The sequence below is a fragment of the Dolichospermum sp. UHCC 0259 genome (genome assembly GCF_009711935.1).
Taxonomy (GTDB): Bacteria; Cyanobacteriota; Cyanobacteriia; order Cyanobacteriales; family Nostocaceae; genus Dolichospermum.
On sequence record NZ_VIKX01000187.1, the window covers coordinates 31184 to 88854 of the forward strand.

General features: G+C 38.9%; 47 protein-coding genes and 1 pseudogene (1 of these 48 cut by a window edge). 31 read left to right on the forward strand and 17 right to left on the reverse strand.

Annotated elements, in window-relative coordinates; translation table 11 throughout:
- Positions 1-442: 442 nt before the first annotated feature.
- The gene (locus FJR05_RS14655; protein ID WP_168644776.1) at positions 443-3385 is read left to right on the forward strand and encodes a hypothetical protein; all 2943 of its coding nucleotides are present in this window, start codon (positions 443-445) and stop codon (positions 3383-3385) included.
- Between the two features lie 91 nt (positions 3386-3476).
- Here the strand turns inward: FJR05_RS14655 and FJR05_RS14660 are convergent, their stop codons facing one another.
- On the reverse strand, positions 3477-3989 hold the full coding sequence (locus tag FJR05_RS14660) for a hypothetical protein (RefSeq protein ID WP_168644777.1): 513 nt from the start codon (positions 3987-3989) through the stop codon (positions 3477-3479).
- Positions 3990-4648: 659 nt separating this feature from the next.
- Between FJR05_RS14660 and FJR05_RS14665 the strand changes: the two genes are divergently transcribed.
- On the forward strand, positions 4649-6142 hold the full coding sequence (locus FJR05_RS14665) for a S8 family peptidase (RefSeq protein WP_168644778.1): 1494 nt from the start codon (positions 4649-4651) through the stop codon (positions 6140-6142).
- Positions 6143-6208: 66 nt separating this feature from the next.
- Here FJR05_RS14665 and FJR05_RS14670 read toward each other — a convergent pair whose 3' ends face one another.
- Complete coding sequence (locus FJR05_RS14670; protein ID WP_168644888.1) at positions 6209-7783, reverse strand: NAD(P)H-quinone oxidoreductase subunit 4; 1575 nt, start codon at positions 7781-7783, stop codon at positions 6209-6211.
- Positions 7784-7917: 134 nt separating this feature from the next.
- Entirely contained in the window at positions 7918-8724 is an 807-nt protein-coding gene (gene pstB / locus FJR05_RS14675; RefSeq protein WP_168644779.1) for a phosphate ABC transporter ATP-binding protein PstB, read from the reverse strand.
- Here pstB and FJR05_RS14680 point away from each other — a divergent pair.
- Complete coding sequence (locus FJR05_RS14680; protein WP_168644780.1) at positions 8711-8848, forward strand: hypothetical protein; 138 nt, start codon at positions 8711-8713, stop codon at positions 8846-8848. The two genes, pstB and FJR05_RS14680, sit on opposite strands and share 14 nt — an antisense overlap.
- A gap of 346 nt (positions 8849-9194) precedes the next feature.
- Here FJR05_RS14680 and pstA read toward each other — a convergent pair whose 3' ends face one another.
- The 3 genes from pstA to pstS all read right to left on the reverse strand — a co-directional run bounded on the left by pstA (position 9195) and on the right by pstS (position 12340).
- Positions 9195-10076, reverse strand: coding sequence for a phosphate ABC transporter permease PstA (gene pstA / locus FJR05_RS14685; protein WP_168644781.1), 882 nt, complete (start codon positions 10074-10076; stop codon positions 9195-9197).
- A gap of 129 nt (positions 10077-10205) precedes the next feature.
- Positions 10206-11156 (reverse strand): phosphate ABC transporter permease subunit PstC, encoded by a 951-nt coding sequence (gene pstC, locus FJR05_RS14690; RefSeq protein ID WP_168644782.1) that lies wholly within the window; start codon positions 11154-11156, stop codon positions 10206-10208.
- On the reverse strand, positions 11153-12340 hold the full coding sequence (pstS, locus tag FJR05_RS14695; RefSeq protein WP_168644783.1) for a phosphate ABC transporter substrate-binding protein PstS: 1188 nt from the start codon (positions 12338-12340) through the stop codon (positions 11153-11155). The genes pstC and pstS overlap by 4 nt, the downstream gene beginning before the upstream one ends.
- Positions 12341-12656: 316 nt before the next feature.
- Between pstS and FJR05_RS14700 the strand changes: the two genes are divergently transcribed.
- The 7 genes from FJR05_RS14700 to cobJ all read left to right on the forward strand — a co-directional run bounded on the left by FJR05_RS14700 (position 12657) and on the right by cobJ (position 20028).
- Complete coding sequence (locus FJR05_RS14700; RefSeq protein ID WP_168644784.1) at positions 12657-13244, forward strand: biotin transporter BioY; 588 nt, start codon at positions 12657-12659, stop codon at positions 13242-13244.
- Positions 13245-13383: 139 nt separating this feature from the next.
- Positions 13384-13845 (forward strand): signal peptidase II, encoded by a 462-nt coding sequence (lspA, locus tag FJR05_RS14705; protein ID WP_168644785.1) that lies wholly within the window; start codon positions 13384-13386, stop codon positions 13843-13845.
- Between the two features lie 64 nt (positions 13846-13909).
- Entirely contained in the window at positions 13910-16177 is a 2268-nt protein-coding gene (locus FJR05_RS14710; protein ID WP_168644786.1) for a transglycosylase domain-containing protein, read from the forward strand.
- A 168-nt stretch (positions 16178-16345) separates the two neighbouring features.
- Positions 16346-16894, forward strand: a complete 549-nt coding sequence (locus FJR05_RS14715; protein WP_168644787.1) for a restriction endonuclease — start codon at positions 16346-16348, stop codon at positions 16892-16894.
- Complete coding sequence (locus FJR05_RS14720; RefSeq protein ID WP_168644788.1) at positions 16891-17442, forward strand: hypothetical protein; 552 nt, start codon at positions 16891-16893, stop codon at positions 17440-17442. The genes FJR05_RS14715 and FJR05_RS14720 overlap by 4 nt, the downstream gene beginning before the upstream one ends.
- A gap of 177 nt (positions 17443-17619) precedes the next feature.
- Positions 17620-17928, forward strand: a complete 309-nt coding sequence (locus FJR05_RS14725) for a HigA family addiction module antitoxin (RefSeq protein WP_168644789.1) — start codon at positions 17620-17622, stop codon at positions 17926-17928.
- Positions 17929-18327: 399 nt separating this feature from the next.
- On the forward strand, positions 18328-20028 hold the full coding sequence (cobJ, locus tag FJR05_RS14730) for a precorrin-3B C(17)-methyltransferase (protein ID WP_168644790.1): 1701 nt from the start codon (positions 18328-18330) through the stop codon (positions 20026-20028).
- Between the two features lie 424 nt (positions 20029-20452).
- Here cobJ and FJR05_RS14735 read toward each other — a convergent pair whose 3' ends face one another.
- Complete coding sequence (locus FJR05_RS14735; RefSeq protein WP_168644791.1) at positions 20453-21001, reverse strand: pentapeptide repeat-containing protein; 549 nt, start codon at positions 20999-21001, stop codon at positions 20453-20455.
- A gap of 197 nt (positions 21002-21198) precedes the next feature.
- Here FJR05_RS14735 and FJR05_RS14740 point away from each other — a divergent pair, with 197 nt between their 5' ends.
- From FJR05_RS14740 to FJR05_RS14750, 3 genes are all read left to right on the forward strand, one after another.
- Entirely contained in the window at positions 21199-21816 is a 618-nt protein-coding gene (locus FJR05_RS14740) for a hypothetical protein (protein WP_168644792.1), read from the forward strand.
- Positions 21817-21975: 159 nt separating this feature from the next.
- The gene (locus FJR05_RS14745) at positions 21976-22116 is read left to right on the forward strand and encodes a hypothetical protein (RefSeq protein ID WP_027401772.1); all 141 of its coding nucleotides are present in this window, start codon (positions 21976-21978) and stop codon (positions 22114-22116) included.
- Between the two features lie 295 nt (positions 22117-22411).
- Positions 22412-25279 (forward strand): glycerol-3-phosphate acyltransferase, encoded by a 2868-nt coding sequence (locus FJR05_RS14750; protein ID WP_168644793.1) that lies wholly within the window; start codon positions 22412-22414, stop codon positions 25277-25279.
- Between the two features lie 268 nt (positions 25280-25547).
- On the opposite strand, the gene mraY is transcribed toward FJR05_RS14750, so the two are convergent.
- Together mraY and FJR05_RS14760 are read right to left on the reverse strand one after the other, a co-directional pair.
- Positions 25548-26648 carry a phospho-N-acetylmuramoyl-pentapeptide-transferase gene (mraY, locus tag FJR05_RS14755; RefSeq protein ID WP_168644794.1) on the reverse strand — a complete coding sequence of 367 codons (1101 nt, stop codon included), beginning with the start codon at positions 26646-26648 and terminating at the stop codon, positions 25548-25550.
- A gap of 89 nt (positions 26649-26737) precedes the next feature.
- Positions 26738-26977, reverse strand: a complete 240-nt coding sequence (locus tag FJR05_RS14760; protein WP_168644795.1) for a DUF3134 domain-containing protein — start codon at positions 26975-26977, stop codon at positions 26738-26740.
- A 655-nt stretch (positions 26978-27632) separates the two neighbouring features.
- Here FJR05_RS14760 and FJR05_RS14765 point away from each other — a divergent pair.
- The 4 genes from FJR05_RS14765 to FJR05_RS14780 all read left to right on the forward strand — a co-directional run bounded on the left by FJR05_RS14765 (position 27633) and on the right by FJR05_RS14780 (position 31059).
- Positions 27633-28217: a PAP/fibrillin family protein gene (locus FJR05_RS14765; RefSeq protein ID WP_168644796.1), complete on the forward strand. Its 585-nt coding sequence runs from the start codon at positions 27633-27635 to the stop codon at positions 28215-28217.
- A 213-nt stretch (positions 28218-28430) separates the two neighbouring features.
- Complete coding sequence (locus FJR05_RS14770; RefSeq protein ID WP_168644797.1) at positions 28431-28649, forward strand: photosystem I reaction center subunit IV; 219 nt, start codon at positions 28431-28433, stop codon at positions 28647-28649.
- A 116-nt stretch (positions 28650-28765) separates the two neighbouring features.
- Positions 28766-29623 carry a DNA-formamidopyrimidine glycosylase gene (locus FJR05_RS14775; RefSeq protein ID WP_168644798.1) on the forward strand — a complete coding sequence of 286 codons (858 nt, stop codon included), beginning with the start codon at positions 28766-28768 and terminating at the stop codon, positions 29621-29623.
- 284 nt (positions 29624-29907) lie between these two features.
- Positions 29908-31059 carry an alanine--glyoxylate aminotransferase family protein gene (locus tag FJR05_RS14780; RefSeq protein WP_168644799.1) on the forward strand — a complete coding sequence of 384 codons (1152 nt, stop codon included), beginning with the start codon at positions 29908-29910 and terminating at the stop codon, positions 31057-31059.
- Positions 31060-31345: 286 nt separating this feature from the next.
- On the opposite strand, the gene FJR05_RS27340 is transcribed toward FJR05_RS14780, so the two are convergent.
- Both FJR05_RS27340 and FJR05_RS27775 read right to left on the reverse strand, forming a co-directional pair.
- Positions 31346-35929: a lectin-like protein gene (locus FJR05_RS27340; RefSeq protein ID WP_254446949.1), complete on the reverse strand. Its 4584-nt coding sequence runs from the start codon at positions 35927-35929 to the stop codon at positions 31346-31348.
- Positions 35863-38088 carry an FG-GAP-like repeat-containing protein gene (locus FJR05_RS27775; protein WP_168644800.1) on the reverse strand — a complete coding sequence of 742 codons (2226 nt, stop codon included), beginning with the start codon at positions 38086-38088 and terminating at the stop codon, positions 35863-35865. The genes FJR05_RS27340 and FJR05_RS27775 overlap by 67 nt, the downstream gene beginning before the upstream one ends.
- A 624-nt stretch (positions 38089-38712) precedes the next feature.
- Between FJR05_RS27775 and FJR05_RS14820 the strand changes: the two genes are divergently transcribed.
- Both FJR05_RS14820 and FJR05_RS14825 read left to right on the forward strand, forming a co-directional pair.
- Positions 38713-38973 (forward strand): helix-turn-helix transcriptional regulator, encoded by a 261-nt coding sequence (locus FJR05_RS14820; protein ID WP_168644801.1) that lies wholly within the window; start codon positions 38713-38715, stop codon positions 38971-38973.
- A gap of 23 nt (positions 38974-38996) precedes the next feature.
- Positions 38997-39986, forward strand: a complete 990-nt coding sequence (locus tag FJR05_RS14825; protein ID WP_168644802.1) for an NB-ARC domain-containing protein — start codon at positions 38997-38999, stop codon at positions 39984-39986.
- Between the two features lie 584 nt (positions 39987-40570).
- Here FJR05_RS14825 and FJR05_RS14830 read toward each other — a convergent pair.
- Together FJR05_RS14830 and FJR05_RS14835 are read right to left on the reverse strand one after the other, a co-directional pair.
- The gene (locus FJR05_RS14830) at positions 40571-41065 is read right to left on the reverse strand and encodes a hypothetical protein (protein ID WP_168644803.1); all 495 of its coding nucleotides are present in this window, start codon (positions 41063-41065) and stop codon (positions 40571-40573) included.
- A 91-nt stretch (positions 41066-41156) separates the two neighbouring features.
- On the reverse strand, positions 41157-42218 hold the full coding sequence (locus tag FJR05_RS14835) for a D-alanine--D-alanine ligase family protein (protein WP_168644804.1): 1062 nt from the start codon (positions 42216-42218) through the stop codon (positions 41157-41159).
- Positions 42219-42489: 271 nt separating this feature from the next.
- Here FJR05_RS14835 and FJR05_RS28000 point away from each other — a divergent pair, with 271 nt between their 5' ends.
- From FJR05_RS28000 to FJR05_RS14850, 3 genes are read left to right on the forward strand one after another with little or no spacing between them, the layout of a single operon-like run.
- Positions 42490-42663 (forward strand): type II toxin-antitoxin system PemK/MazF family toxin, encoded by a 174-nt coding sequence (locus FJR05_RS28000; RefSeq protein ID WP_168644805.1) that lies wholly within the window; start codon positions 42490-42492, stop codon positions 42661-42663.
- A gap of 27 nt (positions 42664-42690) precedes the next feature.
- A complete protein-coding gene (locus FJR05_RS14845) occupies positions 42691-42909 on the forward strand; it encodes a DUF433 domain-containing protein (protein WP_168644806.1) in 219 nt (72 codons plus the stop codon).
- Between the two features lies 1 nt (position 42910).
- Positions 42911-43231, forward strand: coding sequence for a DUF5615 family PIN-like protein (locus FJR05_RS14850; RefSeq protein ID WP_168644807.1), 321 nt, complete (start codon positions 42911-42913; stop codon positions 43229-43231).
- On the opposite strand, the gene FJR05_RS14855 is transcribed toward FJR05_RS14850, so the two are convergent.
- A complete protein-coding gene (locus FJR05_RS14855; protein ID WP_168644808.1) occupies positions 43187-43441 on the reverse strand; it encodes a hypothetical protein in 255 nt (84 codons plus the stop codon). The two genes, FJR05_RS14850 and FJR05_RS14855, sit on opposite strands and share 45 nt — an antisense overlap.
- A gap of 77 nt (positions 43442-43518) precedes the next feature.
- Between FJR05_RS14855 and rpsB the strand changes: the two genes are divergently transcribed.
- From rpsB to recG, 4 genes are all read left to right on the forward strand, one after another.
- On the forward strand, positions 43519-44292 hold the full coding sequence (gene rpsB / locus FJR05_RS14860; protein ID WP_168644809.1) for a 30S ribosomal protein S2: 774 nt from the start codon (positions 43519-43521) through the stop codon (positions 44290-44292).
- 323 nt (positions 44293-44615) lie between these two features.
- Positions 44616-45560: a translation elongation factor Ts gene (gene tsf / locus FJR05_RS14865; RefSeq protein WP_168644810.1), complete on the forward strand. Its 945-nt coding sequence runs from the start codon at positions 44616-44618 to the stop codon at positions 45558-45560.
- Positions 45561-45790: 230 nt separating this feature from the next.
- Positions 45791-46657 (forward strand): hypothetical protein, encoded by an 867-nt coding sequence (locus FJR05_RS14870; protein ID WP_168644811.1) that lies wholly within the window; start codon positions 45791-45793, stop codon positions 46655-46657.
- Between the two features lie 92 nt (positions 46658-46749).
- The gene (gene recG / locus FJR05_RS14875; RefSeq protein ID WP_168644812.1) at positions 46750-49215 is read left to right on the forward strand and encodes an ATP-dependent DNA helicase RecG; all 2466 of its coding nucleotides are present in this window, start codon (positions 46750-46752) and stop codon (positions 49213-49215) included.
- A 127-nt stretch (positions 49216-49342) separates the two neighbouring features.
- Here recG and FJR05_RS14880 read toward each other — a convergent pair whose 3' ends face one another.
- On the reverse strand, positions 49343-50323 hold the full coding sequence (locus FJR05_RS14880; RefSeq protein ID WP_254446950.1) for a HAMP domain-containing sensor histidine kinase: 981 nt from the start codon (positions 50321-50323) through the stop codon (positions 49343-49345).
- Positions 50324-50378: 55 nt separating this feature from the next.
- Positions 50379-51179: pseudogene (locus FJR05_RS27355) on the reverse strand (MASE1 domain-containing protein).
- Positions 51180-51275: 96 nt separating this feature from the next.
- Between FJR05_RS27355 and FJR05_RS14895 the strand changes: the two are divergent.
- From FJR05_RS14895 to FJR05_RS14915, 5 genes are all read left to right on the forward strand, one after another.
- Positions 51276-52604, forward strand: a complete 1329-nt coding sequence (locus FJR05_RS14895) for an adenylosuccinate synthase (RefSeq protein WP_168644814.1) — start codon at positions 51276-51278, stop codon at positions 52602-52604.
- Between the two features lie 119 nt (positions 52605-52723).
- Entirely contained in the window at positions 52724-53023 is a 300-nt protein-coding gene (gene rplY, locus FJR05_RS14900) for a 50S ribosomal protein L25 (RefSeq protein WP_168644815.1), read from the forward strand.
- A gap of 240 nt (positions 53024-53263) precedes the next feature.
- Positions 53264-54802 (forward strand): AAA family ATPase, encoded by a 1539-nt coding sequence (locus tag FJR05_RS14905; protein WP_168644816.1) that lies wholly within the window; start codon positions 53264-53266, stop codon positions 54800-54802.
- 240 nt (positions 54803-55042) lie between these two features.
- Positions 55043-55555 (forward strand): hypothetical protein, encoded by a 513-nt coding sequence (locus FJR05_RS14910; RefSeq protein WP_168644817.1) that lies wholly within the window; start codon positions 55043-55045, stop codon positions 55553-55555.
- Between the two features lie 217 nt (positions 55556-55772).
- Positions 55773-55991 (forward strand): hypothetical protein, encoded by a 219-nt coding sequence (locus tag FJR05_RS14915; protein WP_168644818.1) that lies wholly within the window; start codon positions 55773-55775, stop codon positions 55989-55991.
- 325 nt (positions 55992-56316) lie between these two features.
- On the opposite strand, the gene FJR05_RS14920 is transcribed toward FJR05_RS14915, so the two are convergent.
- On the reverse strand, positions 56317-57671 hold the 3' portion of the coding sequence (locus tag FJR05_RS14920) for an RNA-directed DNA polymerase (RefSeq protein WP_168644819.1). It continues 238 nt past the right edge of the window; the window shows 1355 of its 1593 coding nt (coding positions 239-1593); its start codon lies off the right edge, out of view; it ends in the stop codon at positions 56317-56319.

Sequence of the window (57671 nt, forward strand, 5' to 3'; positions counted from 1 at the left end):
GTTATAAGAGCTTTTTAGACTTGCAACACTGTTTCAGTGACCTTAAAACTGTTTAATTGCAAATGACAGAGCGGGGAACTAGCTTCGCATTCCGAGGTGTCGTGACTCAAATAACGGCTACCCTTCGACTCCCTTCGACATCGCTCAGGGCAAGACGCTCAGGGTGGTCTGGTCAGCACGGCTTGCTTGATTACTCTTGCAAGCCCAGTCCCTTTAGGGCTGGGTTACTGACATTTCCCTTGATAATTGCCACCTGACTGGGATCATTACCTACAGAACCATAGATAACTTTTATTGTCAGACTACCGTTAGGGCTACAGCGGAAACCGCTGTTATAAGGTACATCTTAGCCCCCTCATCGCTTGCGGGGAGGGGGTTGGGGGTGGGGTTCTTGTACCTCATAACACCGGGAAGTGCTGTAATTTAAATATTTTTAATAAATATGAAGAAACAAGATATTTTTTGGATTGCTGGACTGCTGGTAACTTTGTCGGTGTCGGCACTGTTTCCGGCAAAAGTCCTAGCAACTCAGCCAGAAAAAGTAGATAATTTTTTCAGCGTCAATACTAATGATCATACTGATGAAATTTATTACAATACTTCAGATCAACATTCAAATATAAACAATATCAACAACTTTTCTTTATACAAGTCTAATTACAGTTATTCTCTTGGCAATGAGATATTAACCGCACAGGAAACAAACAATCAGCAGCAAACGCAATTCACTCCAATTCAGCCAAACCTGCCTGTAGTTCCCAAGGAAATACCCTCTTTACCTATTCCAGAAGATAAACCAGAAACCAAACCAACATTAGCACCAGAACAAAATAAACAAGTCCTGAGAATTTTAATGCGTAGCTTGTTAGACAATAGCGCATCAAGATATCCATTTTTTGTGAACACAAGTGATAAACTAATTATTAATCCTCGTAATTTTCAACCCTCAAAATTTACTTTCTATGCAAATTTCGGTTTTGACCTAGATAACTTTCAACCAAGTAATGCGTTTCAAAAAGAGCAATTTAGTGATCCCCTCATTAAATCAGCTAATATTTCTATTTATCCCAATGACGAACAATTCTATTGGGTATTAGATGGTAATCGTGTGGTTATTGAAACCCAGGGAAACCATCTAAATTTTAGTTATCAGGGAAATAGTTATCAACAAAAATTGAGACAATTTGCTCAAATTTCTACAGCTTTTTTCGGTGTACAAACAGTATTTGCTTTTCCTACTGCTCTTACAGATTCAGTAGGAAGCAATAAATTAAATGACTTAAATGTTACTATCGCGGGGGCAGAAATCGTCCTACCTCCGGGAGTTCAGCTACCTGATAATGCCAGTTTTAATCTGAATATTACTGGCTCTGATGGTAGTTTGTTCCAAAAACTTATTCCCCTAGCTAACGCACCCAAATCAACTACAGACCAATTACTAGGAGGAGGTGCTTTATCTGGTAATTTAGATGCTAGGAATGCACCTAAATTTTTCCAAGGCTTTCCAACTGTCAATTTACAACCTTTATTAAATAATGGTGTTAAGTTAGAAGCTGGTAGTATTATTCCCCGTGAAAATCTCCTTGCTGCTGGACTGACATTAGGTGATTTTTTTACTAACCAGGGATATTCGTTTAAAGCTCCAATTACGTCTCTACCTGGGATCAAAACTTTACAAGTTAATCAAATAAATAATAATGATCTTTTTGAAGTCCTTAGCAATCCCTTTTTAACGAAAGAACAAAGAGATTTTCATTATCTTAATTCCTTAAGTTGGTCTAACCTTGGACAACAAAGTCCTGAAGTTACCACTTCTTCGATATTAAGTCCTCAAAACCAAGCTTGGTATAGATATACTTTGAGTCGGTCACATAACCGCACATTACTACAATATGACCCAGAAAAAATTAGATTAAATTATTTGAATGTTTTTGCTAATCCTGGCTTATCTGTAACTACAGCCCAATGGCAAGATACTGATTTGAATCAGACTACAAATGCTAGTCTAGGATTAATATTGGGTAGTGCTTTTAGTATTATTAATCCGGGTAATTTGAATGCAAGTATTAATGAAGCAAAAGAACAGTTTAATACCGTAAAAACTTTAGCGACGTTGCAGACAAAAGCCACATCTCAACAACGCAGACAAATGAATGAAAGGTTAAATAATACCCTAAGTTATGGTAATACTAATAGTAGCCTTGCCCAAGTTTCTGGAAGTTATACTTTTTCAGGAAATATTACTTCAGACAGTTCCTTATTATTACAACTAAGAACAGGTATTTATCAAAGAAATGTGCAATTTATTGAGCAAATAATACAACCTTGGACTGATGAAACTCCTGTTGTCATAGATTCGGTTTCTCTTGGTGACTTGGGTCCAATGTTTTCTAATATTCCCAAAACTAATGCTAATGCGCCTCAAACGATTACATATACCTTTTTGCAGGCAAAAACTTCAGATGGACAAATTTTATTTGATAAATCTTTTGTCTTTGATAATAATTTCGATAGTTTGTTTACAGCAGCTTCTATAATTGGAGGAGGAAAAATTTTTGATATAAACTTTAGCAGACTTCAACTGAGTACGTCTCAAAAAAGAGAAATTGAAACCTCTTCTTATACCGGAAATCTTTATTTACCGGCAGTGGAATTTGTCATATCTGGAAGTATTGATAATTTGAGTTATTCCCTATCTACAGGTATGTGGTTTAATCTTTTTCCTAATTCTGCACCAATGATTAATCAGAAGTTGGGTAACTTGAGTCCTAATGCTACAGCAGAAGGTTCTCTGGGAGGGATGTTAAAGTTTGCGACTAAAGCAGATTTTCGGAATACCTTTTATGATAAAAATAAACAATGGAGTACGATTATAGTTAATTCCCCTTTTCTATCACTAACTTATAATAATAATCCTAATCGTTTAAATTTATCAAGTCTTTCTATTGGTAATGTATTTCAGTTTGTGAAACCAGATTTTAATATAACTCTTTATCCCGTATTAAATTGTTCCCCCCAAATCCTCAATCCTGATGTTCAATCTACTAGTTTAGGTGATATTAGCACTTTTTTACTCATGAACTTTTCCCATAGAAGTGGTTTTAACTTCAATACTTCTTTCTCTTTTGGTAATCAAGAACCTTCATATCAAATTGAATCTACCTATGATGTTTTCAAAGATAAAGAATTAGGGACTGTCACAATTGGTCCATACTATTCAACTTATTCTACAGCTACCAAAGGATTTGAAAGTCAGTTAAAAGATCCTAACTATGGGATGATATTTCGTTATGCAAGTGCTAATTCTGGTTTAGTAATGAATTCTCGTTTGGGTAAAAGTGAGGATGGTTTTAGAGGGGACATGAATCTAGAATTTAAATTTTAGGAGATTTGAGAAACTCTCTCCTATATAAGGAGAGAGACTGTGATTTACTTTCATACTCGCTAATAAAATCTGAATTTATCCAACTCCCAAATCAATCTAAAACTGGTACAGGAAATGAAAGATTAACACTATTTATTACAGAACCAAAAGTAGAAATTGAAGTTGTATCCACATTAAAATTGACATCTCCACTAGAAACAGTATTTCCAGAAGGTAGAACTACATTAATATTAGATACAGTTCCTGATGTCGTAGTTGCCGCTGGAATAGCAATAGATGTACTTCCTGTCCCTGTGTGAATTTGAGGTGGATTACTGCCTTCTTTAATCACAGAAACAAAGCTAGGTTTTGTATTATTTGCTGCACCGTTAACGACAAAATTAGTTGGTAGTTGAAATACTGATGGGGTTGGAATAGTGGGATTAGGAACTGTAATGGTTGGCTTAGGAACGGTGATTCCTGGTTTAATAACGGAGATATTTGGTAATTTTATGGTGGGTATGGATTGTGCTTGAACACTTTCATGTATTAAGGTTGATAGCAGGATAGTTAAGATTAACCCCTTGACTTTAAGACTCGCAATAGATTTGATTTGGAATTTCATTGACTTTAATCCTTTATTTCAAAATAATAGCTTAACTTATATGCAAATATTTGTCATATTTTACTATAGCCAACACAACTTATAGCGGTTCTCGATTGAGTGAGATACAAAAACCCCACCCCCAACCCCCTCCCCGCAAGCGAGGCTACAGTGTACACACAAGTAGTCCTGGTATCGGTTTCAGCCTTTTCAAACCCCTAAATAGCTCAATTTTAGGTCACTTGAACTTTCACTTCATCATATAATTTGGGCATTAAGTTGCCAAAATTAGGTGTTCATTAGATATTATTGCTCAACTAGGTGGTTCATCTGGCGATCGCTCTAACTTTCGTGGTAAAAATTTGAATTGGTTGGGTCAATTTGTATAAACGATAACAAATCATTATTTATAAATATCAAATAACCATGATTTTGTCATGAAATTATATTTTTTCTATATACAATTAATCGTTATGTCATCAAATATTAATTTATTTTTCTGCTTGAAATCATTTATTAAATATTAGTTTATTCGTGATTAAAATATCTTTTTGTGTTACCTGTCCATAGTAATAATTAAAAAGAAGAAATAACCAACAATTTCAAATTATTGTATTTGCAGATTTTGACAAACCCACCTTGTCAAAGAAAATATTGCTATTCTTAAGGCTTAAATACTTATGTCATTTGATATTTATCAAAACATCCCCTCTCAAAAAGAAATCAATTACACTGCTATTTCCCAAACAAATCTCTTTCAAAATCCCACCGACAATAGTAATAGTATAAGTTGGGGTAATCATAGTAATGCTTCTCAACATAATCTAGAAACAAACTCCCCTATAGCTAGTAATAGCAGCTATAACTCTAACAATGGCTATGGCCTAGTTAATGCCGGATTAGCAGTCAGTAAAGCCGCAGGTGTTAGTCCCTATACAGATGCTCCTAATTTAGGTGGCAATAACTGGGGTGCGGATCTAATCAAAGCTCCCACAGCCTGGAATAATGGATATACAGGACAAGGAATTATTGTTGCCGTACTAGATACAGGCGTAGACTACAACCATCAAGATTTGAAAAATAATATTTGGAGTAACAGCAAAGAAATAGCTGGTAATGGAATAGACGATGATAGTAACGGCTATATTGACGATGTTCAAGGTTGGAACTTTGATAGCAGCAATAATAATATTTTAGACAACAATGGTCATGGAACCCATGTTTCAGGGACTATAGCCGCAGAAAACAACAGTATTGGAGTTACTGGCATTGCCTATAACTCTAAGATTATGCCAGTTAAAGTTCTAGATGCAAATGGCTCAGGTTCTTACTCAACTATCACTAAAGGCATTTATTACGCGGTTGACAATGGCGCAAAAGTTATTAATCTCAGCTTAGGGGGTAATTCCTCTAACGATACTCTTAAGTCAGCCATTGAATATGCCAGTAGTAAAGGTGTAATAGTCGTCATGGCAGCGGGTAATAATGGTGATTCATTGCCATCCTATCCTGCCCGCTACGCCTATAATTCAGGAATCGCCGTAGGTGCAGTAGATAAAAATAATAATCTTGCAAATTTTTCTAACCGGTCTGGTTCTCAAGAAATCACCTATGTTACTGCTCCAGGCATTGATGTCTACTCGACAATACCCAATAATCAATATGCCAATTACAATGGCACATCTATGGCTGCCCCTCACATTGCTGGTGTAGTCGCTCTCATGCTTAGTGCTAACCCTAACTTAACTGATATCCAAGTTCGCCAAATTATTATCAGTACATCTGCAAATAGCACTAATCCTCCAGATCCAACAACCCCTACAGAACCGGGGTTAAGAATGCCATCTTTCTTCCCCCCTCTCGACTCTTTTTTCCCTCTAGAACTAATCAATATAGTATCAAAATTACCTTTGGGACTTCAATCCCCAAACTCTATTCCCTTTGCCTCCGTCATTGTCTCTACTAGCAGCGGAAATCAGTTCAAGTTGCTTTTCGATTATCTGGAAACATCACCCACACGGCAGTCCGGTGATTCTAACGAAAAACCAACAAATCCCTTCCTTATCCAACTAACACTGCATTATTACGACGGTGCTGCAAGCAATAATAATAATATTGAAAATAGTGAAAATAGTCTTGACCCAGATTTCTCACCTAGAAACAAAAAAAGGTAGGTATTAAACCCACCTTGGTTGTAATTATAACATAAGAGCAAGTAAGTGAACACCTTAAATTACCAATTAATTACCAATTATTGGCGCACTCAAGGAGACATTTTGCACTGCTTTGGTTGCGGCTAAGGTTGGGACAGAATCACGCAATCTTGCTGTTAATTGTACAGTTGTAGCGTCGTACATTTGGGTTAGCAATTTGGGATAAAAACCAATACCAATAATAGGTATTAACAAACAAGCAATGATAAAAACTTCACGGGGTTCAGCGTCTATCAAATTTTGATGAGAAACTAACTCTTCATTTTCTTGTCCGTAGAAAATTTCGCGCAACATTGAAAGTAAATAAATTGGCGTTAAAATCACACCAACAGCCATCAAGAAAATGACAATGATTTTAAAAGTCGGGTTATAAGCATCGCTGGTGGCAAAACCGACAAATACCATTAATTCAGCGACAAAACCGCTCATTCCTGGTAATGCTAAAGAAGCCATTGAACAGGTTGTAAACATGGCGAAAATCTTTTGCATTTTCTTACCGACACCACCCATTTCATCTAACATGAGGGTGTGGGTGCGATCGTAAGTTGCACCGACTAAAAAGAACAAACTTGCCCCAATTAAGCCGTGAGAAACCATTTGTAAAACTGCGCCACTTAAACCCAAGTCGGTGAAAGAGGCAATCCCAATGAGAACAAAACCCATGTGGGAAATCGAAGAGTAGGCAATTTTCCGTTTTAAGTTCCTTTGGGCAAAGGACGTTAAGGCAGCGTAGATGATATTTACTACCCCCAAAACTACTAATACTGGGGCAACGTAAGCGTGGGCATCGGGTAGCATTTGGGCATTCATGCGAATTAAGGCATAACCACCCATTTTTAACAAAATACCTGCTAGTAGCATATGGACGGGCGCTGTAGCCTCACCGTGAGCATCTGGTAGCCAGGTATGGAGGGGAATGATAGGCAACTTGACAGCGTAGGCAATCAGGAAGCCGGCGTAGAGTAAAAGTTGTAAATTGAGTCCGAAATCTTTTAAGGCCAGCGATCGCATATCGAAGGTTACAGTATCGCCATAAAACCCCATTGTCAAGGAAGATAGCAAAATAAACAGCGAACCACCAGCGGTGTACAAAATAAATTTGGTCGCTGCATATTGACGCTTTTTCCCGCCCCAAATTGACAACAGGAAGTATATGGGGACAAGTTCCAATTCCCACACCAGGAAAAATAACAGCATATCCTGGACGGCAAAAACGGCAATTTGACCGCCATACATTGCCAAAATTAGGAAATAAAACAATTTCGGCTTTAGTGTTACAGGCCAAGCTGCTAAGATTGCCAGGGTGGTTATGAATCCTGTTAAGAGAACCAGAGGCATGGACAAGCCATCAACCCCTAAAGACCAATTTAAGCCCAATTGGGGAACCCAGGGATAACTTTCCACCAGTTGCAAATCGGGATTAGAGAAATCGTATCCAGTATAAAAAGCGCAGACAATGAGGACAAAATCTATCAACCCGACGATCAGAGAATACCAGCGCACGGTTTTTCCATCTTTATCTGGGATGATGGGAAGGAGTAGTGATGCGGCTATGGGAAATAAAATAATCGTCGTCAGCCACGGGAAATTAGCTATATTCATCACAATTAATCTGCTCTTAAAATCATGTTTGGCAACAAGTTAGTATCTAATAACTTCTAAATCACCTTAAATCAAGGATTACAGCCACAAGGTTAACATAGATGCTCAAATTAAGTTAATTTTAGATAAAAGAATTAACCAAATTTACCGCTAATGTAAGCTTTTGTATCTTCCTGTTGAGGATTACTAAAAATCATTTCAGTTGAGTTGTACTCTACTAAGTAGCCAGTCCGTCCACCTGTTTCTGAAGCTTTGACGTTAAAAAACGCGGTTTTATCAGATACTCGTGATGCTTGGTGCATATTGTGGGTGACGATGACGATGGTATATTGTTCTTTTAGTTCGTGAATTAGTTCTTCTACCCGCGCAGTAGAGATAGGATCAAGAGCAGAACATGGTTCATCCATGAGGATAACTTCTGGTTGGACAGCGATCGCCCGCGCAATACATAAACGCTGTTGTTGTCCACCGGATAATGATAACCCGTTTTGTCGCAATTTATCTTTGACTTCATCCCACAAAGCTGCTTGTCGCAAACTCCGTTCCACCAATTCATTCATATCACCCCTGTAGCCGTTAATTCTCGCACCAAAGGCAATATTTTCATAAATTGACTTGGGAAATGGGTTTGGTCTTTGAAACACCATCCCAATGCGTCTTCGCACTTCTACAGGATCAACGTTCGGTGCATAAATATTTTTGTCGTAGAAATAAACTTTACCTTCGGCTCTAAATGAGTCAATTAAATCATTTAGCCGATTATAACATCGCAACAAGGTAGTTTTTCCACAACCAGAAGGACCGATAAAAGCCGTAACTCGATTTTTAGGAATATCTAACCAAACATTTTGTAAAGCCAAAAACTTGCCATAATAGATATTCAAGTTTTCCGTGTGTAAAACCGATTCAGTTCCATTAATTGTGCTAATGATAGTATTCATAAAATCGGGCTTGATGGAGGAGGCAGAAGAAGGAGTCAGGAGTCAGGAGTCAGGAGTCAGGAGTCAGGAGTCAGGAGTCAGGAGGAAGAAGAAAGAAGAAAGAAGAAAGAAGAAAGAAGAATAGTTGTCACCAATGACCAATTATCTGTTCTCTGTTCTCTGTTCCCTGTTCCCTTGCCATAACGACAATTTTTAACGCCAACTTAATTAGGGCTTGCTGATAGCGTAGCGTGGCGTAAGCCATACAAAGCTAAAACTTAGATATATCAAAAGTTTGAAGGGGAAAAAAGTGAATGAGGTGCAAGGAATAAGGGTTGAAATTAGCAAAAACCTATCACTTAACTAGATTCAAGACTATTCTTCTCTTCTTCTAATTCTGACTCCTGACTCCTGACTCCTGACTCCTGACTCCTGACTCCTGACTCCTAGCCCTCACGGATAACTTTTTCAGCAAACCCTAATTAGATAAATTAAATCTTTTTTCTAGTTACCCAGCGAGCAATAATACTAGTAATTAAAACCATCAATACGAGAATTAAAGATGCAGCCCAAGCTAAAGATTGCCAAGTTTGATAGGGAGAAGTGGCAAAGTTGTATACTAAAACTGCTAGAGAAGCAGTTGGTTTGAGGATACTATCAGGCCAAAAAGAAGAAAAAAGAGCCGTAAATAGTAATGGTGCAGTTTCTCCAGCGGCACGAGCGATCGCTAAAGTAGAACCAGTGACAATCGCAGGTAAGGCACTTGGCAATACTACCAATATCACAGTTTGTAAATTAGTGCTTCCTAGTCCAATAGATGCTTGTCGTAAATCTTGAGATACTAATTGCAAAGCCTCATCCGTAGTTCGCACAATAATCGGTAACATCAAAATTGCTAAAGCGAATCCACCTCCCAGGGCTGAATAAGAGCCTAAATTCAGTTTTACCAAGGTTAAAACCACAATTCCATAGGCAAAAACTCCAGCAATAATCGAGGGAACTCCACTGAGAACATTAGTAGCAAAACGTATCCATCTGGCAACTTTTTGAGAACTAAACTCACTTAAATAAATTGCTGCCAACACGCCAACAGGAACACTAATTATAGCAGCAATTCCTACCATTAATAATGTTCCTAAAATGGCATTCCCAAAACCGCCATTTTTACCAAAAGGAGGTGGTGGTAACTGTGTAAAAACATTGATATCTAAACTACTAAAACCTCTAATTACTACATAATAAAGCACTGCCAATAAAGGAATCAGGGTCAAAACTCCACAAACAAAAGCTAATCCAGTCATGACCATACTAACCAATGTTCGCGGAGACGAAAGAGAGTGAGTCAGGCTTCCTCGCGGAAACAAAGAATTCATAATTTAACCAATATAACTTTTACTAATTTCATAAAGTACAAAATTATCTGCGTTTATCTGTGTTAATCCTCTTCCATCTGCGGTTAATTCTTTCTAGTTGTACCTAATTTGAACAGGAGAAATAAATTACTAAATTCGCTGTACTCTTGCCACAATAAAATCCGCCAGAATATTGACGATCATTGTTAAGATAAATAGAACTAAAGCTGCATACATTAAAGCCGCAATTTGTAACCCATTAGCCTCCGCAAATTGATTGGCTAATAAAGAAGAAATCGTATTTGATGGTGCTAAGAGAGAGATATTAATATTATTAGCATTACCTATTAACATTGTCACAGCCATTGTTTCCCCCATTGCCCTTCCAAGCGCCAACATTACCGCGCTGACAATGCCAGAAAAGGCGGCGGGGATAATAACTTGAAAAATGGTTTCCCAACGGGTTGCACCTATTCCTAGAGCCGCTTGACGCAAACTTGAAGGTACAGAAATCAAGGCATCACGAGAGATCGCCGTGATAATTGGTAAAATCATAATTGCTAATATTACTCCTGCTGGTAACATTCCTGGTCCTGTGGGTGCAGAACTAAAAATTGGCAACCAACCTAGATAAGTATGTAGCCATTTGCCTAAATTTTTTAAAATAGGGATTAAAACAAAAATTCCCCAGACTCCATAAACAACACTGGGAATAGCTGCTAGGAGTTCTACTAAAAATACCAGGACTAAATTTACTTGGGGGGGGAGAAAATTTTCACTCAATAAAATTGCTGTTCCTACACCAATAGGGATAGCTAAAATTAGTCCAATTAAAGAACTTATCAGAGTTCCATAAATCGCTGGTAGTACCCCATATTCATTATTAACAGGATTCCAATTGCTGGTAACAAAGAAATTAATCCCGAATTTTTGGATAGCTGGCCAAGCGCTAGTAGTAATTTGCAGGGCAATCCATAATAGAATAGCAGCGATCGCTAGGGCAAAAATTCGAGTTATCCAAATAAAGCTTCGATCTAAATTTCTATCTATTTCTGAACGGTTTTTTGTGGTTAATGGATCTTCTTGAAAAGTTGTAGTCATTTTCCTGACTCCTGACTCTTGACAAAGGGCGCAGGCCCTGCGCCCCTACTTTGGGAAACGGAAATTTTATAATCAGGACTAATTTGATCAGCCGCTGCTGCAACTTTAGCAATTACATTTGGTGGTAAAGGTACATATCCTAATTCACTAGCTATCTTTTGTCCATCAGTTAAAGCATATTCAATAGTTGCTTCCATTGCTTTAGCTTTGCTGGCATCAGGATATTTCTTATAGGCGAGAATCCAACTGTAAGTTACTATTGGATAGGATTCTGCACCTTCAGGATCGGAAATAAAAGCACGAAGATTTTCTGGTAAATTTACTGATGCTAGAGTTTTAGATGCTGATTCTTCAGAAGCTAAAATAAACTGGTTGGATTTATTTTCTAAAGATGCAAATTTGAGCTTACTTTCTTTCGCATAGCCATATTCTACATAACCAATAGAACCTTGAGTTTGTTGAATTTGGGCGGTAACACCTTCATTGCCTTTAGCACCAACTCCTATCGGCCATTTTACACTTTTACCTTCACCAACTTGAGTTTTCCATTCTGGACTAATGGCACTAAGATGTTTAGTAAAAACGCCCGTAGTTCCGCTACCATCAGCGCGAAAAATAACTTTGATTTCCTCTTTTGGCAATTTTATATTAGGATTGATTTTAGCGATCGCCGGATCATCCCAAAATTTAATTTTACCCAACAAAATATCAGTGTAAACTGCTCGTGACAACTGGAGTTGAGGTATTTCTGGCAAATTATAAGCGAGGACAATACTCCCAGCAGTCAGAGGTAATAGTAACACACCTTTTTCCGCAGGGACTTTTTTAATTTCTTCATCCTTCATCGCTACATCACTAGCGCCAAAGTCTACTGTTCCTTGGGTAAACTGTTCAACACCTGCACCACTACCCACAGACTGATAATTAACTTTTAAATTGGGATGTTTTTTGTTTAACTCTGTAAACCAAGTTTGATAAAGTGGTGCGGGAAAAGAAGCGCCAGCGCCTACTAATTCCACATTACCTCCTAAATCTAGGGTCTTAGAATCGGCAGTAGTTGTGTTTGTCGTTTTATCAGGAGACTCACTCATATTTGGATTATTTGAGTTAGTTTCTCCACAAGCTGATAGACTAATTACTACTGTTAATACAGATATTGAAACTGTCAGGCAATTATTTTTCATGAAACTGATTTTAAGTAGAGCTTACTAAAATCTTCTTTCCCTTGGCTTCTTAGTCCCCTACCTTGTTTCCAAGACTATTTTTAGCCCCAAGTTAATCCTGAAACCATTGATTGATAAAGGGTTGAGATTTATCAAGCCTCCAGTTCGGATCAGTGTGCCTGGGACTTGATTATATTCACTGAAAACTTGTCAAACATCCTCTTAAAGATAGGTTGATTATCCATTAGGAAACTTTCAATGTATAATTTTACAATTTCTGTTATATTAGCGATCGCTTCTTTTGCACCTACTGTTAATTAACCCTTGCACCTAATCAATGTTTGCTGCCTCGAATCAACTGCTATGGTCTATGATAGGCTTGCTCCTCACAATGGGTGGTACTTTCCTGGAAGCTTATGGTGTTACCTCACCTTGGAATTGGAGTCAGCACGGAATTCAAACCCTTTCACTAGGTGTCAGCTATCAAATTGGTGCAGTCCTATTGGTGGGCTGTTTAGGAGGTCAAAATGCTGGTGCGCTCTCGCAAATTGCCTACTTGGTCATGGGATTAACCTTATTGCCTGTATTTGCCGAAGGAGGCGGTATCGGTTATGTTAAACTATCTCAGTTTGGCTATTTGCTAGGATTTATTCCCGGAGCTTGGATTTGTGGATATTTAGCCTTTAAAGCTCGACTTCGACTAGAAACTCTGGCTTTTAGTTGTCTTTGTGGCTTATTCACCGTTCACATCTGCGGTATTGCTTATTTAATCATCAGTTATGTTTTACCCTGGAGAGGAACAGAAAATCTATCGCTGATTCAAGCTATCCTGAAATACTCCTGCTTTGCACTACCAGGACAACTAGTAGTTGTTTGTGCCGTCACCATAGTAGCTTATGTGCTACGACATATAATGTTTTATTAGTAATTGGTCATTAGTCAGTGGTCAGTGGTCAGTAGCAAGGAAAAATAACCGACAAAGAACAACTGACAACCGACAAAGAACAACTGACAACCGACAAAGAACAACTGACAACTGACAAAGAACAACAGACCAATTTATCATGCGTATAAAAAATCGGTTCTTTTGGATTGCCGCTCTGATAGCATTTGTATTAGACCAACTGACAAAATACTGGGTAGTGAAGACCTTTAGCCCAGGACAAACACTACCACTATTGAGCGGGATATTTCATTTTACCTATGTGACTAATACAGGTGCAGCCTTTAGTTTATTAAGTGGCAAAGTAGAATGGTTACGGTGGCTATCTTTGGGTGTTAGTTTAGTATTGATAACCATTGCATTATTTGGACCATTGTTAAGTTTTTGGGAGCAACTGGGCTATGGGTTGATTTTAGGAGGAGCAATGGGCAATGGTATTGATAGATTTATATTAGGGTATGTCGTTGACTTTCTGGATTTTCGGTTAATTAATTTTGCCGTATTTAATCTGGCTGATTCATTTATTAGTATTGGTATAGTTTGCTTGTTAATTGCCTCATGGCAAAAAACACCAAGTAATTAAAAAATTTAATTCTTCCGTTGGAAATTTCCCCACTTCCCCGTTAACTTTTAACTTGCAATTGTTTATGAGTTCTCCCCAACCTCCTCACAAGCCGAAAACTATATTTGGTCAAGTCACTCAAGCGGTCAACACCATTCATGCTAGAGTCAACTTTTCCATGAAGCTCAAACCCAATGCAAAAGTACCAAAACTATTGGTGCATGATGCCGGCGGGAATCAAGAAGAAGAATATGATTTATTAGGCGATCGCTATATACTAGGACGGAGTTCAAAATCCTCTGATATCGTCGTCCGTAACCCACTTGTCAGCACAGTTCACCTCTCATTATCGCGGGACTCCACCCAAAACACCCCCGTTTTCACAATCAAAGACGAAAACTCCACCAACGGGATTTATCTCGGCAAAAGGCGGATAAATACCCTAGAACTACGTCATGGAGATGTTATTAACTTAGGACCACAAGACCTAGCTGATGCCGTCAGTATTCAATACATAGACCCCCCAGCTTGGTACATCAAAGCTGCCACCTGGACAGCCTATGGAGTCGGTGGTGTCACAGCTTTAATTGCCCTAGCCATAGGTGGAGAATGGCTGAAATTTCACGTTCGACCCCTACCTACAGCCACTCGCGCCCCCGTCGTTGTCTATGCCCGTGATGGCTCAACCCCACTCCGTGAACCCCGCAACATCGCCCACATAGACCTGAAACAATTATCAGACTTTGGCCCATATTTACCTGCTGCGGTTGTAGCCTCAGAAGATAGTCGTTACTATTGGCACTTTGGCGTAGACCCTCTGGGTGTGTTACGAGCCGTACTTATCAACAGTCGTAGCGGTGACGTTCAACAAGGGGCAAGTACAGTTACCCAACAAGTAGCTCGAAGTTTATTCCGGGAATATGTAGGCAGTCAAGACTCTTTAGGACGGAAAATCAAAGAAGCCGTCGTCTCCCTCAAACTAGAAACCTTTTACAGCAAAGACGATATTTTACTAACCTACTTAAATCGCGTATTTTTAGGTGCAGACACCTCCGGCTTTGAAGATGCCGCTAAATATTATTTCAACAAATCCGCCAAAGAATTAACCCTAGCCGAAGCAGCCACCCTAGTAGGAATTTTACCCGCCCCCAATGCCTTCGATTTTTGTGGCAGTGGTCGGCGCAAACTCGGTGCAGCCGACTACCGCAATCGAGTCATTAAACGACTGCTAGAAATGGGCAAAATTACCCAAGAAGAAGCCAACCGCGCTCGCCGTTCTACCGTTCAAGTTAACCCCAAAGTTTGCGAAAGGCAAGCCAAAACCATCGCCCCCTATTTCTATGATTACGTCTTTCAAGAACTCACATCAAGGCTAGGTCCAGAAGCAGCCAGAGAAGGTAACTATATCATCGAAACCCAACTAGATCCAAATATCCAAGCCAAAGCCGAAGCCGAGTTAAAAAAATCCGTCACCAAAGCCGGCTCAAATTTTGGCTTTTCCCAAGGGGGAATGGTAACTCTGGACTCAAAAACCGGGAGTATTGTAGCAATGGTAGGCGGCACTGATTACAGAAAAAGCCAGTTCAATCGCACCGTTCAAGCCCAAAGACAACCGGGTTCTACCTTTAAAATTTTTGCCTACGCTGCGGCCATAGAAAAAGGGTTTTCTCCATACAAAAGTTATTCTTGCAACCCTTTAACTTGGCAAGGCTTTACCTATAAACCCTGTCGGGTTGGTGCTGGTGGTAGTTTAGACATAACCACTGGTTTAGCACTTTCGGAAAACCCCATTGCTTTGCGGGTAGCCAAGGAAATTGGCTTGAATCAAGTCGTAGATATGGCGCAGCGTTTGGGTGTTAAATCCAATCTTGAGGCAGTACCCGGTTTGGTATTAGGTCAAAGTGTGGTTAATGTGTTAGAAATGACCGGGGCATTTGGGGCAATTAGTAATCGTGGAGTCTGGAATCCTCCCCATGCTATTAGTAAAATTCGTGACAGTAGTGATTGCAAGGATCTCAAAGATTTTGAAACCTGTCGAGTAATTTACTCCTTTGATACAGATCCAAATGGTTCTAAACAAGTGCTAAAACCAGCAGTTGCCAATCAAATGACTACTATGATGCGGGGAGTAATTACTAGTGGGACAGGTCGTAGCGCGGCTATTGGTTTAGGCGAAGCAGGTAAAACCGGAACAACAAATGATAATGTTGACCTCTGGTTTATTGGTTTTATTCCCAGTCGTCAACTTGTCACCGGCATTTGGCTAGGAAATGACAATAATTCACCTACCTCCGGCAGCAGCGCCCAAGCAGCACAACTTTGGGGTAATTATATGGGTAAAATTGCTAAATAGGGTCAGGAATCAATGACCAAAATTTAAGGATTTACAAGATTAAAAATTTTTATGGATATTAGTAATAGTAGGTTGGGTTGACGCAAGGAAACCCAACAATAATCAATAAAAGCGTAACGTAAAATTAATGATAAATAAGTTACAACATACAAAACTTCAGATAAAATAATGACTACAGATGCAGAATATAAGGCAAGAATTACCAGCTATAACTGGGATAATTTAATCAAATTATGGTCAGAAATTGAATCAGGTAATACACCAAATTGGGATGCAGGTAAGGCATTAGAATATCTTGTTTTACGAGCATTTCAACTCAACAACGCCGAAGTAACCTGGCCTTACAGCGTGTATTTAGATGGAGAAGAAATAGAACAAATTGACGGAGTAGTTTATGCAGATGGCTTATCTTGTATAATAGAATGTAAAGATACAGCAAAACCTGTTAAAATTGAACCTATAGCCAAGTTAAGAAATCAACTATTACGCAGACCAGCAGCAACTATTGGTAGTATATTTAGTCGTAGTGGATTTACAGAAGCATCGGAAACCTTAGCTGGATTTGTTGCACCTCAAACGATTCTATTGTGGGGAGGAGAAGAAATTAAATATTGTTTAGAAAATGAGTGTATACGTAGAGCATTAATCAAAAAATATCGTATTTGTGTTGAACAAGGACTAGCTAATTACAGCATTAAAACAGAGGTTCTATCATGACTTTATCTTATATAGTATTAGAAGGTAATAAAAACCAAGAAATCATAGAAAAATTACTGCCTAAAAATTTAATTCAAGATGTGAAAATAGTAGTAGGTGAAAGTCAATATGAAGTAAGATCATTAGCAAGTTCACTGATTGCTACTAGACATATTCCTGTAATATTAATTTTAGATGCTAATACAGATAACGAATCTCAAATATTTGAAAAAAGGGATTTAGTTAATTACTTATTACGTCGTGCTGCGGCTAAAACACCTTTTCAAGTATCTTTAGCTATTCCCGAAATAGAAATTATATTTCTCCAAAATAAACCATTAATTGAAAAAATCGCCCAACGTCAATTTAATGATTTAGAATGGCAACTAGCGCAAAGTAAACCTAAAGAATTTTTAGAGACAGTTTTAGGAAAAGAACAATCAATTAGTGAGAAAATATTTAGTAATATCAATCATGAAGAAATTAAGATATTGCAACAACATCCATTAATACAAGAAATAATGGAATTTTTGTCATTACTTACTCCGTCTTTTGTCTCAATTAACTAACCATATATTTGTAGGTTGGGTTGACGCAAGGAAACCCAACATCATTTTTCAGATCCCCGACTTCTAAGATTAATTATTTGTTGAATAGAAAAATCTTGAAAAGAAGTCGGGGATCTTTTGGGAAAATGGAAATGCTTATAATGTAGAAATAGTGGATTACCATTAGGAGAAAATGTCATGGAAAATAACTTACTACATAATCCCCATGCTGGTGAAATTTTAAAATATGAATTTTTAGAAGAATTAGACATCAGCGAAAATACTTTAGCTGTTAATTTAGGTTTAACTTATTCTACTATTCAAGGAGTTATTACAGGTAAACTTAAAATGACAGCAGATATAGATTTGCGCCTTTGTCGCTATTTTAGACTTTCAGATGGTTATTTCTTAAGATTGCAAAATGCTTATGAAATAATGGAAGCAAAAAGAAATTTAGGAGAACTGTTAAATCAAATTATTCCTTATTCTTTACTAGCAACAGATTAATACATCTCATTCAAGATGTTCAATTCGTTGTAGGAAACGGACAATATCAGCGTTATTTGAAATATCTAAAATCGGCTTAAATTCTCTATCATCATGCCATAGTCAGGTTTTTGGGTTGCAAGGGGGTTGCATGACCTTGGCTATAGTGTTATGCTGACCTATGGCTTCAGAAGCTATAGATTGCTTCTAAATAACTTGATAAGGCACGCAAATTTAATAACCTGCAATTCTGATTTAAACTGGGAATGGTGCGTTACGCTGTCGCTAACACACCCTACTTTTGCAATTTATTTAATTTAATTCACATTCCTAAGTTTTTGTCGTTGACTGAGCCAGGATGTTATCTAAAGTTATTCAGCAACGCCCAAAATTTAAGGATTTACAAGATTAAAAATTTTTATGAATATTAGGGTATGCCCTGCGGTTGTGGTCTTGAGTCAAAATAGTGTTACAGTGGGGCGAAAAATTACGAATGTCTTAGCTGGTGCAAAATTATACGGTTTAGTTAATCGCACTCATGATGTTGATATTAGCTTTACCAATTTTGGCGAAACTTTAAGAGAATTATTCGCCGCTGGTACACCGATAATTGGTATTTGTGCGGCAGGGATTTTGATTAGAACAATTGCACCGTTGTTAACTGACAAGGGACAAGAACCGCCAATTTTAGCTGTAGCTGAAGATGGTAGTGCTGTTGTTCCACTTTTAGGTGGTTTAAGTGGTGTAAATGATTTAGCGCGTCAGGTGGGGTTAGGACTGAATATCCAACCAGCAATTACCACAACGGGAGATATCCGTTTTCACACTGCTTTGTTGTCTCCTCCTGTTGGATATCATTTAGCTAACCCAGAACATGGGAAAAAATTTATTGCTGATTTATTGGCTGGGGGAAAAGTTAAATTACAAGGAATAGCACCTTGGTTGAGTGAGAGTAATTTACCTATTGATGAAAATGGTGAGTTAATTATTCAAATTACTGAAAATTTGGGTAATTCTGATGCTAATTGTTTAGTTTATCATCCTGGGAAAATTGCGATCGCTCTCACCAACCCAGAACCAGATACAATCACTCAAATTCACCAAATCCTCGCAGAATCTAATTTAGCACCTACCGCAGTGGCAGGAATATTTGCACCGCTACAACTGGCGAATAATTCCCAACTTCACTCTATAGCGACGACTTTGGGCGTTCCTACCCGCTTCCTACCCACCAATGAATTAACGGAATTAGTTTTGGCAGCTACAGGTGCAGATGGTCGAATTGTATCATCCCCATTTTCCCATATAGCCGTTGCCATTTCCACACAAATTATCAACCCCGACACCATTGGACAAACCCAAGGCAAATTAGCTATTATTGGTACTGGCCCTGGTGCATCTCAATGGATGTCACCCCAGGTAAAGGAAATTTTGGCAGCAGCGACGGATTTAGTCGGTTATAAAACTTATATTAATTTAATTGGACATCTCGCAGATGGTAAGCGTGTTCATGAATCAGATAACCGCGTGGAAGCAGAAAGGGCATATCAGGCACTAGATTTAGCTGCATCGGGAAAATATGTAGCTGTTGTATCTTCTGGCGACCCCGGTATTTACGCAATGGCGGCGGCAGTATTTGAGGTTTTAGAGCAATATCACAAACCAGAATGGCAAACCATTGATATTCAAGTCGCCCCTGGTATTTCGGCTATGCAAGCCGCAGCAGCCACTATTGGTGCGCCTTTGGGGCATGATTTTTGTGTGATTTCTCTCTCTGATATTTTGAAACCTTGGGAAATTATTGCTCAACGAATCACCGCTGCGGCTACAAGTGATTTTGTCATTGCTTTCTATAATCCTGTATCAAAAGAACGCACTTGGCAACTAGCCGCCGCGAAAAAGATTTTAATGGAATACCGTAAACCCAATACCCCAGTTGTGTTGGGACGAAATTTAGGAAGAAAGGGAGAAGAAGTCAAGGTTACGACTCTAGAAGAGTTAGAACCAGGATTAGCAGATATGCGAACTGTGATTATTATTGGTTCTTCTCACACTCGACAAATTCAGCAAGATCATAATATTTGGGTTTATACTTCCCGCCGATATAATGCTGAGGATTGATGTTTTTTCTATTAAATAGAATATCTATTTTTTTCTTTCTTCTTCTTTCTTTCTCCTTCTTCTTTCTTCCTCCTTCTTTCTTCCTCCTTCTTTCTTCCTCCTTCTTTCTTCCTCCTGACTCCTCTAAGATATAACTCTCTTAATTATGTCTAGTTTATATCAGAGAAAGACTTGATTTTTTTATGATTATCATCAACAATAAAAACATCATGTTTCAGACATGATTGTAGCCAATAAAAGTGACAGAAGCCCTGATAATGTCCGCTCTTGCGGACATTTTACTTATTATAAATTATTGGAATAATTCTTACTTTTTATTAAAAAAGGCGAGTTTACTCGCCTCTATAAATCTATTTATTACATTTTTATTTCACATTAGTGTGGTATTGATTTTGTAACTTTGTAATAGCAAGTTATCAAAATATCAACAACTACCAGCCCAAGTTATCCATTTATGGGATAAACCTATATGCAAAATCTCTCCAGTTCTCTCGAATTGTGTGATAATTGTTGTTGTTAAATCAACACCCATAAATTCAGCTTCATTGACATTACTATCAATTAAATTGGCATGATATAAATCAGCGTTTGTAAAGTTAGCACCACTCACTTCTGCTTGGTTGAGATTTGCACCGACTAAGTTTGCTGAAGTTAAATTTGCAGTTCGCAAATCAGCGCCACTCAGGTTAGTTTTTCTGAGACTGACTCTAGTTAAATCAGCGCCAATTAAGTTAACTTCACTTAGGTTGGCATTTTCCAAATTTGCTCTAGTTAAATCAGCATTAGTGAGATTGGCTCTAGTGAGGTTACAACCACTCAGATTTGCTTGAGTAAGATCCGCTCCGCTTAAATCTGCTGCTTCTAAATTTATGCCTCTCAAATCGGCACGTCTTAACATAGCTTGGTGCAGATTTATTTCTGGGAAATTCCTTTCTCCTGATTTATAAGACTTCAGAAGTTGTTGAGTATCCATATTTCCACCTCATTGTGTCTACAGGTGAGTTATTACACTTCCCAAACCACACACAATTACTTGAGATTTTAGCGATCGCAATTTTAGCTAAAAATCTTGCCTTCATTATACCATTAATTAAGAAAATAATTAAATAAACGTTACAATCTATGTAGTTTATGAAAAAAATAGCGATAGTTTAGATCAAAAATCCTTTTATGACAGCTAATTTAATATCTCATTCTCCCTCTGATTTTATTAACTCTTTATCCAGTGCTGCGACTGCGTACCGAGCCGGAAATCAATTACCCTCGGCGGAAATAATGGTAAATGCGTTACTGGCAGCGGAAAAAACCGCCAAGCTACAAAAGTTAAATTATTCTTTTGAATCCCTCAATGGTAAATGGCGACTTTGTTTTGCTACTGGTACTAAAAAAGTCAGAAATCGTGGGGGAATTATTTTAGGTAAAGGTTGGTATGTACCCAGATTTACGAAGATTCATATTTGCTTGAATCCGGCAGAAACAGAGGCTTTGGGAACAGGAGAAATTGCGAATCAAGTCCAATTAGGAGGAATATTATTAAAATTAACCGGACCGATAAAATATTTAGGAAAAAAGAATTTATTGGCGTTTGATTTTATCAAAATGCAGATTAGTTTATTTGATTGGATGTTTGTCAATCAAAATATTTCTACAAGTAAAGGTGAAATTAAAGATTTTGATCAGCAACCCATAGCTAAATTGGCTTTTTTTGCTTTCTTTCTGGTGACAGAAGATATGATTGCTGCTCGTGGACGCGGAGGTGGTTTAGCTCTTTGGATTAGAGAAAATTAAATTATATTTGCAAAATATTAAGTAGTGGAAAACTCCCATTTTGCCTGTTGTTACCAATCTTAAAAAAAATCGTAATAAGAATTTAACACCATCTGGCAATAGAAAGACTAGAATCAAGACGGACAGATTAGCCCTGTAATAAAGGAGCATTATAAAACAATGTCCGATTTAAATCGCGGAATCATGAAATTTGAAGGTGCAGATTCACCTAAACTGATTACAATTTCTACTGTGGTACTTTTAGGATCAATTGCTGGCCTGATTATTTGGGCGCTTACTGCCGCTTATGCACTAGGCTAAATTCCTTAAATAACATTTGGGACACTAGTAAGACTATCATTGTTTTCTAGTGTCCTTATATTTAAGAGGAGTTAGGAGGTAGGGGCGCAGGGCCTGCGCCCAATCAGGAGTCAGGAGGAAGAAAAGAGAAAGAATTATTTTGAATCTTGTCAAGGCTAATTATTTTGATATTATCAACCTTAATAGTCCTTGGAAGTATTGATTTATAAGGGTGTTATGTTTATTAGGCAATTCATGTTTGTTGTTAACAAACTTAGAATATGTCATCAAATTTTAATTTTTAGATTCAAGAATCATGATTAATTTTTTCGGTATCGTCATTATTTTAATTGTTTGTCCACTGTTAGGAGCAATACCACTAATTGCCTGGATTACTTATGCCTTGAGTGGTAAGCAGTTAGCTACGGTGGGTACAGGAAATATTAGTGTAGCAGCCGCTTTTTATCATGGTGGTAAGTTAGCGGGAAGTATCTGTGTGGTTTCCGAAGCCCTTAAAGGTGTTGCGGTTGTGACAATTGCCCAATATTGTTTTCCTTCCCAACCAGTCTGGGAACTCGTTGCTTTAATCGCTTTGGTTGTCGGTAGATATGTGGCTACTAAAGGCGCAGGAACAACTAACGTTTCTTGGGGGTTGTTGGCACATGATCCGATAGTAGCTGCTTTTGTGAGTTTGCTGGCGGCGATTGGGTTTTTAATTACTCGTTCTAAGGAAACTATTAAGTTGGGGGTATTAGTGATATTTCCTCTGTTTGTGGGTATTATCCATTCCCAAGATATATCGAGGATTATCGCTGCTTCAACTTTGTCGGGGTTAATTTACTGGATTTATAGCCAAATTCCTGATGATATGAATCTCCCTGTGGAGGAGGCTGCTCCAGAATCTCAACCGATGATGGAATATTTAAAGAATGAGGAGAGGATTATTACTTTAGATGATGATTTAGATGGGGAAGTGGTGGGAGCTAAAGCGGCGACATTATCGCAAATTAAACGTTGGGGCTATGCAGTTCCTAAAGGTTGGGTACTGGCTGCTGGTGAAGATCCTAATATTTTAATTGATTTTCTGCAACCGTCGCCACTTTCGCCCTTGGTAGTGCGTTCTTCGGCGATTGGGGAAGATTCCCAACAAGCTTCGGCGGCAGGACAATATGAAACGATTTTAAATGTAATCAGTAAGGTAGAATTGCGACAAGCGATCGCTCAAGTTCAAGCCTCATATAATCATCCCAGTGCCGTCGAATATCGCCGTCGCAGTAGTTCAGAAGAACGGGAAATGGGGGTACTCATTCAACAACAAGTCCAAAGCGTATTTTCTGGGGTAGCTTTTAGCCGAGATCCGATTTCTCAACAGGGTGAGGCGGTGGTTATTGAAGCCATATCTGGTAGTCCTACGCAAATTGTCTCTGGGAAGGTAACACCGGAACAATATCGAGTTGTGGTTGCTGATAATGAGAAATTATCTTGTCTGCAATTTGAAGGTAGTGGCAAAGTTCCTGAAGCATTAATTAAACAGGTTGCATACTTAGCTCGACGGTTAGAAAAACGTTATTTGGGCATTCCTCAAGATATTGAATGGAGTTATGATGGTCAAAATCTGTGGGTATTGCAGACAAGACCGATCACCACGCTTTTACCCTTATGGACAAGAAAAATCGCCGCTGAGGTGATTCCGGGAGTTATTCATCCCTTAACTTGGTCTATTAATTCACCTTTAACCTGTGGTGTGTGGGGGGAAATTTTTAGTATAGTGTTAGGCGATCGCGCTAATCGGTTGGATTTTGCCACAACAGCCACACTGCACTACTCTAGAGCCTATTTTAATGCTTCCTTATTAGGAGAAATCTTTCTAGAAATGGGATTACCGCCAGAAAGTTTGGAATTTCTGACTAGAGGTGCAAGCATGAGTAAACCTGCTCTAGATTCCACTTTGGCTAATTTACCAGGACTGACCAAGTTACTCAAGCGAGAAATTGATTTAGACAAAGATTTTAAATTAGATTATCGTCAAGTTTTCATTCCCGGATTAACCCAATTATCAAACGTTGTCATTGAGGAATTATCACTAGATCAATTATTAAGCAGAATAGATTTAATTCTCAACTTACTCCACCGGGGTACTTATTACAGCATTTTAGCCCCGTTGAGTGCAGCTATCCGTCAAGCAGTTTTGGGGGCAAAAACCGAAGAAATTGATAATAGTGTCACCCCAGAGGTAGCATCATTAAGAGCTATGCGTCTACTGGTGGCGGATGCTAAACAAATTTTAATCGCCGGTAACTATGAACTTAACCCAGAACAAGTATTTGCACAATTGGCAGAAACAGCCGCAGGGGCGAGAATTGTAGCCGAATTTAACGAATTGATTGAGGATTATGGCTATTTGAGCGAAGTTGGTACAGATATTTCCGTCCCCACGTGGCGAGAAAATCCCCAAATAGTCAGACAATTATTTATCCAGTTGCTACAAGCACCGGAATCACCAAATTCAGATGATTCCCGTCCAGAACAGGCAAATTTAGTGCAAAGACGAGTTGATCTTAAAGGTAGAGTAACAGAAGTTTATTCCCGATTGTTAGCGGAACTACGCTGGACATTTTTGGCGCTAGAACGGATGTGGCTTCAGTCTGGGATATTAACTCAACGGGGAGATATTTTCTTTCTCAAGTTAGAGGAAATTCGTCATTTAGCAGTTAATTCAGATGTAGTTTTTAGGAATCATGTTTGGGAATTAATCGCAAATAGGCGATCGCAATTTATCCAAGATAGCCAAATTCCCCAAATTCCTCCCGTAGTTTACGGTTATAACCCACCTCACCCTATAGCCCCGGTAATTGATCCCTCTGACAACATTTTACTAGGTATTCCCGCCAGTCAAGGACAAATTCAAGGACGGGTAAAAGTATTACGAACCTTACAAGAAGCCCATAACATTGATAAAAACACCATCCTTGTCGTCCCTTACACAGATTCCGGTTGGGCCCCTGTCCTAGTGCAAGCTGGAGGCTTAATTGCCGAAGCAGGTGGTAAACTTTCTCACGGAGCAATTATCGCCCGTGAATACGGTATTCCTGCTGTCATGGACGTGCGTGGTGCGACATATTTGCTCCAAGATGGTCAACAAGTGCAAATTGATGGCTATAAAGGGACAGTAGAAATACTCTAGTAGTCTGTCAATCCAAAAATGACGGGTAAAGGCAAGTAGGGGAGGTAGGGGAGGTAGGGGGAGTAGGGGAGGGAAAACAGAAGTTTTTTCCTATCATTACCCGTCAAAATAAATTTGACGAACTACTAGATACTATTCTTATCTTCTTTTAATTCTTCCTCTCCTGACTCCTACTCTCCTTCTTTATTCCCCAAAATAGAAAATAAAAAACCCCCAAATTTGGAGGTTGTGAATTTTTATTTGTGAAAAATCTGATGATTAAACCTGATTATTTTATGAACATAATACAAACGGAAGCTAGAAAAGCAGCAATCATATAAAACACAGCCACTACTTGCAATTCTGACCAACCAGTTAATTCTAAATGATGATGTAAAGGAGCCATTTTAAAGAGTCGCTTACCTTTGCCATCTGGTCCTTTAGTCGCTTTATAATAACTGACTTGTGCCATGACAGATAGGGTTTCGACAAAGAAAATCCCACTCAAGATAAACAAGACTACTAAGGTATTAGTTAGCAGTGCGACAGCAGCTAAAGCGCCACCCAGGGCTAAAGAACCTGTGTCACCCATGAAAACACTAGCTGGGTTGCGGTTATAGGCTAAAAAGCCTAAACAACTACCGCTAACAGCAGCACAGAAAACCATTAAATCGGGAGAAGTGGGGGCAATGATCACACCTAATGCGAAAATAGCGATCGCTACAGTTCCCGCAGCTAAACCATCAATCCCATCTGTTAAATTAGTAGCATTGCTCTCTGCAACCAGGACAAACCCTGCTACAGGCCAGAACAACAGTCCTAAAGGCAAGGATAAACCCACCCAAGGTAAATGGATATTAGTTATACTAAAATCACCTTTAAACATCAACCAGGCACAAAATACTGTTCCAAAGATAACTTGCAAAGCTAACTTCATCTTCGGAGAAATTCCCTTGTTAGACTTCCGACGTAAAATTTGCCAGTCGTCTATCCAACCAATGAAACCGTAGCTGAGTGTTAAAGCCGAAACCGCTAGGACATTTTCGGAAAAATCCGCCAATATACAAGCCATTACCACAGCTACAGGGATAAAAAATATACCTCCCATAGTTGGTGTTCCTGCCTTTTTGAGATGTGCCTGGGGTCCATCTTCCCGGATAATCTGTCCCGTTTTCAGTCTTTGTAACAGAGGAATTACCCACTGTCCCAGAATTGTCACACCTACAGCAGTCAATAAAAAAGGTAGGGTCAGGGAAATTGGATGCCAAGGGGTTCTATTCCCCATACCATCAAAAATCAAGGCTGTTGTACTCAGTACCAAGGCCAGCAAGGAGGCCAAGCCAATTCCAGAAAAATTCAAACTTTGGTTAGGAGATAATTTAGCGTCCACAAAAAAAATTCCCTTCACTCCACACTTAAAAAAACCTAAATAAAACCATACAGACTGTTTTTAGTTGATAGTTCGCCGTATTTTGGGAACTAGTCATCATCAACAGGTGTATCATCGTCATCATCATAATCAATATCACCAATTCCGTCGTCTGCGCCCAGAAAATCGGATATTACTTCTACATCTTCCCGCGAGTCGGTTTCATGGGCATCACGGGCTATCAGTCGGCCACTCAGCCGCAACCAGTCCAACATAGAAGACTCTTGCTTTAAGGGAATAACTGATGCTCGCTGGTTTCGGGGGGCTTCACGGAGGGGAGAATCTAACATATTAACAATCACACACGGGGGTTTATATAACTAGACATTAAGAGTCTATCATAAGGATACTTAGTAAGTAGGAAACGACACGAGCGGTTTTAACCGCCTTGAATATTTCTTCATTACCTTCATTACCGCCTTGGAGTTAGGAAATTCGGGGTACTTTTGTAATGTACTTTCAACGGGACAATTACCGATTCAAATTCTCCAACTCTGTACGCATAATGTTTTGCTCCAAAGAGCCTCCCANCTGTTTCAGTGACCTTAAAACTGTTTAATTGCAAATGACAGAGCAGGGAACTAGCTATGCCTGACGGCACGCTCGCGCGAACGCATTCCGGGGTGTCGTGACTCAAATAACGGCTACCATGAGACTCCCTTCGACTTCGCTCAGGGCAAGACGCTCAGGGTGGTCTGGTCAGTACGGCTTGCTTGATTACTCTTGCAAGCTCAGTCCTTTTAGGGCTGGGTTACTGACTTGATACGAGTTAATTTATTCCTTCATACAAGTCTTTAATTGCTGAATCCGAATCAAAGAAAATTTTCATTTAATGAGCGAAAGGTAGCCAAAAAGGCATTATTCACGAACTGTATGGTTATAGACAAAGAACATTAATATTTTATTAATGCTATTTCATCATATAAACTCTTGAGGCATAGGGTAATGATAGGCAAATCAACTCTCTTAGAGACAATTGTTGGTACAAATCGCGGTTTATTAGCAAATCAGTCACAACAACAAGCTATTTTAGCAGCGATCGCTAACCTAGAAGACTTTAATCCCACACCACGACCATTAGCAGCTAGTAATTTACTAGAAGGCAACTGGCGACTACTATACACCACAAGCAAAGCTTTATTGAATATAGATCGTTTACCCTTTTGTCAACTTGGTCAAATTTACCAATGTATTCGGGTAGAAAGCAACAGTGTTTATAACATAGCTGAGATTTATGGCATTCCTTTGTTCTCAGGGTTAGTCAGCGTTGCTGCTAAATTTGAACCAGTATCCCAACAGCGTGTGCAAGTAAAATTCCAGCGTTCAATAATTGGTTTACAAAGCCTAATTGGTTATACAACACCAGAAAACTTTATTCAACAAATTGAATTAGGCAAAAAATTTACCGCTTTTGATTTTCCCATTCAAAGTGAACAACAACAAGGTTGGCTAGATATCACTTATATAGATGACGATCTCCGTATAGGCAGGGGTAACGAAGGTAGTGTTTTTGTATTAAGTAAGACATAGAACATCATGCAAGAAGTGTTTGGGAATGAAGTTACTCTATTATGGGTACTTTGTCAAGGGTGAATTGAGAAGATTAACAACTCATTACCCATGAAAACCCACCAATTTGACAAATAACTTAACAAAACCACAAGCAAACACCTTGAGGTTGTAGAGTGAAAACAATCAGCCCTACTTTAACGGCAATTCATACTTCAAAAGGGAAGATACAACATGGTTCAACGTGGTTCTAAAGTAAAAGTTCTCCGCCCTGAATCCTACTGGTTTCAGGAAGTTGGTACAGTGGTTTCTGTTGAGAAAAGCGCCATCAAATACCCTGTAATTGTTCGCTTTGACAAACCCAACTATGCTGAGGTCAACACAAACAATTTTGCTGTAGATGAGTTAATTGAGGTGGAAGCACCTAAACCCAAAGCAGCGGCAGCAAAGTAAACAGCCAAGTGTCAAGGGGATTGTTTCATGGGATGATAGCAGGAGATGTCAAGGTGAAAATCTTGTCCATTTCCTGTTTTTGATCATACCTTCTCCTAAAAATATTATTTGCTGGAATGCCTGAACTGCCTGAAGTTGAAACAGTCCGTCGGGGTTTAAATCAATTAACCCTAAGTCAAGAAATTACGGGAGGAGATGTGTTGCTACAACGCACCATTGCCTACCCGTTTTCTGTTGAAGAATTTATTGATAAAATTACAGGGAATACTATTGCTACCTGGCATCGTCGTGGTAAATATCTCCTAGCTGAACTCTCCCCTGCTCCCCTGCTCCCCTGCTCCCCTGCTCCCTCATTAGGAGTTCACCTCCGCATGACTGGTCAGTTACTTTGGTTAACCCAAGATGAACCGTTACACAAACACACCAGAGTTAGGTTATTTTTTGGAGAAAAGCAAGAATTACGCTTTGTTGACCAGCGCACCTTCGGGCAAATGTGGTATGTTCCTGGTGATGTAGCGGTAGAAAGTATTATTACAGGTTTGGCAAAACTGGCAGTTGACCCCTTTTCCCCGGATTTCACTGTGGAGTATTTTGCCGATAAATTAAAAAAATCCCGTCGTCCTATTAAAACTGGATTATTAGATCAGTCAGTGGTGGCAGGATTAGGTAATATTTATGCAGATGAAGCTTTGTTTAAAAGTGGGATTTTACCAACTACTCTCTGTACAGAATTACAACTTCCAAAAATAGAACTTTTACGAACGGCAATTATTGAAGTTTTATCAGCGAGTATTGCGGTAGGTGGGACAACTTTTAGTAATTTCCTCAGTGTTAAAGGTGTTAACGGTAATTATGGTGGTGAAGCCTGGGTTTATAACCGCACTGGAGAACCTTGTAAGGTTTGTGGTAATGTTATCCAACGCATTAAGTTAGGTGGGCGTTCCAGTCATTTTTGTTCTCAATGTCAAAGTTAATTTTACAGTAGGAGTCAGGAGTCAGGAGTCAGGAGTCAGGAGAAAGAAAGAAGAAAGAAAGAAGAAAGAAAGAAAGAAAGAGTAAAACTGGCTTGCTGTCTAGTTTTGAATTTAGATACTGTACCTTACAGAACTTCCTGCTGTTATGAGGGACAAAATGTATAATTGAATGGTGCGGAAAAAATATGATGTTTGATTAATTAGTCGCATTTCGGCATACAAATTGACCACATACCGCTATATCATGCGATTAATTCCCATTTAATCTCAGATAAATGAAGTTTATGACATCTACCATTTCCATTAACGATAGTCAGCGGTTAGGACTTGAACCCCTAAATATTCCCCACCGTCTCCTATTGGGTCCAGGGCCTTCTAACGCCCATCCAGAGGTATTACAGGCGATGAATACCGCACCTGTAGGACATTTAGATCCGGCTTTTTTAAACCTCATGGATGAGATTCAATCTCTGTTGCGTTACACATGGCAAACAGAAAACCCCCATACTATTGCTGTTAGTGGCACGGGTACAGCCGCTATGGAGGCCACGTTAGCTAATGCTGTAGAACCGGGTGATGTGGTATTAATTGGGGTAGCGGGTTATTTCGGTAATCGCTTGGTAGATATGGCGGGTAGATATGGGGCAGATGTGCGAACTATTACTAAACCCTGGGGACAAGTTTTTAATTTAGAGGAAATCAGTGCCGCAGTTGCTACCCATAAACCAGCTATTTTGGCTTTAGTTCATGCTGAAACTTCCACCGGCGCACGTCAACCTTTAGACGGTGTGGGTGAGGTGTGTCGTAAATATGGCACATTGTTGTTAGTAGATACCGTTACCAGTTTAGGTGGTGTTCCCATATTTTTGGATGAATGGGGCGTTGATTTGGCTTATAGCTGTAGTCAAAAAGGGTTGGGTTGTTCTCCAGGTGCGTCACCGTTTACCATGAGTGAGCGGGCAATGGAGAAGTTACAGAAGCGCCAATCTAAGGTGGCAAACTGGTATTTAGATATGACATTGTTGGGGAAATATTGGGGGAGCGATCGCACATATCACCACACTGCACCAATTAACCTATATTATGGATTACGGGAAGCTCTGCGTTTAGTAGCAGAAGAAGGTTTAGTTAGTTGTTGGCAACGTCACCAAAAAAATGTCGAATATCTGTGGGAAGGATTGGAAGACATGGGTTTAAAAATGCACGTTGAAAAAGAATACAGATTGCCAACTTTAACTACTGTTTGTATTCCCGAAGGAGTAAATGGTAAATCAGTTGCTAGGCAGTTATTAATTGAGCATAATATTGAGATTGGCGGCGGTTTAGGTGAACTTGCCGGTAAAGTTTGGCGTGTAGGTTTAATGGGTTTTAATAGCCGTCCTGAAAGTGTAGATAAGTTGATAGCCGCACTAGGAACAATGATCTCTAATAATTAGGGGAGTCAGGAGTCAGGAGTTCAGGAGTTCAGGAGTTCAGGAGTCAGGAGTCAGGAGTCAGGAGGAAGAAGAATAGTTTTCACCAATTCCCTGTTCCCTATTCCCTGTTCCCTGTTCCCTGTTCCCTGTTCCCTGTTCCCTATTCCCTATTCCCTATTCCCTGTTCACTGTTCCCTGTTCCCTGTTCCCAACGTATTTGTTGGGTTTCGTACCTCAACCCAACCTACAAATTAAGGCTTTTTTCAATTTGGACAAGGTATTTAGTTTTATTGCTCAATGATGACATCTAAACAATCACAAAATGATTGATAGAACTACTAGTACCTGTCAGAGTCAGACTAGAAGGATTACCAATCAGACCATCACCATTGGCATCTATGCCGAAATTAGTTTCTTGAGTGAAAGCCGCCCCCGAACCTAATGCAAATTGTCCTTCAGAAGAAACCCAATTCCAGTTATTATCTAAACGCCAAATATGCAGATAGTTTCCAGGAACATTTTTCCAGAGAACTTGGTTCTCACCATTCACGGTTTCTGCGGCTAGAGTTTGCCATCCTGCGTAGACATCTTGGAAGATTTGTTGTCCACCGTTTTTGATAGCAGATGGGGTATTTGTTCCGACTTGAGCAAAGTATTTGTTAGTGGCATCTTTGACTAATTTAGTATTACCCGCCGATTCAATAAGAATGTAAGGATTGCCACCAGGATTGCCAATAACGCCATCACCATTTGCATCTATGCCAAAGTTAGTTTCTTGAGTGAAAGCTTCCGCCGAATTTAATCCAAATTGTCCCTCAGAAGAAACCCAATTCCAGTTATTATCTAAACGCCAAATATGCAGATAGTTTCCGGCAGTATTTTTCCAAAGGACTTGGTTTTCACCATTGACGGTTTCTGCGGCTAGAGTTTGCCATCCGGCGTAGATGTTTTGGTAGATTTGTTGTCCACCATTTTTAATCGCAGTTGGGGTATTTGTGCCGATTTGGGTAAAGTATTTGTTAGTGGCATCTTTGACTAGTTTGCTGTTACCTGCCGATTCTATTGGGGTGTACAAATTGCTAACAGGACTGCCAATAACACTATCACCATTTGCATCTATGCCAAAGTTAGTTTCTTGAGTGAAAGCTTCCGCTGAATTTAATCCCCATGCTCCTTCAGAAGAAACAAAATTCCAGTTATTATCTAAACGCCAGATATGCAGATAGTTTCCGGCAGTATTTTTCCAGAGAACTTGGTTCTCACCATTGACAGTTTCTGCGGCTAGAGTTTGCCATCCTGCGTAGATGTTTTGGTAGATTTGTTGTCCACCATTTTTAATCGCAGTTGGGGTATTTGTGCCGATTTGGGTAAAGTATTTGTTAGTGGCATCTTTGACTAGTTTGCTGTTACCTGCCGATTCTATTGGGGTGTACAAATTGCTAACAGGACTGCCAATAACACTATCACCATTTGCATCTATGCCAAAGTTAGTTTCTTGAGTGAAAGCTTCCGCCGAATTTAATCCAAATTGTCCCTCAGAAGAAACCCAATTCCAGTTATTATCTAAACGCCAAATATGCAGATAGTTTCCAGGAACATTTTTCCAAAGGACTTGGTTTTCACCATTGACGGTTTCTGCGGCTAGAGTTTCCCATCCTGCGTAGATGTTTTGGAAGATTTGTACTTCACCGTTTTTGATGGCAGTTGGGGTGTTTGTTCCTACTTGAGCAAAGTATTTGTTATCTGCATCTTTGACTAGTTTGGTGTTACCTGCTGATTCTATTGGGGTAATGGTGGGAGACGCAATTTCAATGATGCCTTTAAAAGAAGCGGTACTGGCAAAATCATTCCATTTACCAGCACCACCGTAATTCATCCCCACATAATCTTCATTACCCCCACCATTATTTGGTTCACCTGGATACCAATTCGTGTAAGTAGGAGTTTCACCGCTTGCCCATTTATATTGGCCTTCTGTTAGCTCATCTGTCAAACCGGTCCACAGCCCGTCAGTACCACCAAAGGTAGTGACTAACCAATCTTGCTCGGCTTGATTGTTGATGGTGACAAGATTTCCTCCTAAACTCTTTGCCTGTGCTTGAGTTTGTTCCCATGTACCCTGACCAGTTAAGAGATATCTGCTGCCGTTATACTCAAAAAATTTGTTTTCAATAATGCCTCTGAGTTGAAATTCATTACCTAAATCATCCCACTTACCAGGCTGACCATAATTAATATACACATAATCTTGAACATGGCCTGCACTATTAGATGGTTCACCTGGATACCAATTAGTGTAAGTAGAAGTTTCACCGCTTGCCCATTTGTATTGTCCAGCTATATCCTTATCTGTCAAACCAGTCCACAGGGGTTCAGTACCACCAAAGGTAGTGACTAACCAATCTTGCTCGGCTTGATTGTTGACGGTGACAAGATTTCCTCCTAAACTCTGTGCCTGTGCTTGAGCTTGTTCCCATGTTCCAACCTTACTGAGGCGATAGATAGATCCGTTAAATACAGAAGTATCATAAGTCGTAAAGTTGTTGAGTCCCAGACTGCCAGCTAAACCTGTCACCTCAATGATGGCATCCGTAGTAGCACTGAATCCTGCGGTAGCGTCGTTAATAGCCACAAAGGTACGGCTACCAAAGGTGAATTGAGCGGCAGAGTTAGCTGTAAAATTAGTGTTAGTTAACTTGGCTGCAATACCGGCTGCATCAAGTGTTGCTACAGTTCCCACATTATTAAATACTGAGCGTGCAGTGGAAACAAGGAATAAATCATTACCAGATTTAGCATTGAAGTCTGTAATGACATCAAAGCTACCTAAGACTGAATCAGCTAAGTTACGGTAGTCAAAAGTATCTGCTCCAGGACCCCCGGTTAGAGTATCTTGTCCAAGTCCCCCGGCTAGAATATCTTTCCCTGAGTTAGCAAGAGCGACATAGACAGCATCACCACCAAACCCAACAATATCAGCAGCACCATCACCGTTGACATCTGCTAATTGGCGCGGATATTGATCAAAGCTACTCCATCCTTGATTTGGACTGTAAAACTCTAATACTCGATTTACAGAACCAAAAGTACCGTTAGTTTGACCAAGAGCGACATAGACAGCATCACCACCAAACCCAACAATATCAGCACGACCATCTCCATTGATATCTGCTACCTGGCGCGGATATTGATCAAAGCTACTCCATCCTTCCTCTGGGCTAAATTCACCGTGAGCCGTATATATAGTATCAAATGTGCCGTCCTCTTTGCCACGAGCGACATAAACACCATTGCCACCAAAACCAACAATATCAGCACGACCATCACCATTCACATCTGCTAGTTGGCGTGGCATTCGATTGAATCCTTCCCAATTAGTAGCCCCGACGAAAGTTGTGCTGGCTATTTTTGGAGTAGCAAAGAGACCATTTTGATTACCTAGAGCCACATAGACACGATCTCCAAAACCGACAATATCAGCATAACCATCGCCGTTTACATCTGCTACCTGACGTGGAAATGAGTTAAAGCTACTCCATCCTTGACCGGGGCTATAGTTACTGATGGCTTGAAATGCTGTACCAAAAGTACCGTTAGCAGTATCGCCGATTAGGGTGTCATTACCAGCACCACCATTAAGGGTGTTATTCCCAGTGTTACCAGTAATGACATTATTAGCTGCGTTCCCTGTACCGTTAATTGCTGCTGTTCCTGTCAGAGTGAGGTTTTCAAGGTTAGCAAGAGCCGCAATACTGTAAGTAACACTAGATTGAATTGTATCTGTGCCTTCATTGGCAAGTTCTGTAATCGTATCAGTTGTACTATCAACAATGTAGATATCGTTGCCTGTACCACCAATCAAGGTATCAATACCAGCACCGCCATTGAGGGTGTCATTGCCAGCGCCACCATTGAGGGTGTTATTAGCAGTGTTACCAGTAATGACGTTATTAGCTGCGTTCCCTGTACCGTTAATTGCTGCTGTTCCTGTCAGAGTGAGGTTTTCAAGGTTAGCAAGAGCCGCAATACTGTAAGTAACACTAGATTGAATTGTATCTGTGCCTTCATTGGCAAGTTCTGTAATCGTATCAGTTGTACTATCAACAATGTAGATATCGTTGCCTGTACCACCAATTAAGGTATCAATATCAGCACCGCCATTGAGGGTGTCATTGCCAGCACCGCCATTGAGGATGTCATTACCATCATCACCATTCAGGATATCATTGCCATCCTCATTGCCACGAGCGACATAAACACCATTGCCACCAAAACCAACAATATCAGCACTACCATCACCATTTACATCTGCTAGATGGCGTGGCATTCGATTGAATCCTTCCCAATTAGTAGTCCCGACGAAAGTTGTGCTGGCTTGAATTTTTGTCCCATCGAATCTACCATTCTGATTGCCCAAAGCCACCCATACTGCTTGAGCGCTAAAACCAACAATATCAGCATAACCATCACCATTCACATCTGCTACCTGGCGTGGATATTGATCGAAACTAGTCCACCCCGTTCCGTACGAAAAATCATTATTCAGGGCTATAATTTTAGGTGCAAAAGTGCCGTCAGCTTTTCCAGTAGCCACAAAGACATTTGTGTCACCAAAGGCAACAATATCGGCACGTCCATCACCATTGACATCTGCTAACTGGCGTGGATATTTATCAAAGCTAGTCCATCCCCCTGGACCTTGGAGAAAATCTCCAAGGGCTATTTGTGGAGTACCAAAGAGACCATTTTGATTACCCAGAGCCACTGATACTCCGTTAGAACCAAAACCAACAATATCAGCATAATCATCACCATTGACATCTGCTACCTGGCGGGGATATTGATCAAAGCTACTCCATCCTTCCTCTGGGCTAAACTCACCGTGAGCCATATATTATCAAATGTGCCGTCCTCTTTACCACGAGCGACATAAACACCATTGCCACCAAAACCAACAATATCAGCACGACCATCACCATTCACATCTGCTAGTTGGCGTGGCATTCGATTGAATCCTTCCCAATTAGTAGCCCCGACGAAAGTTGTGCTGGCTATTTTTGGAGTAGCAAAGAGACCATTTTGATTACCCAGAGCCACCAATACTCCGTTAGAACCGAAGCCAACAATATCAGCATAACCATCACCATTGACATCTGCTACCTGGCGGGGATATTGATCAAAGCTACTCCATCCTTCTTCTGGGCTAAACTCACCATGAGCCGTATATATATTACCGAAAGTGATATTGCCATACAAGATGTCATTACCAGCACCACCACTGATATTGTCATCACTCAAACCGCCATACAAGATGTCATTACCAGCACCACCATACATTAATGCCCAGTAACCGTCGGCCATTAAAGTATTATTAAAATCATCTCCTTTGAAAACTTTATAGACTCCGCCTCCATCAAAATTGATTTGTTCAATATTTTTGAGGATATCAGTACCATCCCTATTGGGCTGAGAGTCAATAACTCGCAAATCTCCATTATTTAACCAAGAGATTTGATAATTAACTGAAGCTCCAGTGAAAACTGCGATGTCATTACCACCACCACCATCAATAGTGTCATTACCACCATGACCATAAATTTTGTCGTTTTCTACAGTGCCAAATAGATTATCATCACTTAAACCACCATGTAGGATGTTACTAATAGCATGAATAATAATATTGGATGCATTCAACCAGTCAACAACTAATCCTGCATCCGTATGCTCGAAATGATCTACATGAATAACATTAGGTAACTGATTTGGACCATAAGATAATCCACTGGCTACTCTAGCCAAAATAGTAGAAAAATCAGTTGGTAGACCACTTGCGTCGGTATGCTCCAAAAAATATAATTGAGGGTATGGCTGGTTATCGTATATACCACCATTCCATCTACTTTTCAAGTCAGTTGTCCGCCAGTCATTCTTTTTAACAAAAGTACGAGTATCAGCAATTCCATCAATACTACCATTGCTTTCTGAGAAAATTAACAACCGCTTATTTTGTGCAATCATCTCAGATGTTAGAGGCCATACACCAGCTTGTCTTATGTCCTCATACATTGCAGTATTAGGATCATCATGATCAGGATCAAATAATAAGTTTTTTAGTCCAGATACTTGATCTATTTCGTTTTGTAGTTTGCTTTGAGAAGTATAATCTTCTAAATCAATAATTACTATTTCATTAGGACGTTGATTGAGAAAATTTACTACAACTTCCAATCTGCTTTTTAGTGATATTCTGCCTCCTGAAGGAACAGTAAAACCTGGAACAGGAATAGATCCAGGATTATGAGCTAAATATACTCCTTGATTATCTTCATATGTATCAATTCCTAAAAATCTAACACCTTGTTCAAGTTGACTCTGAATCGTATAACTTTGATTCGCAACAGTGTAAGCCCAATTCAAAACCGGAGTATATCCCTCATCACTATTAACATGAGAATTATGTGTACCTAAAAAAGCAACTTCATTTAAACGTTTCCCTTGTAAATTCTGCTCAATCTCAACAACCTCACCATCCAACGTCAGAGTCGCACTATCATCCTCAGCCTTCAAAACCGCCAACTCAGACTCACTTAAACTCTTCCCTTGCACCAACCGCGCAAAAATATCCCCTTCATCCCCTGCTGCATCAGTTGTATTAATCTCTGCATCAATAGAATGTCCAATTTCCTCCAACAATACAGCCACAACAGCATTGATATTCTGAGCATTTTGGTTAATAAACTCAGCCGCTAAATATACCTTACCTGTAGTAATCGAAAAAGCCCCATTTGCACCATTAATATCATGACGATTGACAATCTCAATGGTAGGAACAGCACTAAAATTTCCTTGAGCAAAACCATCAAATAATTGATTAGCTACTTCCCCATTAAAATCACTACCAAAAGCAGTTTCTAACTTCTGGCTGTACCCTGCATCATTGCGGAAATTACTCAGATATTCAGATGTATTTTGTAATGCTTGAGTGAGAATACTATCTAAATTAGGAAAAAGGACTTGAAATGAGTTTAGTAAAATATTGAAGTTTTTCATCACAGACCCCTGATTTTAAAGTTGTAGATGTTGTTTTCGTGGTCTTTCCACGCGCTGCTATACTAAGTGCGGGTGGAAAATGGACTTTTGTAAAATTGCGAAAAACCTAGATTTGTAGGGGTTTAGCAGTGCTAATTGGTGTCAACTTAACGTAAAACCCATAGCCCGCCTGGGAATGAATTCCCAGTCTAATAGCAAAAGTCATCTAAAGATGACTAAATAAGCCGGAAATTTTTGAGTAAACTTTAGTTTACTTTGGCTATTAGCCCGGAAATTCATTTCTGGGCGGGTGTGGAAGCAAACAGATAAGCCATTTCTAACTTAAGTTGACACAAATGAGCAGTGCTAAACCCCTACCCGTGAAATCGAAATATCAAGCCGTTTTTAGTTTAATTAGCATTTCCCCAGTTTACCCAACCTTGTACTGACTTCCGTACTGACTTAACCTGACTTAACCTGACTTAACCTGACTTATGACTGAACTGTTGTTAATACATAATCTGTAGTCAAAAATATAATCTATATGCCACATCTTCAACTGGCACAAAGATGAGAATATACGTAAGATATAATTGGACAATCCAATATATACTGATGATGTTATACATTAATCCCAGATAAGCAATGTCAAGATCACTATGCGTTCATAATGACCACATTGACAAAGTTAAAATAGCACTCACGCACAATGGCTATCCTAACCAAAGAGCCTTGGCTAATGATACCGGATTGTCCTTAGCGACAATTAGCAACTTCCTGACTGGTAAACCTGTTAGTTATGCCAACTTTGAAGAACTATGTCGCAGATTAAATCTAGATTGGCGAGAAATTATTACCAATGTTGAAGTAATATCCACCCCCCCCCGCATACGCACAAATACGTAAAAAAAAAACCAAATTTAAATGAATTGCATGACTGGGGAACTGTAGTTAATATTTCGGCATTTTACGGACGCAACAAAGAACTGACACAGCTAAAGTCATGGATTTTACAAGATAGCTGTCGCCTGTTAGGATTATTTGGTATGGGTGGAGTTGGGAAAACAACCTTAGCTACCCAATTAGCACAAGAGATTCATGATCAGTTTGATTACATTTTTTGGCGTTCAGTGCCTACAGTCCTATCCTTTGATGAGATGATAACTGATTTGCTGTCTTTGATCTCCAATCACCAGGAAAGCAAACCCAAAATCCATCGAGTTCTCCATTATCTGTGTACATATCGTTGCTTGATTATCTTGGATGAGTTGGAAACAACTTTAGACACTCTTAATCTCAATTACAGTCGGTTTATCCAAATAATTGCCGAAACCAATCATCAAAGTTGTCTAATTTTCACCAGTCGCCATCAACCTGCCCAAATCAGCTTACTGGAAAACTGGTCATCATCAGCACGTTCTTTGAGATTGCTGGGTTCATCAGAAATACCTTTTTCTCTACTGCAATCACAACAACTGCGGGGAACAGATGAACAAAAATACCAATTATGCGATTTATATGGTAATAATCCTTTAAAAATAAAAATACTTGTTAATACCATCATTAACTTATTTAATGGTGATATTAAAAAATTCCTGGCACAAAATACCCTATTAGTCAATAATCATCTTCACAATTTGCTAGAACAACAGTTAAATTGTCTCTCAGTTTTGGAACAGCAAATCATGTACTATTTGGCAATTAACTCGCAAATTACAATTACTGATCTAGCAAATAAATTACCTCATGTTTCTAAATCCCATTTTTGGCAAGGAATAGAAAGGTTATATTCACGTTGTTTAATTGAACAAAAAGCAGGTAAATATATCTTACAACCTGTGATTAAGGAGTATGTGATGGAACATTTTCAACCAAAACCTGTGTTGGAACTGGTAGGAAAAAAAGTTTTTTGCGACTAAAAATCCGAAAAAATCCCTAGTTTACAGAAGTATCCGGTAAGCGTAAAGCTCAGTGGCTTGGCTCCCGGAGATACAGCACTTCTCGGTGTTATGAGGTACATATCTAGCGGGCAAGATGCCCGCACCACAAGAGTTTCATGATTTAAGTTTGTACCTCATGAAAGCGGAATCTGCTGTAAATAAAAAGAGAGTGGGAGAAGGCATACCAAAAGCCTAAAATCTCCCACTCTACATTTACTGCTGTAGCGTTTGGGAACATATATAAATACTGCCAGTTATTTAGGGGGGTTGATGTAACAACGACAGTATTGATATGCGGTTAATATTCCCTTTGCAGCAAATGTCAAATCTGATAATTGTGATGATTTTTGATGCAATTAATGGTCAATCAAGTGTTTATAAAACATGGTTATTTATGCTGAAAAATGTGAGCATAAATTAAGGATTTGTCGGCAATAATCAATATTTAATAAACGTTAATAACCACAGAATTGAATTTGTTTATCTTGCATCAATGTAACTTAGGTAATTAAAACTTGGTTGCCAAGTTGGCATTTTATTGAAAGTCTTGTATTGCCAAGTTTTTAGAGAAATTGTGAATCTTGTCTGTCTCTGATAAATTCTGTATTGGCATTAAGGGGATAGATTTTTTCTGGAGGCGAAATTATTAGCATATTTTTGCTGTTAGTGGATTTATAATGCTGCCGGGAGGGCATTTTGTGACTATGGCGATAGCGTTGATTATTTCTTGTGCTTTCTTTGGAGTTTTGCAATAGGTAGAAAATTACAAACGAACCGCTAGAACAGCAAAAGATGACGGCAATGATCAACCATAGAGGGAGGGGATTACTAGTATCGGCAAATGTAGAAATGGTTGATTTTATCGGGATATATGCGGTTTCTGCTTTTTCTACCTGTGGCACATATCCAGTATAAATCAATTGATTATAGGCAAAAATTACAACTCCTATGGGAATTAGTAACAAACTTAAAAACCAGATTCCAGGGTAATTTTTCAGTAGGTTTACTAGAATTTTTCCAGGATTTAGCTTTCTTTTTAACTCTTGTTCATTGTCCATTACATTAATCACATAAATCATATTTATGGCAAGAGGAAAAAGAAATATTTTCCCCTTTTAACTAATCCGCTATCTCCTATCCCTAATCCTCTTAATTAATGGGAGAATGTCTAGCGATCGCTAGTCGAATTAACTGATCTACTAATTGGGCAAAGGGTATACCCGTATTAGCCCAGAGTTGGGGATACATACTTGTGGAGGTAAACCCTGGAAAGGTGTTAATTTCGTTAATAAAAAGCTCTCCGGTGGCTTCTACATAGAAAAAGTCTACTCTGGATAAACCAGCGGCATCCACAGCCGCAAAGGCTTGTAAAGCCATGTCTTGAATTTGCCGTGCTACTGTATCTGGTAAATTTGCAGGAATGAATAAATCGGCTTTTCCGGGGGTATATTTGGTTTCGTAATCGTAAAAATCACTATTAAAGGTAATTTCACCAACAACGGAGGCTTTGGGGTTGTCGTTACCTAAAACGGCACATTCGACTTCTCTGGCTACAACTCCAGCTTCGACAATAATTCGTCTATCATGGGTGGCAGCATTATCCAAAGCTGTTTCTAGTTCTTGGCGCGATCGCACTTTGGCAATTCCCACCGATGAACCTAGATTAGCAGGTTTGACAAAACAGGGATAGCCCAATGTGGCTTCAATTTCATCACACAGTTTGGGAAATACGCAAGCATTTGACCAAATTTGCTCTCTCGTCACCGCCTTATATTTTACTTGAGGTAATCCCGCTTGGGCAAAGGCCATTTTCATGGCAATTTTATCCATTCCCACTGCTGAACCCAAGACTCCAGAACCCACAAAGGGAACTTGCATCAAAGTTAGTAAACCTTGAATTGTTCCATCTTCGCCATTAGGACCGTGAAGCACGGGAAACCAAAGATCAACTTCTTGAGTTTCTGGGGGAAATTGCCATAAATTAGGGGTTGTGGAGGGGATTTCATCGGGAACACCAGATGCTAAAACCTGTTGTGCAGTAACTCCAGCTTGCCAAACACCATCCTTTTGAATGTAGAAAGGTAAAACTTCGTATTCTTGAGCATTTTCTTCTAAACTGAGGGCATGAGCGATCGCCCGCGCCGAAATTATTGAAACCTCATGTTCTCCAGAACGTCCACCAAACAGCAAACCCACCCGTAGCTTAGTCATTTTTTTATATATCTCTACAGATCCGCAATTTCCATTATCACCAAAGAAAGGGAACAGGGAACAGGGTGGAGGAGAATTGTGATCATGATGCTAAATTGCAAGTTCTGATATTAGGGGCGTAAAATAGTTCTTAATATAGGGTCTTAATCTCAATCGTTATGATTTCGGCAAAATTTACCTTAGGACAATCCGCACAGCTATACGCCGAATTATATGCACAAGATGAAGAACTTCAATAACTTACAGATGATGCGATCGCTAATTGGCCAGCATGAGCGAACTATACCGGGGATTAATTATCAATGTCAATTTAGATCCCAGTCAAGGATCGGAGACGGGCAAAACTAGACCTTGTATTATAGTTACCAACAATATCTATAATGCGCGAGTACCCGTGATTCAAGTAGTTCCTTTATCAGATTACCTCCATTTATTGTTAAATTAGGAATATAACTTGAAAATATCAAACACAATGTCCAATCATTCTTCAGTTATAAGTGTGTCTCCTGAAATCATGAGTGGTACTGCTGTTTTTACTGGAACAAGAGTTCCTATACAAATACTCTTAGATTATTTAACAGCAGGAGATTCCATAGATGATTTTTTAGATGGTTTTCCCACCGTTACTAGGGAGCAAGTAATCACATTCCTAGAGGAAGCAGGAAAGCAAATGATTAGTAAGGTAGCTTAGAATGAAACTGCTTCTCGATGAATGTATTGATCGCAGGTTAACTAAGGAATTTGTAGGTTATGACATCAAAACAGTTCCCCAGATGGGATGGGCAGGAACTAAAAATGGTAAATTACTAGCGTTAGTAGAAAAAGAGTTTGATATTTTTATTACGGTGGATAGGAATTTATCTTTTCAACAAAATTTGTCTCAGTTCAATATTGCTGTAGTTGTATTACAAGCATCTTCCAATAGATTAATGGATCTTCAGCCTTTAGTTCCAAAAGTTTTAGACATTTTATCTACAGTGGTAAAAGGTCAAGCTGTAGTTGTTAGTCTGTAGTTTCTTTGGCTCAAATGATGGAGTCATGGGGACTGGGGACTGGGGACTGGGGACTGGGGAATAGGTAATTTCTTCTTCTTCTTCCTGACTCCTGACTCCTGACTCCTGACTTCTTCTTCCTGACTCCTGACTCCTGACTCCTGACTCTTGCCTTTTACAGAAAAGTGAATATATTTGTGTTACCCTAGTACAGTTGTCTAAAATCCGCACATCTGGGAATTCGGGTGTTTCTTAAAATTGAGAAATACACCCAGATGGAGGTTTAACCCGAATAGGAGTAACAAAATATGCCAGTAGTTTCATTGGCTCAAATGATGGAGTCAGGAGTTCACTTTGGTCATCAGACCAGACGTTGGAACCCCAAAATGGCTCCTTATATCTACACCTCACGAAATGGTGTACATATCATTGACTTGGTGCAAACAGCCCAGTTGATGGATAACGCCTATCACTATATGCGAACCCAATCAGAGCAAGGTAAAAAATTCCTGTTTGTTGGTACTAAGCGCCAAGCAGCCGGAATTATTGCTCAAGAAGCCCTCCGTTGTGGTTCTCACTACATTAACCAACGCTGGTTGGGTGGAATGCTCACCAACTGGGCAACCATTAAAACCAGAGCCGAGCGTCTCAAAGATTTAGAACGGAGAGAAGAAAGCGGCGCACTGGATTTATTGCCAAAGAAAGAAGCCTCCATGCTGCGTCGGGAAATGACGAAGCTACAAAAATATTTGGGCGGCATTAAAAACATGAGAAAAGTTCCCGATATCGTGGTTATTGTTGACCAGAAGCGGGAATATAACGCAGTTCAAGAATGCGAGAAATTGGGGATTCCCATTGTGTCCATGTTGGATACAAATTGTGACCCAGACGTTGTAGATATTCCTATCCCAGCCAATGACGACGCAATCAGATCCATTAAGCTAATTGTTGGTAAATTAGCCGATGCTATCTACGAAGGCCGTCACGGTCAGCTAGAAGTGGAAGAAGATTACGATGATTACGCTGACGAAGACTACGAATATGATGAAAGTGATAGCACTGAGTCAGAAGAAGAAGCATAAGCAGCTATGATCGGGATTAAGGCATACCAAAAAATAAATTAGCCAATTTTTTAGTAGCAAATAAGTAGGGGTTTAGCACTGTGCTTTACCCCTACATCTATACTACAGATTGGAATATTTTTTTGAATGGAACTCCCTTACAGCCGATTGCAGATTAGTGAGGTACAGGATCTAAGTTCAAAGCCAGACATCAAGCCAGTTTTACTCCTGACTCGGTGACTCCTGACTCGGTGACTCCTGCTGTAAATGATTTTCAAATGAGTCCTGATCGTCTGATAATCTTGAATAATATTTGTATCTGTCAAGTTAAGAATTGAGGCAATATGGCGGAAATATCTGCAAAACTCGTCCAAGAGCTACGCCAAAAAACCGGTGCTGGCATGATGGACTGCAAAAAGGCACTGAAGGAAACTGAAGGTGATATCGAGGCGGCCACAACCTGGCTACGGCAAAAAGGTATTGCTTCAGCAGGTAAAAAAAGCGATCGCATTGCCGCAGAAGGTCTAGTAGACACCTACATTCAGCCTGATGGTCAGGTAGGTGTACTCATAGAGGTAAACTGCCAAACCGACTTTGTTGCCCGTAACGACGCTTTCAAAGCCTTAGTTAAGAGCCTGGCACAACAAGCTGCAACCGCTGATAGTGTTGAGTCTTTATTGGCTCAACCCTATATTGAAAATTCCAGCGTTACTGTTGATGAATTCATCAAAGAAACTATTGCTACCCTTGGTGAAAATATTCAAGTTCGGCGCTTTGTGAATTTCTCTCTTGCCCCTGGCACACCAGGAAGAACAGACAGCTACATTCACACTGGTGGTCGTGTTGGTGTATTATTGGAATTAAATTCTCAATCCAATACAGCCGCTGCTAATGAAGAGTTCCAAAACTTGGCACGGAACGCGGCAATGCAAGTTGCTGCTTGTCCTAATGTTGAGTACGTTAGTGTAGATCACATTCCTGCCGAAGTTGTCACCAAAGAAAAAGACATCGAAATGGGTAAGGACGACTTGGGTAATAAGCCAGAGAACATCAAAGAAAAGATTGTTCAAGGTAGAATTGAGAAACGTCTCAAAGAAATGACTTTACTAGATCAACCTTATATCCGTGATCAAAGTATTTCGGTAGAAGATTTGGTGAAGCAAGTAAAATCTAAAGTTGACGAAGAAATTAAAGTTAGTCGCTTTGTCCGTTATGTCCTCGGTGAAGGCATTGAAAAGAAAGAAATGAGCTTTGCTGATGAAGTTGCTGCCCAAATTGGCGCTAAGTAATTTTGTCTTTAGTCAGTAGTCAGTAGTCAGTAGTCAGTGGTCAGTTGTTAAGAATATACACTTAATAGTTAGCTGTTGATTATAGACTTTTACCTTTGACTAATAACTCTATGTATTTACAGGTCACGTACAACACGCTGGCCTGTATTTTATTTAAATGATGACTATTTATTCAAAATTCCGTATATTTGTACTATAGAAGCCAACTGACAACTAACAAACTTAAACTTATGGCGAGAGCAATTGAACGGATAGAAAAAGATATTACTGACTTAAAAGAGGCGATTAGGGCGATCGCTCACGAACTCAATTTAGCTTATGCTAGATATATAAACATACTCGGATCAGCCTTACAAAAGCAACTGATTTTAGCTAGTTATTACCTTTGTACTCAGGGATATCCTGATGAATTTCTGAACTTATCACTAAATCAGCGGCAAAAATTACAACAAGGCATTCGTAAATTCAGTCAACAAGCTGCTAAAGAATTAATTAGTTATATTCAACCTCCAGAAATTGCCCAAACAGAAGCAGTTGTAGAAACTGAAGAAAAAGAGAAAATTGAAGAAGAGAACGAAGAAACTGAAGAAAACGAAGAAAATGAAGAAACCGAACAACAACCTAAAGCCTTAGATCCTTCTAACCCCATAGAACTAGTTGAATGGCAGCAAGATTTAGAAGAAGCAATTCAAGAAACTTTGAAAAAAGTCTCACAAGCAGTTAATATTTTAATCCAAAAAACCGGAGTCTTACCCAAAAAACTACCAGAACCAATTTTAGTCGCTGCCACCGCTGCTGCTGCTTCCTCAGAAGGTTCTAGTAATATGATACCTAGCCCACCCAATCTATTAAACTTAGTGATAGAAATTAGTGATGAGGAAGATTCAGAAGATTCTAGTCTGACTCAGATTATGGCTATTCACTTACGACTAGGAGAAATAGAATTTGCTGAAGCGACACTATTGGCAGAACGCAAAGGAATTCGTCATATTTTAATGCAATTGAATAAACTAGGACGAGAATATCAAAAAAGGCAACGAGAACTTAAAATTGCTGAAGCCGAAGCCGCTTGGCGTGCCAGTTGGTTTGAGGATTAGAACCTGTATAAGTTATTGAAAATATCTATCTATTAAAACTCCATACTCCCTTGACAACTGACAACTAACAACTGACAACTGACCAATGACCAATGACTAATGAAACACCCGATTGGATAAGATTACATAAAGCCTTAGCATTTGAAGCCGAAAAAGGCTTTATAGATTTAGTAGGTAAGCAATATCGCTTTAGTGAATTTCTGTGTTTGACTTTTGGTAATTTCCCAACTGCCTTACCAGCAAAAGAAAGACTCCGCTGGCATCAAGTAGGAATGCAATTTGCCAATTATCCAAATTTAACCTTACCAGAAAGACAACATTTAGTAGCAGAAATTAGAAGATATCTAAATCAACTTCAACAAGAATTAGAGATAGAAGAACCCAAAATAAATTACGAATCTAAAAATCAACATCCCACCACGCCACTTGTTGCCGAAATTAGTAAAAGATTAGCACCAACACTGGATAAAAAACTTAGAGATTTACCAGAAATTGGCATTAGAAAATCTGATAGTTTAGCGCGGTTAGATTTATATACTGTTCGTGATTTACTGTTTTATTATCCTCGTGATCATATTGATTATGCCCGTCAGGTGAATATTAGTGAATTAGAAGGAGGGGAAACAGTAACTATCATAGCAACCGTCAAAAGATTTAATTTTTTCACCAGTCCTAAAAATAAGAAGTTATCAATTTTAGAATTAATTTTAAAAGATAATACCGGACAAATTAAAGTTACCCGTTTTTATGCAGGTGCGCGTTTTAGTAGTCGTGGTTGGCAAGAAAGTTTAAAACGCAACTATCCTGTAGGTAGTATGTTGGCAGCTTGTGGATTAGTCAAAGGTGGTAAATATGGTTTAACTTTGGATAACCCAGAATTAGAAGTTTTGGCAAATCCAGGAGATCCTATTGATTCTGTAACTATTGGGCGAGTTGTCCCTATTTATGCCTTAACTGAAGGAGTAATGGCGAATACAGTCAGACAGGCTGTAATGACAGCTTTAACAGCAGCCGTGAATTTAAAAGATCCTTTACCTAAAGGTTTGCGAGAAAAATATGCTTTGATGGAATTGAAAGAAGCAATTCCGAATATTCATTTTCCTAAAGATAGTGACTCTTTAAAAATTGCCCGTCGTCGGTTAGTATTTGATGAATTTTTCTACTTACAACTTGGCTTACTGCAACGCCAAAAAAAAGCGCGAGAAATTCAAACCAGTGCCATACTTGCACCCACAGGCAAATTATTAGAACAATTTGACGAAATTCTCCCTTTTCAACTGACCGGCGCACAACAGAGAGTTGTAAATGAAATTCTCACCGATTTACAAAAACCTGTCGCTATGAATCGCTTAGTCCAAGGGGATGTTGGTTCAGGGAAAACTGTCGTTGCTGTGGTTGCTATCTTGGCAGCAATTCAATCAGGTTATCAAGCGGCGTTAATGGCACCTACTGAAGTATTAGCAGAACAACATTATCGTAAATTAGTAAGTTGGTTTAATCTCCTCCATTTACCAGTTGAATTATTAACAGGTTCGACAAAAGTAGCTAAAAGAAGAGAAATTCATTCCCAGTTAGAAACAGGTGAATTACCTTTATTGGTAGGAACACACGCCTTAATTCAAGATAAAGTTAATTTTCAACGTTTGGGTTTAGTTGTCATAGATGAACAACATCGGTTTGGGGTACAACAACGGGCAAAGTTACAGCAAAAAGGCGAACAACCTCATGTTTTAACGATGACGGCAACACCCATTCCTCGGACATTAGCATTAACCGTACATGGGGATTTAGATGTTAGTCAAATTGATGAATTACCACCAGGAAGACAACAAATTAAAACCACGATGTTAAGTGGACAACAACGTCCTCAAGCTTACGATTTAATCCGGCGAGAAGTTGCCCAAGGTAGACAGGTTTATGTAGTTTTACCTTTGGTAGAAGAATCGGAAAAATTAGATTTGCGTTCGGCTGTAGATGAACATCAGAAGTTACAAGAAAGTGTGTTTCCTGATTTTCAAGTTGGGTTATTGCATGGACGCATGACTTCAGCAGAAAAAGAAGAAGCAATTAATAAATTCCGCGATAATGAAACTCAAATCATTGTATCCACCACTGTGATTGAGGTGGGTGTAGATGTACCTAATGCCACTGTAATGCTGATTGAACACGCGGAAAGATTCGGTTTATCACAATTGCACCAATTACGGGGACGAGTGGGACGGGGTGCAGCGCAATCTTATTGTTTACTGATGAGTAGTACCAGAAATCCTGATGCACAACAACGGTTAAAGGTGTTGGAACAATCCCAAGATGGTTTTTTTATCTCGGAAATGGATATGCGGTTTCGCGGTCCGGGGGAGGTGATGGGAACTCGTCAATCTGGTGTAGCAGATTTTACTTTAGCGAGTTTAGTGGAAGATGAGGACATTTTGCTGTTAGCGCGACAAGCAGCGGAAAAGGTGATTGATATGGATGCAAGTTTGGCGCGTTGGCCATTAATGCAGGATGAGTTAAGGTATAGGTATGAGCGGTTAATGGGTGGCGCGATTTTGACGTAAAATCTTAGTTATCAATGATAAAAATAGGACGTTGCTGAATTAGGGTATGAAATTGAAAAATCAATGATTTCAAACTCTTACTCTCTGTGACTGGAGTGCCTCTGCGTGGAAAAAATCATCCTCTTAATCAGCAACGCGAGATTTTATATGTAGGTTGCCCTGGTAAAAGTCCTAAGACTTGTGGACGTTCTTCTTCAGAATTATCTTTGGTTTTTTGACCTAATTTTGCTTCAATAAAGAATTGAAATGTTGATCCTTTTCCTAATTCACTGATAACAGAAATATCACCACCCATTAATTGTACAAACTTGTGACTAATTGCTAAACCTAAACCAGTTCCTTCTTGCATTTCTTTTCCAGCTTGGGCTTGGGAAAAAGCATCAAATAGTTGTGGTAATTCTGTCGGTGAAATACCTAGTCCTGTATCATGCACTTGAAAATAAAGAATCAACATATCTGTTATTTCCTCATTGTTCCTATTCACGCTGACTGTAATCTTGCCTTGACGGGTAAATTTGATGCCATTAGTAATTAAATTAATGAGAACTTGGCGTAACTTAACTTCATCTGTATAAATATAACGGGGGATATTTTCACTACGATTAAATATTAAGTTTAAGCCTTCATTACTTGCCCGTAAATAGAGCATATCTTCCAAATCGTCTAGTAAGCGGTAAAGATCAAAATTATGGACATTGAGGGTTGCTTTACCAGCTTCTATTTTCGATAAATCGAGAATGTGATTAATTAATGTGAGTAGATATTCTCCACTGCGATAAATTATTCCAGCATTTTCATATTGATCAGCAGGGAGATTATTGGCACGTAACATCAATTGCGAAAAGCCAATAACTGCATTGAGAGGCGATCGCAATTCATGACTCATATTGGCAATAAAGGTACTTTTAGCTTGGTTAGCAGCTTCGGCTTTGTTTGCTAACTCCTTGGCTTTAATTTCACTTTCCTGTAAATCCCTAGTTCTTGACAGCACCCGTTCTTCCAGGTCTAGATTAGCTATTTTTAAGTTTAGTTTAGATTGATGATTTTCGGCGACAATAGCTAACATTGACATGATGGTTACAGCAATCACACCAATAAATAATTGCAATAATAAAATAGAATGACTCTTTAAGGATACTTCCTAAAAAATCCCCATTTTATAACTAGTAGCAATGGCGGCTAACATGGACATAATTGCAACTAATAAAGTAGTTAGTTATTTTGCTACCCAAACTAAAAGCAGACCAAAGCAAAGGTGGTAAAAGTAAATATTCTACAGGTTGAGATTCAATAAAAGTAAAATAACTAACGATTATTAAACTAAAAGTTATTAATAATAATTTCCGATCTAGCAAAGATTTAATTTGAAATTCCCTAATATTTCTATACCAAGTTAAAACTAAAGGAGTAAAAACAAAAATTCCTATAGTATCACCAATCCACCAACCACAGAAAACTTCTCAATACTTGTGCCAGGGTGCATAACCACCTAAACAAACTGTCATTACACCTATCAAAGATTGTAAAACAGTTCCCGTAAATAAACTACACAATGAGAAAATTGCCACATGATTAACTTGATTTAGGAAATAATTTGTCCGAGTTAATCTGAGAATCAGCGTCACTGAAATCAATGATCCTAAAGTAGTCCCCATACCTCCAAAAACGGCGAGAATCAGTGGTTTAATTCCGATATAATTAGTTAACGTTGCACCTAAAAATACACCAAACCAACGCGATCGCCCCCATAATAACAAAAAGCCTATCACCAACCCAGCCGCAGGCCACACAGGAGTACCATAAGTAGAAATAGGCATTTTTTTTAATACCAGCCAAGAGGTTAGATGATAAATTATCGTAATAATCCATACATCAAGCCACCAGCGAGGATTTTGGTAGTTAATACCAAAACGATTTAAAATTCGAGAGAAACCGAAAAACATTTTTTGTTTTGTCCTTTTCATGCTCACTAATTGAATTTATGACAAAATTCTTGACAAAAGATATGAAATCTGCTAATAATTGTAATTTGTGGAAACTTTACCCTTTAATATAATCTCTTGGCTAACGTCATTGTCATAGGTGCCCAGTGGGGCGATGAAGGAAAAGGTAAAATAACTGACTTACTCAGCCGCTCCGCAGACGTGGTGGTACGTTATCAAGGGGGAGTTAACGCTGGGCATACAATCGTAGTCCAAGGTCAGACGTTTAAGCTGCACTTAATCCCCTCTGGTATTTTGTATCCAAAAACCGAGTGTATCATTGGCTGTGGCACAGTCATAGATCCACAGGTTTTGATCAAAGAACTCGAACAACTAGAACAATTAAATATTTCCACGGCTAATCTGTTGATATCTCAGACGGCTCATGTCACCATGCCCTATCATCGCATGATTGACAAGGCATCTGAGGAAGTTCGGGGAAATCATAAAATCGGCACAACAGGTAGAGGCATTGGTCCGACTTACGCGGATAAATCGGAACGTACAGGCATCAGGATGTTAGACCTGATGGACACCGATGGTCTGCCTGAGCAGTTAGAACGGACGATAAACTATAAAAATACCATTTTAGAAAAACTGTATAATCTACCGCCCTTGAATCCGCAAGCAGTGATTGAGGAGTATTTAGGTTATGCAGAACGCTTGCGTCCTTTTGTTGTTGATACATCGTTGAAAATCTACGATGCAGTTTTACGGCGACGAAATATTTTGTTTGAAGGCGCACAAGGGACATTACTTGACCTAGATCATGGAACTTATCCCTATGTCACATCCTCCAACCCAGTCGCTGGTGGGGCTTGCGTTGGTAGTGGATTAGGTCCGACAATGATAGATCGGGTAATTGGTGTATCCAAAGCCTATACTACAAGAGTGGGAGAAGGTCCATTCCCCACAGAACTAAATGGTGGAATTGGGGACTTGCTAGGCGATCGCGGTGCAGAATTTGGCACAACTACAGGGCGTAAACGTCGCTGTGGTTGGTTTGATGCGGTTATCGGGCGTTATGCAGTCCGTATTAACGGTATGGATTGTATGGCACTTACCAAACTAGATGTTCTCGATGAATTAGAGGAAATCAATGTTTGTGTAGCTTATGAAATTGATGGTGAACGCTGCGAAGACTTCCCCACCAGCGCTCGTCAGTTCGCGCGTTGTCGTCCCATCTATAAAACTGTACCAGGATGGCAAGTTTCAACAAGTCACTGTCGTACCCTAGAAGAGTTACCACAAAAAGCACTGGACTATCTGAAATTCTTAGCAGAATTAATGAAAGTACCGATCGCTATTGTTTCCTTAGGAGCAAGTCGTGATCAAACTATCATTGTCGAAGACCCGATTCACGGTCCCAAACGCGCACTGTTGCAACCCAACGGTATACCTGTTTAGTCAGTAGTCATTGGTCATTGGTCATTGGTCAGTAGTTAGTTGCAAATTAACATATAACTAACAACGGACAACGGACAACTGACAACGAATAACTAACAATTAACAACTTAACAAATTATATGGCGATCGCACTCGAATCTAAACCCCGTCCCGAAGGTAGCAAACCTAAAGCCTTGCGCCGTTCAGGCTTAATTCCCGCCAACTTGTATGGTCACAAAGGAATTGAATCAATTGCTCTCGTTCTTGACGCTAAAGTTGTAGAACGCTTGCTCAAGCAAGTTACCCCCAATAAAACCGAAATAGAACTCAGCATTCCTGAATTAGAGTGGACTGGTACAACCGTAATCCGCGAACTTCAACTTCACCCAGCCAAAGGCACACCTTATCACCTAAGTTTTTTTGCTGGCGCTAAAGGCTAAAATTCAGGTAATACAGCAGGAGTCAGGAGGTAGGGGCGCAGGGCCTGCGCCCAATCAGGAGTCAGGAGTAAAACTGGCTTTGTGTATAGGTTTCAATTTAGATTTTGTACCTCCTCACTACGCAACCTGCTGTAATAACAAAGAGAACCAGGGTTAGCCCTGGTTTTTTTGTGGAAAAATTATTTATAGTAGGGAACAGTTCACCAATTACCAATCACCAATTACCAATCACCAATAAAAATGACAGAAACCAATCTCCCAAATTTAATCTCACAAATGTTACAACCAGGATTTTATCCTCATCCCGTAACAGAACCAATTCAACTAATTCAAACTCATATTTCCTACGTTCTCCTCACCGGAGATTATGCTTACAAACTCAAAAAACCAGCCAACTTTGGTTTTTTAGACTTTTCCACCTTAGAAAAACGGCAGCATTTTTGTCAAGAAGAACTGCGATTAAATCAAAGAGGTGCAGGTGAATTATATTTAGAAGTTCTCCCCGTAACCTTAGTAGGTGAACAATACCATTTAGGTGGCACAGGAGAAGCTGTAGAATATACAGTAAAGATGCGTCAATTTCCCCAAGAAACCCTATTTAGTGAACTTTTTGCCAGTGGAAACTTACCAGAAAGTCACTTAGAAGAACTGGGACGAGTTGTAGCCCAATATCATGCAAACACCGAAACAAATGATTATATTCGCAGTTTTGGAGAAGTCTCCCAAGTCCGACTAGCAATTGATGAGAATTATCAACAAGCTGAAAAATATATTGGTGGACCCCAAACAAAAGAACAATTTGAGGAAACAAAACAATATACAGACAACTTCTTTCTTCAACATCCAGAACTATTTAAAAGCAGAATTGACAATAACTATATTTGTGAATGTCACGGCGATTTACACCTCAGAAATATTGCTCTTTGGCATGACAAAATTATGCTATTTGATTGTATAGAATTTAATGAGCCTTTCCGCTTTGTGGATGTTATGTATGACGTAGCATTTACAGTCATGGACATTGAAGCCAGAGGACGAAAAGACTTAGGAAATGCCTTTTTAAATGCCTACGTAGAGCAAACTGGAGACTGGGAAGGTTTACAGGTCTTGCCTTTATATTTAAGCCGTCAAGCCTATGTACGAGCCAAAGTAAATTCCTTCTTATTAGATGATCCTAATATTCCAGATGCAGTCAAAGAAGAATCTGCAAAAACAGCTTCTGCATATTATCGTCAAGCCTGGGAATATACCAAACCCCAACAGGGAAAACTGATTTTAATGTCAGGATTATCTGGCGTTGGTAAAAGTACCACAGCTAAATATTTAGCCCGGAAACTCAACGCAGTTCATCTCCGTTCTGATGCTGTGCGGAAGCATTTAGCAGGTATTCCTCTTCTAGAAAAAGGTGGAGATGAAATCTATACACCAGAAATGACCCAAAAAACCTATAGCCGATTATTAGCATTAGGAATTATACTGGCTAATCAAGGTTGGTCTGTGATTTTAGATGCCAAATATGATCGCCAGGATTTACGGGAAACAGCTATTTCCCAAGCTACACAGCATCAATTACCCATACATATTATCAACTGTACCGCACCCCTAGAAGTTATCAAAGAAAGACTCCTGAACCGTACTGGTGATATTGCTGATGCAACCGCTGATTTATTAGCATCGCAAATCAAGCAATCTGAACCATTTACAAATCTCGAACAACCTTATATAACAGTTGTGGATACAACTCAACCCCTAGACACGCAATTATCAAAATTGATTTAATTTTTGTCTAGTTTTTCTCGTTTTCTCGTTCCCATACTCTGATGGGAATGAATTCTAAAGGCTCTGCCTTTAATAACATTTGAGGCAGAGCCTCCATGATAGCATTCCCAGTCTCTGACTGGGAACGAGATATAATTAATTATTCTTTCTCCTTCTTTCTTCCTGACTCCTGACTCCTAACTCCTGACTCCTGACTCCTGACTCCTGACTCCTGACTCCTGACTCCTGACTCCTAATATTATGGCACCAAAAAATAATCTACTAGGCGATATTTTCTCTTCCTCACCTAACTTTCTTTCTCAACTGTTATTTGGATTATTTTTATTTATTATCTCCAGAATTGCTAATGCTTCAGTTCCTCTGAGTCTATTCATAGCCATTATGGGTGGTGTCACCTTGGGGTGGTTCACCTTTGTTAATGATAATAGTCCTGAACCTGCTACTATCGCCTCTAATGATGGCATTGATGCTGGATTAAAATATTGGTTGTTTTTTATGATGGGCTGCCTTTTTCTGGGTTATTCAGCCCCTATGAGTATTATATTCGGTGCGATCGCTGGAATTGGTGGTGGTTGGATTATTAGTTGGTGGAGAAGTGAGGAAACGTTACAAACACAACTATCAGAGGAGATTGTGGAAGAAATCAATCCAGAACAGCCAAGTGAGAGAAGTGCAAAAAGACGCAAAAGAAAACCTGCTCGGCGCTTCCGTCGGGAGTCTGCAACTTTCAATTTTCGATTTTGGGAAAAGTAATTAACAATTGATAATCAGGTCACTGTTCACAGGATTAATTCAGCTACCAGGTTACAAAACTCATAGGGTTGTTAATATTAATGTGACAATAAGGATGATAAATTAATGTGTTATGATATGTTATCACTAATTAGGTAAACCAATTTTCCTAATTTGTTTATGAGATGAGAAGTAAATCAAGCGAGAATGGTTTTAAAAGCAAAGGAGATAATTGACTATGACTATGCTACAAACTGTTAAAGGAATCTACCGACATGGAAGAATTGAGTTAGCAGAAATTCCTACAAATATCTTGGAAAGCCAAGTTTTAATTACCTTTATAGAAACTAAAACACCAGAAAATATTAGTGTTAAAAATTCAACAGCAGAATTATTTAATTCCCTACGTGGTAAAGTCCAATATTTTGAAGATATCATCACACCCACAACTATTTAATTACAGCAGATAAAATAATCATAGGATTTTATGATTCTGTTATTTGGTGAATTTTAATTTTCTAATATTCTGGAATTTTGCAAATTTAATGTTGATAAACAATCAGATTGATTAAAGAATTCGGAAATGGCTATTGTGTAAAATTCATTAACACAAAGATGTATTATATACTAAATCTCAAAGAATTAACGGATGTATGATGCTGGACTAGCATAATTTGTATCCGAAAATTACGAGAAAATTAAGTGATAATACTATGTGACACCCCAGGTGCGGAATGTGGGATATAGTTGTCAATATTGATATGATAATGAGGATTATAAAATTAAATTGGGTAATTGTTAATATTTGTTGCATTGCTATTATTCAAAGTTAATTTAGCTGTAGCCCATTTGATTAATAATTCATTCAATATATCATTATCTTTAATATGATTTAGAAAAAACTTGCGCTCGTCCATTGGTAAAGATATTGAGGCTATAATAAAAGCTCTTTTACACCAAATATCTAAACTTGAATAATCTTCTTTTAATTCTCTTATCCAGTCACCCATATTTTGAGCATAAGCACTTAATAAAATTTCTCGCCGTAAACTATTTGGTGAAGATTTATATAATGTAATAAGTAGATTAGAATGATTTAATAAAGAGTTTCTACTAAATAAACTCAATATGGTTATCTGAAAATACTCATTTGATCTAACTATTTCATTATCTAATATCTGAAATAAATTACTACCTAATATTTTCCAATTACCTTTAAAATTATTATTAACTGAAAGTAAATAGTGACATACTTCACTTATAGCTGGAGTTAAAATCTCAATATGAGCAATACAAAATTCTACAGCAGATGGAATTCCTATTTGTGATAATCTTCTCAAAAACCATCTTAATCTGGTATAATTTGGTTGATCAATATTAAGATATGATCCTAATATATTTTCAATAACTTCTTCTTTAAATAACTCTAATTGATTACCAGATAAATCTTCAATTTTTATAGTAACATAAGGGTTGCCAGTAGAATGATCAGATATTATATTTAATATCTCTTCTTCATATTTATTAATTGGTTGATTTTTAGTCATTTCTATACAATGATTTTCAAAATCATCTGAGTTATATATTTTTGTTTTTCCTCTTTGTAGTATAAGTCTTTGTTGTTTATCAAGACTCTCTGCCATTTGATATATAATAGTTTTGGACTCTGTATAACTATTACAAAAAATAACTATATCATCAACAAAACGACAAAAATCTAAGCCTTTTAAAGTCAAAATATTATCCAGAGGTATTAGTGAAAGCTCTCCTAATAAATGTGTGGAATGTGGTCCAACAGGAATACCTCTAGAAACTTTAGCAGTTACTTTTTCAAGTAAATTTATTATCCATTTCTTTACTTGATTTGGGAAATCTACATCCATTAATTGATTTTCAATATTATGATGATATATCTGATTATAAAAATCTGCTATGTCTAAATATACTGCATATTGATAATTGGATATTTTATTCTTGCATACTGACCAAAATTCTGTCCATGAAACATTGGAATTATATAAGCTCCAATCATCTTGAGGAGAAAATCTATAACTAAAAACTTTTTCTTCAGAGATAGGTATTCTTTTATTTTCTATTAATTGACCATATTCATAAATAATAGCCGTTAACATAATGT

Excerpts from the sequence above, each read along its gene's own strand:
- FJR05_RS14870 (WP_168644811.1), top strand. The coding sequence starts at position 45,791 with ATGGCGAGAGCAATTGAACGGATAGAAAAAGATATTACTGACTTAAAA.
- FJR05_RS14740 (WP_168644792.1), top strand. The coding sequence starts at position 21,199 with ATGACAGCTAATTTAATATCTCATTCTCCCTCTGATTTTATTAACTCT.
- FJR05_RS14770 (WP_168644797.1), top strand. The coding sequence starts at position 28,431 with ATGGTTCAACGTGGTTCTAAAGTAAAAGTTCTCCGCCCTGAATCCTAC.
- pstC (WP_168644782.1), bottom strand. The coding sequence starts at position 11,156 with ATGACTACAACTTTTCAAGAAGATCCATTAACCACAAAAAACCGTTCA.
- pstB (WP_168644779.1), bottom strand. The coding sequence starts at position 8,724 with ATGAATACTATCATTAGCACAATTAATGGAACTGAATCGGTTTTACAC.
- FJR05_RS14745 (WP_027401772.1), top strand. The coding sequence starts at position 21,976 with ATGTCCGATTTAAATCGCGGAATCATGAAATTTGAAGGTGCAGATTCA.
- FJR05_RS14655 (WP_168644776.1), top strand. The coding sequence starts at position 443 with ATGAAGAAACAAGATATTTTTTGGATTGCTGGACTGCTGGTAACTTTG.
- pstS (WP_168644783.1), bottom strand. The coding sequence starts at position 12,340 with ATGAAAAATAATTGCCTGACAGTTTCAATATCTGTATTAACAGTAGTA.
- FJR05_RS28000 (WP_168644805.1), top strand. The coding sequence starts at position 42,490 with ATGAGCGAACTATACCGGGGATTAATTATCAATGTCAATTTAGATCCC.
- FJR05_RS14835 (WP_168644804.1), bottom strand. The coding sequence starts at position 42,218 with ATGACTAAGCTACGGGTGGGTTTGCTGTTTGGTGGACGTTCTGGAGAA.
- FJR05_RS14720 (WP_168644788.1), top strand. The coding sequence starts at position 16,891 with ATGACTTTATCTTATATAGTATTAGAAGGTAATAAAAACCAAGAAATC.
- rpsB (WP_168644809.1), top strand. The coding sequence starts at position 43,519 with ATGCCAGTAGTTTCATTGGCTCAAATGATGGAGTCAGGAGTTCACTTT.
- FJR05_RS14680 (WP_168644780.1), top strand. The coding sequence starts at position 8,711 with ATGATAGTATTCATAAAATCGGGCTTGATGGAGGAGGCAGAAGAAGGA.
- FJR05_RS14660 (WP_168644777.1), bottom strand. The coding sequence starts at position 3,989 with ATGAAATTCCAAATCAAATCTATTGCGAGTCTTAAAGTCAAGGGGTTA.
- cobJ (WP_168644790.1), top strand. The coding sequence starts at position 18,328 with ATGAATATTAGGGTATGCCCTGCGGTTGTGGTCTTGAGTCAAAATAGT.
- FJR05_RS14830 (WP_168644803.1), bottom strand. The coding sequence starts at position 41,065 with ATGGACAATGAACAAGAGTTAAAAAGAAAGCTAAATCCTGGAAAAATT.
- lspA (WP_168644785.1), top strand. The coding sequence starts at position 13,384 with ATGCGTATAAAAAATCGGTTCTTTTGGATTGCCGCTCTGATAGCATTT.
- FJR05_RS14700 (WP_168644784.1), top strand. The coding sequence starts at position 12,657 with ATGTTTGCTGCCTCGAATCAACTGCTATGGTCTATGATAGGCTTGCTC.
- FJR05_RS14710 (WP_168644786.1), top strand. The coding sequence starts at position 13,910 with ATGAGTTCTCCCCAACCTCCTCACAAGCCGAAAACTATATTTGGTCAA.
- FJR05_RS14775 (WP_168644798.1), top strand. The coding sequence starts at position 28,766 with ATGCCTGAACTGCCTGAAGTTGAAACAGTCCGTCGGGGTTTAAATCAA.
- rplY (WP_168644815.1), top strand. The coding sequence starts at position 52,724 with ATGGCGATCGCACTCGAATCTAAACCCCGTCCCGAAGGTAGCAAACCT.
- FJR05_RS14715 (WP_168644787.1), top strand. The coding sequence starts at position 16,346 with ATGACTACAGATGCAGAATATAAGGCAAGAATTACCAGCTATAACTGG.
- tsf (WP_168644810.1), top strand. The coding sequence starts at position 44,616 with ATGGCGGAAATATCTGCAAAACTCGTCCAAGAGCTACGCCAAAAAACC.
- FJR05_RS14765 (WP_168644796.1), top strand. The coding sequence starts at position 27,633 with ATGATAGGCAAATCAACTCTCTTAGAGACAATTGTTGGTACAAATCGC.
- FJR05_RS14735 (WP_168644791.1), bottom strand. The coding sequence starts at position 21,001 with ATGGATACTCAACAACTTCTGAAGTCTTATAAATCAGGAGAAAGGAAT.
- FJR05_RS14750 (WP_168644793.1), top strand. The coding sequence starts at position 22,412 with ATGATTAATTTTTTCGGTATCGTCATTATTTTAATTGTTTGTCCACTG.
- FJR05_RS14725 (WP_168644789.1), top strand. The coding sequence starts at position 17,620 with ATGGAAAATAACTTACTACATAATCCCCATGCTGGTGAAATTTTAAAA.
- FJR05_RS14760 (WP_168644795.1), bottom strand. The coding sequence starts at position 26,977 with ATGTTAGATTCTCCCCTCCGTGAAGCCCCCCGAAACCAGCGAGCATCA.
- recG (WP_168644812.1), top strand. The coding sequence starts at position 46,750 with ATGACTAATGAAACACCCGATTGGATAAGATTACATAAAGCCTTAGCA.
- FJR05_RS27775 (WP_168644800.1), bottom strand. The coding sequence starts at position 38,088 with ATGAAAAACTTCAATATTTTACTAAACTCATTTCAAGTCCTTTTTCCT.
- FJR05_RS14780 (WP_168644799.1), top strand. The coding sequence starts at position 29,908 with ATGACATCTACCATTTCCATTAACGATAGTCAGCGGTTAGGACTTGAA.
- FJR05_RS14905 (WP_168644816.1), top strand. The coding sequence starts at position 53,264 with ATGACAGAAACCAATCTCCCAAATTTAATCTCACAAATGTTACAACCA.
- FJR05_RS14915 (WP_168644818.1), top strand. The coding sequence starts at position 55,773 with ATGACTATGCTACAAACTGTTAAAGGAATCTACCGACATGGAAGAATT.
- FJR05_RS14665 (WP_168644778.1), top strand. The coding sequence starts at position 4,649 with ATGTCATTTGATATTTATCAAAACATCCCCTCTCAAAAAGAAATCAAT.
- FJR05_RS14845 (WP_168644806.1), top strand. The coding sequence starts at position 42,691 with ATGTCCAATCATTCTTCAGTTATAAGTGTGTCTCCTGAAATCATGAGT.
- FJR05_RS27340 (WP_254446949.1), bottom strand. The coding sequence starts at position 35,929 with ATGGCTCACGGTGAGTTTAGCCCAGAGGAAGGATGGAGTAGCTTTGAT.
- FJR05_RS14850 (WP_168644807.1), top strand. The coding sequence starts at position 42,911 with ATGAAACTGCTTCTCGATGAATGTATTGATCGCAGGTTAACTAAGGAA.
- FJR05_RS14910 (WP_168644817.1), top strand. The coding sequence starts at position 55,043 with ATGGCACCAAAAAATAATCTACTAGGCGATATTTTCTCTTCCTCACCT.
- FJR05_RS14670 (WP_168644888.1), bottom strand. The coding sequence starts at position 7,783 with ATGAATATAGCTAATTTCCCGTGGCTGACGACGATTATTTTATTTCCC.
- pstA (WP_168644781.1), bottom strand. The coding sequence starts at position 10,076 with ATGAATTCTTTGTTTCCGCGAGGAAGCCTGACTCACTCTCTTTCGTCT.
- FJR05_RS14820 (WP_168644801.1), top strand. The coding sequence starts at position 38,713 with ATGTCAAGATCACTATGCGTTCATAATGACCACATTGACAAAGTTAAA.